Source organism: Mucilaginibacter paludis DSM 18603, from assembly GCF_000166195.2.
Classification (GTDB): Bacteria; Bacteroidota; Bacteroidia; order Sphingobacteriales; family Sphingobacteriaceae; genus Mucilaginibacter; species Mucilaginibacter paludis.
In genome coordinates this window covers 6,837,977-6,895,647 of sequence record NZ_CM001403.1, presented here as the reverse complement: position 1 = coordinate 6,895,647, position 57,671 = coordinate 6,837,977, and the positions used below count along the sequence as shown (strand labels likewise).

The following is a 57,671-nucleotide window of genomic DNA, read 5'->3' as shown; positions in this document are numbered from 1 at the left end:
GTAAGCTTTAAGCGTATCTATTTGCCATAACGACGATTGGATCTGGTTCTGGATCAGGTGATAATCGATCTGGTTGGCGGCGGGCAGCTTTTTGATGTCGAACCCGGCTAACTGGCTCTGTTGGCTTTTAATAAAAGCAACCTGGTCGGCGCGGCTGGCATCATTGGGTAACACCAGTACGCTATCATATTGATGATAACCTACACTGCTTGCCCAATCGGGGTTGTGCTTCCACAGGCCATCAATAAATTGTTGTTTAAATTTATCAAAAGGACTGCTTTCTTCCTGGGTTTGGGTGCCATCCTTTTTACAGCCTACAATAGTTAAAACAAGCAATATACCAAGCAGGTAGTTCTTCATTATCCATACGGTTTTAGTAGGCTAACATAGCTATTAAATATCATTTATAAAAGCCGCGCCCGCAGGCATCAGTCAAAATAAATACCAACTAAATCAGCCTAACCGTGTTACATCATCATCACCAACAGCAATACAACAATGGAAAACCATAACGACCAGATTACCCGTAAACATTTAATTGATTTGATAAAGGGAGGCAATGCTCACGCAACCTTAGACGACGCTTTGAGCGATTTACCCACCCAATTGCGTGGCGTTATACCCGATGGCTTGCCCTATAGCATTTGGCAACTGGCCGAGCATATCCGGATAGCCCAGTGGGACATACTGGAGTTTAGTAAAGATCAAGCGCATCAATCGCCCAAATGGCCCGAGGGATACTGGCCCAAAGAAACTGCTCCGCAGGATGACGCGGCATGGCATCAAACCATTGATCAGATTAAAAAGGATACCGACAGTTTTATTGCCCTGCTGAATGATAAGAACAACGATTTATATACGCCCTTTCCGCATGGCGACGGGCAAACCTTGTTACGGGAAGCCTTATTGATTGCCGACCATAACAGCTACCACACAGCCGAGATCATCGTGATCAGAAGATTGCTGGGCGCCTGGAAAAGTTAATATCCCCGTAAGGGACTAAAATCTACTTTAGTCCCTTAATAAAATCTACCACATCGGTTACAAACTCGGGCTTTAACGGTAACGACGGATCGTTATAAGTTGCCTTGTTTTTATCCTTATCGGCAGGGGCCGCTTTTAAAATGTGGTTCATGCCGTCGATGATTTTTAATACGGCTTCTGATTTTGCTTTCTTTAATTTTTCGGCATCGGCTACGCCAACCTGTAAATCTGTTGTACCCTGGATAATTAAGATAGGTGTTTTTATTTTTTTGATGATGCGGGCCGGGTCATACGGTATCCACGACATTAAATAGGGCTGGATGCTCGGCCTTGCAATAAAATATAGGGACGGATCAACCCGCGGGGTTTTTTTGCCTTTTTTTAAGCTGTCTATAATGTTTTTAAACTCCTGGCTCACGGCTGGGGGCTGGCTCTTCATCTGCTCTATCAAAGTCTGATCGGCCGGTACTCCCGGCCCTGCTACAGATATAAGGGCGTTGATAGGTTCGCTGTAAGCGGTTATCATCCCTATCAATGAACCCTCGCTATGGCCCATAATAATAAATTTCGAAAAGCGCTGATCTTCCTTCAGCATAGATAATAAGCCCGAAGCATCGTCAACCATGTCGGTAAACTTGGTATCAATTTCTTTTGCCGATGAGGTGCTTTGGCCAACGCCGCGCTTATCGTACCGTAAGGTAGCTATACCGGCCTTGCCCAGCGCCTCGGCTATATAAAAGTAGGTATTGGTGTGCATACCCTGCGTGCTGTTGCAATTACGATCTGTAGGGCCCGAACCGGCAATAATTAAAACTACCGGAATTTTACCCGTTAAATTTTTAGGCATGGTTAATGTTCCGGATAGGGTGCCGCCTAATGTTTTTAAAGTAATGGGCGATTCGGTTAACGATGCATCCATCGCCGGAAGCTCTGCTGCTGCTACTGCCGGTATGGCTGCTGCCTCGGTAGCTTTAGGCTTTTCGGTTGCAGCCGCTGCTGTTGCCGTTTCTGGCTTGTATTGGTTAAAGTAGATGCCGTCTATCTGGTTGGCTTTGTTAAGCGATAAATTGATCAGCAAGGTTTCCTTTTCGTAATCAGCCTTGTAAACTCCGGCAGTTTGTATGTATTTAATAAACGTAGTTTGCTTTAAGGGGCCTAACTGTGCCTGCATCTGGGTAAATAAATCTTTAGTTTTATCTAACGGAAGGCCGGTTTTAACGGCGGGCGCAAAGGTATTAAACAGGCTATCGGGCTGTTTGTTATTGTAATATTGCTTAAACTTAGCTATGGCTGTTTTATAGTTGGGTTGTTCTGTTTGCGCATACGATGCGGTAGCGATAAAAAACAGAAAGAAATAGAATGCTGACTTGATCATACTGATATAAAAGCTTAACAAGGCGAAAATACTAAATTTAATTTGCCTTCTGTTTGATTGTTTTTTTATCCTGAAATGATTTGAACAGATTAAACCAAAGCTTTTTTTTTACTCTTAGTTAAAAAAGATACAGATGAAAAGGATTATTTTAATGCTGATAATGGCCTTGGGATTTGCAGGTTTAGCGAGTGCCCAGGATACGGTAAAAGTTAAAAAGTCGCCGGAGCAAAAGGCCGAGCACATGACTAAAACGTTGCATAAAAAGCTCAAACTTACAGCCGAGCAAACTAAACAGGTGAGCGCCATACTGACCGAAAGGGCCACAAAAATGGAAACCAAGGAAGGCCGCGTAGCCAAAATGCGTGCCCTGAAAGATGCCGACGATAAGATTGAGGCGGTATTAACCGACGACCAGAAAAAGGTTTATGCCGAGATTAAGGAAAACAAAAAAGAAAAGATGAAGAGCAGGAGGAAAGCGGCCACAGAACCTGTGATTATGCCTAATTGAGTCCGGAGTTCTGAGTCAGGAGTCTTGAGTCTGGAGTTCTGAGTCAAGAGTCTTGAGTCCGGAGCCTTGGGCCTCAACTCCCGACTCCGGACTCAAGACTCCCGGCTCAAGGCTCCCGGCTCCCGGCTCCCGACTCCCGCCTCAAGGCTCCCGGCTCAATACTATCCAATTTTATCCATCTCGGCCTTTACAAAGGCGGCAAGTTCTTTTACGTAGGCGGCGCTAAAATCAAATTTAATGCCGGCGGTTTCGTAAATTTCGGTGATGGTTTTGGTATAACCCAGTTTTAGGGCATCCAGGTATTGTTGTAAGCCTTTTTCGGGATTCTCTTTATAGTTTTTCCATACGGCTATTGCACCCAGTTGGGCCATGCCATATTCGATGTAGTAAAACGGTACTTCAAAAATATGAAGCTGTTTTTGCCACAGGTTTTGTTTTACATCCTCGTGGCCGGTCCAGTCTACAAAGCTGGCGCCAAAGCGATCGAAAATCTGTGTCCAGGCCTCGGTGCGTTGCTCGTCGGTATGATCGGGGTTGGTATAGATCCAGTGCTGAAACTGGTCAACAACGGCCACCCAGGGCAGGGTTTTCAATACATCAAACAACTGATCTTTTTTGGCGCGTTTCAGTTCTTCCTCGTCTTTAAAGTAAACATCCCAGTTATCCATCGATATCAGTTCCATCGACATCGAAGCCAGCTCGGCCACTTCGGACGGGCAATGTTTAAAATCGTTCAGTTCCAGGTCGGCAGTTAAAAAGGTATGCACGGCGTGGCCACCTTCGTGTACCATGGTGGTGAGGTCGCGGAAGATGCCGGCCGAATTCATAAAAATAAAAGGCGCGCCGGTTTCGGATAGGGGGTAGTTATAGCCGCCCGGTGCCTTACCTTTACGGCTTTCCACATCAAACAGGCCATTATCCTTCATAATCTCCAAACGCTCGCCCAGGTAACGGCTGATATTGCTGAAGCATTGGATCGATTTTTCTATCAGCTCGGTACCTTCGGCAAAAGGTTTCAATGCCGGTTTGCCCGAGGTATCCACATCAGTATCCCAGGGGCGCAGCAAGCGCAGATCCAGGGCTATCTTCCGTTTTTCGGCTTGCTCGGCTAAAATCGGCACAATCTCTTTTTCTATCGCTTCATGAAAATTGTAGCAGTCCTGCGGCGTGTAGTCAAAGCGGCCTAAAGCCTTAAACATATAATCGCGAAAGTTTTCAAAACCGGCATTCAGCGCCAGTTGATGGCGAAGGCCGCGCAGGTGATCAAACAATTCGTTTAGTTTCTCGCGGTCTTGCAGGCGGCGTTCGGTAATTTTTTGCCAAACTTCCTGGCGTTTGTTGCGGTCAAGGTCTTTTAAAAATACCGAAGCCTGCTCCAAAGTATATTCCTTATCGCCTATCATGACAGACATAGCGCCGGTTATTGATTGGTATTTTTGCTGCTCAACCTGTATTTCGGTTTGGATGGGGATATTCTCTTCCCTAAACAATTCAAGCGCATTTTTTACACCACGCAGGTAGATAAAGAATTTCTCGCCGTCCAGCTTATCGGCATAGGGGCTGGCTACAAATTTTTCGTTCAGTTTGTTGCTGTACGGTGCAATTTTAGGCTCAATTTCGGTAGCAAAAAACTGGAACTTTTGTAAAAGCTCTTCGCTGTTGGTATCGCAGGTCATGCGGATATAGCGCCAGGCAAAATCTTCTTCCAGGGCGGCTTCAATCTCACTGCGGTCTTGCAGCCATTTTTCAAGCTCCTCAACCGAGTTCATCTCGCGGTTAAGCAATTCGTTATAAATAGGTTCCAGTGTTTCCCATTCAATTGGCAGGTTGGCAGGGATATATTTTCTTTCTTTTTTGTGGATCATGTTTTAATATACAAATGAGTACGTGCAAATGTGCTAAGGATTATCAAGTAAATAAAAAATATTTTTGCGGTTGAGATGGTGTGGTTGGTTGGGTGATTTTAGTTAGCTTGAAAATATCTTATTTGAGGAGGCTGATGTTTAAAAGATATTTCGTAGGGAGGGGACTATAGCAAAAAGCTGGAGGTGATAGTAATGGCGGGGCGTTGCAGCGGGCTTTTGTTTATGTATTTGATTGTTAGTACGTCTGTTATTGCGTTAATAGTCAGTACTCATAATTTAGAGCATCGGCCCGCTCAATCGCCGCGGGAAGGGCTTTGTTCTTTTTGTCTTGACACAAAAAGAACCAAAACCGACCGGAGGGAGCTCATGAATACCTTGAGAAAACAAACAACAATGAATAAAAGTCAAGACTGCCCGATCCTTCCACCCACGAGGCCAACACCCGGCCCGGCGTGCAGTCAGGCTTTTGCCTGTGCTCCAATAGTTACCGAGGTTCAAACGTCATCCCCTTTTTTTTGCTGGCCGGATTCTTACTGTAAGAGGTGTTTTTGATCCGACTTTTTCAAAACACTCACCTACAAAAAAATGTCATTTCGATCGAGGTACGAGAGATAAATCTTTTTCACGCGCCGGGTATGTTGTATACCTCCGCATGGCAGGTCAGCCTTGTTTTGGGCCTCGGCTTATTGCATGTAGAAGATTTCTCGTTCCGCTCAATAACATGGTGGTACATAAAGCTTGCCGATAAAAATACTCCCGCCGCTATTTTTTTAACAGCGTTTGCGAAAACTCCCTTATCCCATCTTCGTAAGTTGTTGGTTTTACGCCAAACGCTTTTTCAAACTTGTTAGAATTAAATACATAATCATGGTCGTATTGGTAATACATCTCCACACTGCCACGTACCCCTTTATTAACCAGACCAAATAGTTGCATCATTAATTTGTTGATAGTGCTATAATTGGGCTCTACTTTAAAAATGCGCGCGGCTAACTCAATAAATTGTTTCCCGGTTAAAGGGGCGGCAGTAGGCATATGCCAAATCTGGTTATCACTCTCTGTACGCTGGCCCAGCAGGTACATGCCTTTACCGGCGTCGGGTATATAAGTAAAGCTGTGTTTGCAGGCGGCTTTGCCTATCCACTGGGCTTTTTGTTTTTTTGCATATTTATCGAGCACCATTAAATCGCAAAAGCTGTTGAGGGATGCTGATCCGTAAAAGTCGGCGGCACGGGCAATACTGGCCCTGATGTTTCCGGCTTTTGATTCGTCCATTAAGGTGGTGGCTATTTTTGCGCGCACTTCGCCTTTTACGCTGCAAGGGTTATAAGGCGTGTTCTCTGTCATGGCGCCGTTCACCAGGCCGTACATGTATACGTTATCAAAAAATAATAGCCTTGCGCCGGTTTCTTTGGCAACGTTAATTACGTTTTGCATTATTTGGGGCCACTGCTCCTGCCATACCTCTTTATCATAAACCAAACCCGCGCACAGGTATATTACGGTTGAGCCCTTGGCGGCTTGCAGGGTTTCGGCGTAGTTGGTTAAATCGGCCCCGGCCCAACTGGTATTACCACTGGTTTGTATGGGTTTACGGCTTACTAACCGTACTGTATGATTGTTTTTTTCTAATTCGCGGGTTAGCGAGTTACTTACCGACCCGCCTGCTCCTAATATGGTATGCATAGTTTTTTCTGTTTTTGTATGGAGCTAAGGTACAGGTAACTATGTGCCAAAACGTTAACAAAAGATAAGAAAGCAAGAGGAGGAGGTATAAGAATATTAAGGGTAATGCGGGGCTAAGATGACTTAATTGATGCCGGTTCCATAATCCGCTTTCTGATCCTCGATAGGGAAACAGGGGTGATGCCTAAGTAATTGGCAATACAGTGCTGCGGAATGGTTTGGATAATGGGTTTGCCATATTCAAGCAGCTGAAGGTAACGCTCCTCGGGCGATTGTGTTATCAGGGATAGTACGCGGTCTTCATAACAGCAGGCCAGGTGCTCGCCCATGAGCCTGCCAAAGCGCTCCATTTTATAATTGATTTGCGGGTGGTTGTATAATTGCTGCATAGCCGCATAACTGAGGGTAATCATTTCGGTATCCTCCAGGGCTTCTATGGTAACAATGCCCGGCTGGCGGGTTAAAAAGCTTTTATATGCGCTTGCCATATCATTAGCGAAGCTGAAATAATTGGTGATCTGCTGGGGGAGTGTAAACTAAACTGTGTCAACTAAAAATAAACTTGTTATTGTTTAAGATGTTGAAATGTGGGAAACTCCTTCAGTTTCCCACATTTCAACATCTATCCGTTATTTAGGTGACCAGCTATCCTATCGCCAAACATAATGTAAAGTTGAGATAAAGTCAAACTCCAGTTGTGCATTGGCATTGTCCATTTCTCAGAGATATTCTGGACTACCAGATATACCAGCTTTAACAAGGCTGTATCTGATGTGAATGCGCCCTTTGTTTTAGTTACTTTGCGTACCTGGCGGTGAAAGCCCTCAACCGCGTTAGTTGTGTAGATCACTCTGCGAATGTGTGCATCATACTTAAAAAAAGTTGACAGGTTTTCCCAGTTATTGTACCACGACCCGACCGGAACCGGATACTTTTTAGCCCATTTTTCATCCAGGGAAATCAGATTTTCGTAGCCCTGTTCTTTATTAATGGCTTGGTAAACCGGCTTAAGATCAGCCATGAATTTCTTCTTGTCTTTCTCGGCAATATAGCGCAAGCTATTACGGATCTGATGAACAACGCAGGTCTGTATCTCCGTTTTTGGAAAGATGGCTGCTATGGCCTCGGGAAAGCCTTTTAAACCATCTATGCATGCAATTAGCATATCCTGCAAACCACGGTTCTTTAGATCGGTCAAAACCGATAGCCAGAACTTAGCGCCTTCGCTTTCTGATAAATACATGCCTAACAGATCCTTTTGCCCACGAAGGGAAACACCAAGAATATTGTAAACAGCCCTGGTAATTACGCCGTTGCCTTCACGTACTTTATAGTGCATACAGTCCAGGTATACAAATGCATAAACCGATTCCAGTGGCCGCTGCCGCCATTCGTTCATGGCTGGGATAACTTTGTCTGTAATAGAGGATAAGGTAGTTGCAGAGATATCCATTTGATATATTTCCATGATATGTTTGGAAATATCCCGTGTGCTCAGGCCAAGCCCATACAAGCCGATTACCTTCTCTTCCAGTTCTTCGGTTATAATCACTTGTCGCTTTGGTAACACTACAGGTTCAAAGCTGCCAGACCGGTCCCGGTTGCTTTGCAGATCAAATTCGCCCGAAAGGCTCTTAACTCGTTTCGTGATTTTACCATTAAGGCGATTGGATAAGCCTGCGGCTTTTTCTTCCTGTAGATGGGTTTCTAGCTCGCCCTCAAGCGCTGCTTCTAAAAAATGTTTCAGTAAAGGCGCAAAGATGCCCTTTTCTCCGTTAAGGGGTTTACCAGCGTACATCCCCTTGATCGCCTCTCGTTTGAAACTTTCAAAATCGAAATTGTTGTTTTTGTTCATTCTACTATGTCTAAGTTAAAAATTCTATCCAAATTTTTAACTGACACAGTTCATTTTACAGTCTCTCTGCTGGCCATCCTTCACCACAAAATAACGTACCAGGCCCGATACAATAAAGGCAATATCGTTACAAACCGTTCCGGCCTGTGAAAAAAGTTCTTTTTTATGCAGATTTTTAAACCGCAGGTGCGATTGAAAAATTTGCCATTCCTCATCATTTAAAATTATAAATGCTTCCAGGTATTTCCTGAAGAGGCCAAACTTGTTCTCAATTAGCGTACCCATAACCTGTCAATTAAAAAAAATACGGCAAACACCACGCTGGCTATGCCATTGGTAGTCATGAAGGCGAAATTTACACGGCTTAAATCGTTCGGTTTAACCAGCATGTGCTGATAGATTAGCATGCTGCAAAAGAAAACGATACCTAAGTAATAGGGCCAGCCCACAACGGTATAAACAGCAGGCAGCATAATAAATATGGCCGAGAGTACGTGCAAAAAAGTAGATAGGCGGAGCGCGTTTATCTTACCCAGGTAGGCGGGGATGGAGTGCAGCTTCTCGGCACGGTCAAAATCCTCATCTTGCAGAGCGTAAATAATATCGAAGCCGCTTACCCAGCATAAAACAGATAGCGAGAAAAATATAGGCAACAGTGCAAATTGGCCGGTAACTACCAGGTACGCGCCAATAGGGGCTAACGACAGACCAAGGCCCAACACTAAATGGCAAAGGGCGGTAAAGCGTTTGGTTGCGCTGTAACCCAATACAACCAGCAAGGCCACCGGTGACAGGTAGAAACACAGGCTGTTAATAAACCAGGTGGTGGCTATAAACAGGGCGCAGTTAATCAGCGTGAAGGTTAATGCGGCTTGCGCGGTTAACCTGCCTGCCGGTATATCGCGCACTTTGGTACGCGGGTTTTTGGCATCAATATCCCGGTCCAGGTAGCGGTTAAACGCCATGGCCGAGTTACGCGCAAAAACCATGCACATCAGCATACAAACCAGCTTTTGCCACTCAAACGGGTGGTTGGTGGTAGTCACTGCCAAAAAGAAGCCAATGATGGCAAACGGCATGGCAAAGATGGTATGCGAGAAGGTGACTAATGAGAGGTATTTTTTCATATTTGTTAAAAGTTGCCCTCTGTTTAAAGGGGGATTATATGTTGTGCTTTAAATAGTGATCTCTTTTCTATCTCACAAAACACACCCCTTGCCCCTCTCGAGAGGGGAGCCTCCTTCGCTGGCCCAAATTGCAAAAGCGGCGGCCCGCGCGATTCCCCTCTTGAGAGGGGCAAGGGGTGTGTTTTATGCGGTATGTATTAGTTACGCTTTCTTTTCATCGTGCGCATTATGCTATCTCATAGAACACACCCCATGCCCCTCTCGAGAGGGGAGCCTCCTTTACTGGCTCGAATTGCAAAAAGCGGGGGGGCGTATTCTGCGCTATACTCCTAACTAAACTCCCTGATTTTTCCCGCCACCAAACATGGCGGCGGCGGCTTTGTAATCAAAATTATTATTAATCGATCCAACAAAATTCAAAACCTCTTCGCGGCCGGTTTGTAGTTCGGCCGAGGTAATGAAAATAGTTGGTATATCCTCAAATGTGGTGAGTAAGGCTTTTTTAAAGGCGCTCACATTCTGGTCGGTTTTAACGCGCGACTGCTTATCGGCCTTGGTGAAGATCAAGGCGAACGATAGTCCTTTTTCGCCAAGCCAGTTGCAAAATTCAAGGTCTATTTTTTGCGGCTCAAGGCGGCTGTCTATCAGCACAAAAACCGTTTGCAAACTTTCGCGCTTATCCAGGTAAGTACGTATAAATTTATTCCAGTCTTCCTTTTTACTTTTCGATATCCGGGCGTAACCGTATCCGGGTAAATCCACCAGGTACCAGTTATCGTTAATCAAAAAATGATTAATCAACTGGGTTTTACCCGGTGTTTGCGATGTTTTGGCAAGGCCCTTTTTATCAACCAGCATATTAATTAACGATGATTTACCAACGTTAGAGCGGCCAATAAAAGCATACTCGGGCTTTACAGCCGGTGGTAGTTTTGATACCTGGGTGTTGCTGCAAACAAAATCGGCACTTTTTACAATCATGCCGCAAAGTTAATGCTTATTTAGTTATTGCCTTGTTAAACTTAAACAGCAATGTTAAAAGGAAATATCTTTTTATAATTTGCGATTGAACATCGGTAATAGAGTTTGCCCCGGCGTATTGGTAGGCGCTCACATTTTGGTTAAAAATATCGTAGCAGGAAAGCTTGATTTCGCCCCGGTCTTTTTTGAGCAACTGGTGGGCAAGGCTCATGCTAACCAAATTAATACTTTTTTGAAATCCAGCGCTGGCCAGTGGGTTATAAGTGTAATTATAACTGCCTTCAATATCGATTTTGCCGGGTAGGTGGCTCATGAAATGGGTATCAACACTGTGCGACGTATAAGCCACATTATTGTAATTAACGCCTGTGTACGTAGTAATGTTACGGTTTATGGAGTAAGCAGGTTCAAACTCGATAATATCCTTCCAATTGACAGACAGCCGCCCGGAAGCACTTATGGAATAATTGTTCTGGAAGCCTTCGTCCTGGTTGAGCTGAAAAAAATTGTGGTATACATAACTAAAAATGTTGGTTGAAACTCCAATAGTGATATCGTTAATTTTTTTAAATTTTTTACCGATGTTAAATCCAAGCGAACCATTATACTGTCCGTTACGGTTAACCGGAGAACTTGTAGATGCGCCTACGCTGCTAATGGTGCGTCGCCGGTAAACACTGTTTTCCTCAAGGGTAAAATTGCTGTACACGCTGGTGTTAACCTGGCTCTCGGGCTTGTAGCTGTAATAATTGGCCGAAAAATTATTCCTTTTAGTTGGTTTTAAATCGGGATTGCCTGTATAGCTTGATACCGGGCTATACACATATTTAATAGGCTGCAAATCGTTAATGCTGGGTTGCGATATGTTGGCATCGTAACTTAGCGTCATATCGCCCAGGCTTAACCTGAGGTTGGGCAATATAAAAAGATAGTTTTGGTTAAGATCTGGTATGTTTTTATTGAATTGGTTATCAATTTGTTGCCATTGTGTTGAAAGGCCGGCTACCAATGTTATTTTTTTAGTGATGTTATAAGTGATGCCGGGGTGTACACTTTCTGTCCATTGTGCGCGTACCAGGTTATAGCTCAGGCTATCTAAATAAACATTGTACTGGTTTATTGCCGGGTTAAAGTCATAGGTAAGTAAATTGCCGTGCTGGCGGTTATAGTTACCGCTAATACTTACATCGGCTATCAATTTTTTGCTTAGTGGGTACCGGTAGCTTGCCGATAGATTGGCATCGGTACCTTTGGTGCTGGTATTTGAATATCTGTTTAAAGTGGTTGTAGGTAGCGCCGATGTATACGAAACGAGTTTATTGGTGCTATAATTATCGGCCTCATCCGGATTGATTTTTAAACTATGCGTTATGGTTATTGATTCGCGTTTCTTTTTCAGTGATTTATAAAAACTGAAGGATTGCTGAAACTGCGTTCCGCCGTTATTGCTATGTGAATCGCCGGAATTGGTACTGATGGACTGCAAAAAATTGCTGGAGTTAAAGGAAGACGAACTGCTGTTGGAGCCACTGTTGTTAATGGTAATTGTGGGGTTATATTTAATTTCTGTAGAGGCATCAGGCTTCCATTTAATGGTTGTACCAATATTGTGCTTGGTAGTGTAATTGCTTCTGCTGCTTGATGATAGCGAAGTTAGCGTAGTATCGTTTAGAAATTGCCGCTGTTTAGCTTCGCTATTATATGTGTTTTGCGTATGCGATAAAAAGTAAACCAGGTTAAGCTTAAGTTTTTTACCATAATCGTTATTGATGTTAAACCCGCCTGTGGCCACGCTTTGTATGCCACTGTAACTCTGGCCGCCAAATGTTCCGCTGTTTAATACATTATCGCCGCCGCCGCGGTCAAAACCACCGGCCGAATATAGCTCTTGCCTTGAAAAGCCCGTTTTGCTCAGGTTATTGCCCACGCCAATGATGCTAACCTGCAAGGTATCCCTAAACATGTTGAACAAGCCGCCGCTTTCGTAACGCCCCTGGGTACCGGCTCCGCCGTAAACTTTACCAAAAATGCTTTTTTTAAGCGCCTTTTTAAATTTCAGGTTGATGATTTTGTCAACCTTGGAGTCTTCAATTAAATGGTCTGGATCATCCTCGCGGTCATCATATACCTGTACTTTAGCAATGAGCGCCGCGTCCAGGTTTTTTGATGCTATCTTGGGGTCGTTAGCAAAAAACTCGCGGCCGTCAATCATTATCTTGCTCACTTTTTTACCGTTTACGGTTATGGTTCCATCATTGGCAACCTCTATGCCCGGTAGTTTTTTAAGCAGGTCTTCCACTACCGCGTTAGGCCGGGTTTTAAATGCTTCGGCGTTAAACTCAATGGTATCCGCTTTAACTACAATGGGCAGCCGCTCGCCGGTAATGGATATCTCTTGCAACAGTTTTGAGCTTAACTCGATGGTGCCGAGATTGACGTTTTCGCCTTTAGTCAGTGTCATCAGTTTGCGCACAGGCTTGTAGCCCACAAAAGTGATCAATACCTTTAAGGGCAAAGCCGCTGGCAGGTTATGTAAAGCAAATGCGCCGTTTTTATCGCTTAAGGTGTAAGATATTAAGGCTGCTGATGTGGAATCCTTTACGTTGATAACCGCAACAGTAGCCATCTCTACAGGCACTTTATTTAACGAATCTATCAGTTTTCCACTTATTATCCCCCGGTTTTGGCCTTTAGCCACAAATAATATCGAAGTAAAAAACAACAGCAATAAAAGTTTACGCATAAGGTGCAAGGTGTTGATCAGGTTTGCAATAATACCTTAACCAGCTTTGGGGGGCGGCTTTATAAAATTTTATTGTTGCGTAAATATGATTATATTATCATATCTTATCAAATATTGAGTGTCAATTTAACAACAATTAACACTATTAAAATAATTACAATTGCATAACATGATAACCAACCATCCACCGTATATTAGATGTTTAAACATTTAAAATGGATAATTACAAAATACCAGCTGCTACCCGCATTGGGCACGTTCATTTAAAGGTGAGCAATTTGCAGCGTTCGCTCGATTTTTATTGCGGCCTGCTCGGTTTTGATCTGGTGATGATGTATGGCGATGCTGCTGCATTTATATCTGCCGGAGGCTATCACCATCACATTGGCTTAAATACATGGCATAGCAAGGGCGCAGGCCCTGCGCCGGTTAGGGCGCCCGGTTTATACCACACGGCTATCCTGTTTCCGGAGCGTAAAGATCTGGCCGCGATATTGCAAAGATTGATTGATCAAAAATATCCGCTAACGGGCATGTCTGATCACGGCGTATCCGAGGCTATCTATCTGAATGATCCCGACCAGAACGGTGTAGAGCTGTACTGGGACCGCCCCCGCGAGCTTTGGCCCAAAGACGAAGAAGGTAATTTAACCATGGTTACCGAATACCTTGATGTTGACGGGTTGTTAGGGGAGTTGAGGTGAGGGAGATAGTCGATAGTCCATGGAGGATAGTCGATAGTCGATAGACCATAGTCCATGGTAAAAAGTCAATAGGCGATGGACAAGGTTGATTCCCATAAACAAGCCAGCATCACCATGGAGTATGGACTATCAACCATGGACTATCGACTATGGACCATGGACTACCAACTATCAACTATGATCCATAAAAAACTCTACCTTTGCGCCATCCATGAGCAAGACAATAACACCATACCAAAACGAAGAGGTTACCAAAAAGGAACAGGTAGCCGATATGTTTAACAATATCTCGAAGACATACGATTTTCTGAATCACTTCATGTCGTTAGGTATCGATATCATCTGGCGTAAAATAGCCATCAATCAATTGAAAAAAGATAAGCCCAAGCTTATCCTGGATGTAGCTACCGGCACGGGCGATTTTGCTTTTGAGGCTTTGAAGATTTTGAAGCCCGAAAAAATTATCGGGGTTGATATTTCGCGCGGTATGCTGGATGTTGCTGAGCAAAAAATAACCAAACGCGGTTTGGCGGGGCAATTTGAAGTACGCATGGGCGATTCGGAAAAACTGCTTTTTGATGCTGATAGCTTTGATGCCGTTACCGTGGCCTACGGCGTACGTAACTTTGAAAACCTGCAGGCTGGTTTAGCCGATATACGCCGGGTATTGCGTCCGGGAGGCAAGGCCGTGATACTCGAGTTTTCAAAACCAAAGGTTTTCCCGGTAAAACAGTTGTATAATTTTTACTTCAATTACATTACGCCCGGTATTGGAAAAATATTTTCTAAGGATGCAAGGGCTTATTCTTACCTGCCCGAATCGGTAGCGGCTTTCCCTGATGGCGAGGCCTTTATATCGCTTATGGATAAAGTGGGTTTCACCAATACCAAACATAGGCCGCTGGCGTTTGGTATTTGTTCAATATACACCGGCGTTAAATGAGTAAAAAGTGCTACACCTTTATATGTTTGTTGATATTTTGCAGCACAGGGTTATTTGCCCAGGTGCCTGCATGGGGTGGCGGCGCCGATTATAACGATTATAGTTTTGGTTTCCATTTCTCGTACGTAAATAGCGATTTTAAAGTCATCAAAAATAAAGATTGGCGTACCCCGTACCTGGATGCCGGGAGTGGTAGAAACGTAACCGACTCGTTAAACGGCATCAGTTCGAGCGGGGCGCCGGGTTTTGCCGTAGGTTTTATAGCCCGTTTACGCGTTACCGATAATCTGGAACTGCGTACAACACCTTCGCTGGTTTTTGCCGACCGTACCATTTATTATCAGTATAAAACAGCATCGCAAAATGTTGAAAAAACGGTGAACGCCTCGCTGGTTGAAATACCGCTATCAGTTAAAATAAAATCGGACAGGCTTGGCGATGTGCGGGCCTATTTGTTAGGCGGTTTAAAATACTCGTACAGTATTACGGGCCCTAAAAAGGAAGACCCCAATATATCACCGCTGGATAAAATGGTGAACACGCAGCGCGGATATGCATCATACGAAGCCGGTATTGGTTGCGATATCTATTTTGATTATTTTAAGTTTTCGCCCGAAATTAAAATTTCAAACTCGTTTCATAATGTGCTTGTTAAGGCTGATAGCCCATATGCCAAGCCGATAGATCAGCTGCTTTTGCACAGCCTGGTGTTTACTATCTACTTTGAATAATCAAATCGGTTAGTTAAAAAAACTTAACTTCGCCAATTATTGTTATCATGCTATTATGTCTAAAATTGCTTTAATTACGGGTGCCACCGCTGGAATTGGCGAAGCTTGTGCTCATGTTTTTGCCCGCGCGGGTTTTGATTTGATATTAACCGGCCGCCGCCAGGAGCGCCTTGACGGATTGGCAAAAAAACTTTCTGAACAATACAATGTGGGCGTTGCTACCTGTGCTTTTGATGTTCAGGACAAAGAAGCCGTTATAGCCAACCTGGAAAGCCTGCCCGCAGTATGGAGGCAGATTGATGTATTGATAAACAACGCAGGCCTTAGCCGGGGGCTCGACCCAATTCAGAACGGAGCGTACAGCGATTGGGAAACCATGATAGATACCAATATCAAGGGATTGTTGTATGTGAGTAAAATAGTATCCAACTGGATGATAAACAATGGCTTTGGGCATATCATTAATTTAGGCTCTATTGCAGGTAAAGAAGTTTACGCCAACGGTAATGTATATTGTGCTACCAAGGCCGCGGTTGACGCCTTAAACAAAGGTATGCGGATTGATTTGCTGCCGCACGGTATTAAGGTAAGCGCCATCCATCCGGGAGCGGTTGAAACCGAGTTTTCTGAAGTGCGCTTTAACGGAGATAAAGAACGGGCCAAAAAAGTATACGAAGGCTTTACACCGCTATCGGCACTTGATGTGGCCGAAACTATACTGTTTATGGCATCGCGCCCGGCGCACGTCAATATCAACGACTTGGTCCTGATGCCCACCGCGCAGGCAACGGCCACAACGATATTCAGGCAATAAGTAATGTGCGGATGAGTAGATGTGCGGATGTGCGAATGAGTAAATATGCGGATATGCAAATAAGTAGATTGCGAATGTTAATTGAATTTGCAAATAAGTAATGTACACTTGATTAGATTTGCAGATGAAATATACCAGTGAGTAGTTGTACGTTGGCAGATAGGTAAATGAGTATATGGTATTACCCCAAAGGCAACAACCTAATAACAAATAACTCAATAACCAATAACCAATAACCAACAAGGCAATAACCTAATAACCTAATAACCAGTAACAAATAACAAACAACCCATGTCACTAATAGAAAAAATAGATCAGGATATCAAAAAAGCCATGTTGGCTAAGCAAGAGTCAACCTTACGTGCTTTACGTGCGGTTAAAGCCGCTTTGTTGCTGGCCCGTACCGAAAAGGGAGCCAGCGATGTGCTTACGGAAGAAGCGGAAATTAAAGTTCTTCAAAAACTGATCAAACAACGTAAAGAGTCGGCCGATATTTATAAAACTCAAAACCGCGACGATTTGTACCAGATAGAAATAGACGAGCTACAGGTTATTGAGGTTTATTTGCCCCAGCAAATGGAAAGGGCCGAAGTTGAGCAGCGTATTAAACAACTGATAGTTGATTTAGGCGCCACATCAATCAAAGAGATGGGTAAAGTAATGGGCGCGGCTAATAAAGAACTTGCCGGAAAAGCCGATGGTAAAACAATATCCGAAGTGGTAAAACAATTATTAAGTTAAATTATTGCTTAAATTGTTGTAACTCCATTTCAATAAACTATTTTTATAGCGGGTATTAAATTTTTATACTACTTTATAAATTGGTATAGCAATTGGATACATAAAAAACACTTACAGATTATATGGGTTTTGTGCTTAAAGAAGAAAACGGTTATAGTTATATTGACGAAGGGGAAGGCGAGGTATTGTTACTGTTGCACGGTTTGATGGGTGCATTAAGCAATTGGGAAAGGGTAATTGAAGAGTATAGTAAAGATTACCGGGTAATTATCCCTATACTGCCCATTTATGATTTGCCTTTGTTAACAACCGGCGTTAAAAGCCTGGCCAAATACGTACATAAATTTATAACCTTTAAAAAACTGAACGATGTTGTTTTAATAGGCAACTCGTTAGGTGGGCACGTGGCCTTAATTTATTGCCTCTCGCACCCTGATGTGGCGCGGGCACTGGTATTAACCGGTAGCTCTGGCTTGTACGAAAACGCCTTCGGCGGATCTTTTCCGCGGAGGGAGAGTTACGATTTTGTAAAGGAAAAGGTTGAATTTACTTTTTACGACCCAAAAACGGCTACCAAAGAATTAGTTGACGAGGTTTTTGCCACTATTAATGATCGTAATAAGGTTATCAGGATATTAGCCATGGCAAAATCGGCCATCAGGCATAATATGGCAAAGGATTTGCATAAGATAAGCATCCCTACAGCGTTAATATGGGGAAGAAATGATAAAATAACACCTCCTGATGTTGCCGAAGAGTTTAACAGGTTGTTGCCTAACTCCGAACTGCATTGGGTTGATCAATGCGGGCATGCACCCATGATGGAGCAGCCCGATGAGTTTAATAAACTATTAAGAGGCTTTTTGGAAAAAATCAAAGTGTAACATGTTAGCATCCGAACTCCTTTCAACCGCAATGCCGCCGCTTCGTACATCACATACGATACAGCAGGTTATTGACCGTATGATAGAGTTTAGGGTGAGGCATTTACCTATTGTTAACGAAGAGCAGTTTCTGGGGCTGGTATCCGAGGATGACCTGATTGAATATACCGATTACCAAACACCGGTAGGGGATGTGATGCTATCGTTGGTTAACCCCTACGTGATAGAAACACAACATATTTATGATGTGATCCGTCTGTTTTACGAACAACGTTTAACCGTTGTGCCCGTACTGGATGAACGCAAAAACTACCTTGGGCTGATATCCATCAATTCCATGAACGAATATTTCGCCCGTATCACGTCGGTGGCCGAGCCGGGCGGAATTATCGTACTTGAAATAACCAACCGCAATAACTCGCTGGCACATATGGCGCAGATTGTAGAGTCGGATAATGCGCAGGTTTTGAGCTCCTACATCCGGTCCTTCCCTGATTCTACCCGCTTAGAAGTTACCCTCAAAGTAAATAAACAAGATATCTCGGGCATCGTAGCATCATTTATCCGTTATAACTACACGGTTCAGGCTACTTTTAATTATACCCCGGTTGACGACGACTCCATGAATCGGTTCGATTCTTTTATGAACTACCTTAATTTATAATGCTACTGCATGAAAATCGCAATATACGGCAGGCAATTTAACGATACAGTTTTACCTTATGTGCAGCAGGTTTTTAATGCACTAACGCAACATCAGGTTGATATTTATGTTTATAAAGATCTCGACGATTTTTTAGCCGGTAAAATAAACATAGGCAGCCCTTACCAAACCTTTACCAGGCATCAGCCTTTAAAAGGTTTAATTGATGTTCTGTTAACCCTTGGCGGGGATGGCACCCTGCTTGACACCGTCGCTTTCATCCATGATTCGGGCATCCCTGTTGTGGGTATTAATTTTGGGCGATTGGGCTTTTTAGCCAGCATCAGCAAAAGCGATATTGCCGACGCCATACATGCCGTAGTTCATCGGGATTTTACACTGGATAGCCGCGTACTTTTAACCATCGAATCAGAGAATCATGCCTTTAATGGTGATAATATCGCCCTCAACGATATTACCTTCCACAAGCGCGACGATTCGGCCATGATTACCATACACGCCTATTTAAACGGCGAACTGTTAAACTCGTACTGGGCCGATGGCATCATCGTATCTACACCTACCGGCTCAACGGCCTATGCATTAAGCTGCGGCGGGCCAATTGTGCTGCCGCGTTCGGGCAATATTATCATTACGCCGGTAGCGCCGCATAACCTTAATGTGCGGCCCATCGTACTATCGGATGATAGCGTGCTCAGTTTTGAGGTAGAATGCCGCAGTGCAAACTACCTGGTATCCTGCGATTCGCGCACGGTTATCATCGATACAACCGTTAAATTCAGCATCCGCAAGGCATCATTCGAGTTAAATTTGCTTAGGCTTAATAATGAAACTTATTTAACAACGTTAAGGAACAAGTTGTTATGGGGAATAGACGCCCGTAATTATTAAAAGCCGTTTTTATTAATGCCTAAGTTTATATTGATTTTGTGCGCGGCGCTTATACTATTTACGTTTCCGCTGAGGGCTCAAACCTGGGAAGTGGGTGGTTCGGCAGGGGCGGCGGGTTACATCGGCGATTTTAATCCGGCTAATCCCCTTAAATTTACCGATCCCGCGTATGGCGTTTTTATCAAGCGTAACTTCAACCAGTTTCTTTCTGTCAAAATAAATTATACGCACGCCACCATCAGCGGCGCCGACAGCACATCGTCAAACCAGCAGTTAAGAGACCGTAACCTGAGTTTTTCAAGTACCTTAACCGAGCTGAGCCTGATGGGCGAACTTAATTTTCTGCCTTATATACCGCAAATTGGCCGCAATAAGTTTACTCCTTTTATTTTTCTGGGCATAGGCACCGTTAAATATAACCCTGTGGCAACCTACCAGGGAGAGGATTACGAGCTGAGGCCGCTCATGACGGAAGGGCAAACAAAGCCTTACAGCCAAAGTGCTTTGGCTATACCTTATGGGGCCGGCATTAAATATAATTTTGCGGGCCAATGGAACCTTATTGTCGATCTGGGCTACCGTACTACCAATACCGGTTACCTTGACGATGTTAACGGCCTCTATGCCGATAAAAGTTCGCTCCCCAACAACCTGTCGCGTACCTTGTCCGACCGGTCGGGCGAAAACAGCGGCGTGTACATCGGCTCGGCAGGCTCGCAGCGGGGCAACCTGCGCGGTGCCGATACCTACATGTTTTTGGGGTTCAGTATTTCATATACCTTTTTAACACGCAAGTGCTACACTTTTAATTAAAAGCTGCCACCCGGGCTTGGCATTTTACAGTTGCTCAATATTTTTGGTGCTTCCCAGCTTTTTATCGAGCTCTTTTTTATCCCAAAAAAATAAAGCCAGGCAAAATAAAACCGCAACAACATCAACCACCCTGCGAGACGATTTTACATTCTCTACCTCGGGGTATAAGCTCATCAGCGTAAACGATATGGCATAAAGTATCACAATGGCTATAATACCGGCTGGCATAGTCAGCAGTATGCGGTTCAGCTTTTTGGTCCAAATTCGTTTTTCGTCATCCATCTGCAGCTTGGCGGCAATCAGCTTCTCATAATATTGTTTAAAATAAACGTAAAAGATGATCAGGAAAATAATGCAGAGCGACGATATCATGATCCAGGTTTTGAAGCATGAAAATATTAAAAACTACAATAACTTCCATACAAAAAATTAAAAATTTCGATCATTTAAAAGCTCTGATAGTTAAAATGATAAATATTTTTAGCGTGGTTTAAATTGGCTGTGTACCTAACAAGTGTTAAAAATTGTTAACCAACCTTTTCTTTTTAACCATATCATAAAAATATACAAAGTAAGTTTTACCTTTGTCCCCTGAAATTTTTGGATATTTCCGGTTAAACAGCGCTTGTACCTGTTTTTTTAATTGGAGATTGACAGTTGATTAATTACAAAAATGGTTGCTAATAAGGCTTGTAAATATTTAAAGGATAGTATATATCAGCGTGTTACAACGCCTTTAGTTTTTGTATATGGGCATTTGCAGCTTAATGGCAAATAATTTGGTGATGGGATTTAAAGAGCAGATAGATACAGCCAGGTTACCGCAGCATATTGCTGTAATTATGGACGGAAATGGCAGGTGGGCTAAGGGCAAGGGTAAATTGCGTGTTTTTGGCCATCACAATGGCGTATTATCCGTTAGGGATGTGGTTGAGGGAGCGGGAGAACTGGGTATTAAATATTTAACGCTGTATACCTTCTCGTCCGAAAACTGGAACAGGCCCAAATTTGAAGTTACTGCCATTATGGAGTTGCTGATATCAACCATCAATAAAGAGATCAGAAAATTAATGGATAACAATGTTCGCCTCAATACCATAGGCGACATGGATATGCTGCCCGCCAAGTGCAGCGCCGAATTGAATAACGCCATTACCCAAACAGCAGGTAATACAGGCCTGGTACTTACCCTGGCCCTGAGCTACAGCTCGCGGCGCGAAATAGTGCAGGCCACGCAAGCTATTGCCCGTAAGGTAGAAAGCGGCGAACTGAAGGCGGCAGACATTACCGAAGAAGTTTTTTCTCAGCATTTACATACATCTAACCTGCCTGATCCGGAATTGCTGATCAGAACCAGCGGGGAGTACCGCATCAGCAATTACCTGCTTTGGCAAATTGCTTATGCCGAGCTGTACTTTACTGACAAATTATGGCCAGATTTTAGGCGCGAAGATTTGTTTGAAGCGATACTTGATTATCAGAAACGTGAACGCCGGTTTGGCATGATAAGCGAACAAATCAACTAATATTTTTACGTTTAACACTTTTTAACAACTGTATAAATTATTTTAGCCACCAAAATATTCGAATGAATAAACTCCTTTTTGCAATTCTTTTTTCTGTGATTTGCTCTACTACATGGGCGCAGGTATCAAACCAACCGAGGCCGTCATTGAGCAAGCAAATACCTGCTGATAGTTTAAGCTATTTAAGTCCAAAAGATTATATCATTGGTGGCATTACGGTTAGTGGTGTAAAGTATCTTGAAAAAGATGTACTGATAACCATTTCTAAGTTAAACAAAGGCGATAAGATCACCATCCCCGGCGAAGCATCGTCAAACGTGATCAAAGCTTTATGGGACCAGGGCCTTTTTGATGATGTGCAATTAAACATCACCAAAATCAACCTCGATACCGTTTACTTTGATATCCAGATCCAGGAGCGTCCGCGTTTATCACGTATACACCTCACTGGCATCCGTAAAGGCGAAATTGAAGATATCCAAAAGAAACTTAACGATAAGGCTGGTAAAATAGTAAACGAAAACTTGCTTAATACCACTACCAATATCATTAAAAAGCACTTTACCGAAAAAGGTTACCTTAATACAACGGTAACTATCAAACAACGTAAAGATCCGGCCGATGCCAATAGTTTAATTTTGGATGTAGCTATTGATAAAAAGCAAAAAGTAAAAATTAATAAAATAAGCTTTGAGGGCAATGTTGTATTTAACGATAAAAAGCTGAAGGGCTTTATGGGTAAAACACGCGAGAAAAAATGGTACCATATTTTTGGTTCCAAAAAGTTTATGCGTGATAAATACGAAGAAGATAAACAAGGCTTTGTAGAAAAACTGCAGGCCAAGGGTTACCGTGATGCCGAAATTGTGAGCGATTCGGTTTACCGACATGATGACCGTACCGTTGATATCAAAATTAAATTATACGAAGGCCCTAAATATTACTTTGGTAAAATTACTTTCTCGGGCAATGCCAAATATCCAACCAGCTTTTTGAAAACCGTTCTTCGTATCAAAAAAGGGGATGTATTTAGCGAAGATGATTTGAACAAACGTTTAACCGGCGGTGGCGGCGGCAATAGTGATGATATTTCGTCGCTGTATTTAAACGATGGTTATTTAACTTACCAGGCAGATCCGGTTCAAACTAAAATTTATAATGATACCGTTGATGTGGATATCAGGATGTACGAGGGGCCTCAGTACAACATCAACCGCATTATTATTAAAGGTAACGATGTAACTAACGATAAAGTTATTTTGCGCGAGCTGCACACTAAGCCCGGACAAAAATTCTCAAAAGAAGCCATTGTACGTAGTACACGTGATATTACCACCTTAGGTAACTTTGATGAGCAAAAAACCGAGCCGAAGCCTACAAACATCAACCCGCAGGATGGTACCGTTGATATCGTGTACAACGTAGTTGAGAAACCTTCCGATCAGATTGAGCTTTCGGGTGGTTTTGGTGGTGGCCAGTTAGTAGGTACCCTGGGCTTAACGTTCAACAACTTCTCGTTACGTAATATCTTCAATGGCAAGGCGTATCGCCCTTTACCTAAAGGCGATGGCCAAAAGCTGAGCTTGCGTGGCCAGTCAAACGGTCAAAATTATCAGAATTATTCGTTCACTTTTTCTGAACCATGGCTGGGTGGTAAAAAACCAATTTACTTCGCCTTTACAGCGTATACCCAGGTTAGCTCTAACGGATCGGTTTACGCCAGTACAGATGCAAGCTATTACCACTTAAAAATAAATGGTGCCGGTATCACTTTAGGTCAGCGTTTAAAATGGCCTGATGATCTTTTCCAACTGAACTATTCATTAAACGTGGATCATTATACCTTACACAATTATCCCGGTTACTTGTTTACCAACGGTACATCATACAATATTAAGTTAACGCAGGAGTTTAGCCGTAACTCGTTAGATGCACCTATCTATCCTACATCAGGCTCCAATATTAAATTTACTATCCAGGCAACGCCTCCATACTCTTTATTTAACAGTACCAACTATAAAATAGCTACTGCGCAAGAGCGTTATCAATTTGTAGAGTACCACAAATGGAAGTTTGAGTCGCAATGGTTCCAGAAAATCTATGGTAAACTGGTGTTAAAAAGCCAGGCTCAATTTGGGTTTATGGGTTATTACAACAAGGATGTTGGCCAGGCTCCGTTTGAGCGCTTTAAATTGGGCGGTGATGGTATGCAGAGTTACCAGTTTTTACAAGGTAGCGAGATTATCGGTTTAAGGGGATATCAAAATTTCTCGATAGTTCCGGTAGGCTCAAGCTATAATGCAGATAACAACCCTGGTAGCCCGGTATTTAACAAATACATGTTAGAGCTTCGCCACCCGGTTATTGCCAGCCAAAGCGCAACCATATTTGTACTTGCTTTTGCAGAGGGCGGTAACGTTTGGAATTCTTTCAGCGATTTTAACCCCTTCAATGTTAGGCGTTCGGTGGGTGTTGGCGCGCGTATCTTCCTGCCGATATTTGGATTGCTGGGCTTGGATTATGGTTATGGGTTTGATGCCATACAAGGTGCACCAAGCGCCAACAAAGGCCAGTTCCACTTTTCCATCTCTCAAAGCCTTACAGGAGGATTTAATTAATTTGTATAAATAAAGCAAAAAACAATATATTGCACATTTAAGCGTCATTATAGCTAATGTGTATAACTACAATGAAAAAAATATTTTTAACCCTTGGTTTAGTGCTGTTAATGGGTGCGGCAAGCTTTGCGCAACGTTTTGCTTATATCGATTCTGATTATATATTAAAACATATTCCGGATTATGTATCATCCCAGAAGGAGCTTAACGCACTTTCGGCACAATGGCAAAAAGAGGTTGACGCCCGTTTCCAGGAGATTGACCGCATGTACAAGGCTTACCAGGCCGACCAGGTATTGATGACCGCCGATATGAAAAAGCGGCGCGAGGGCGAAATTATTGATAAAGAAAAGGCCGCGAAGGATTTTCAACGTCAGAAATTTGGGCCAGATGGGGAGCTTACCCAGCGTAGCAACGCCTTGGTTAAACCTATACAAGACAGGATAGCCAAAGCCGTACAGGCCTTAGCCGAAAGCGAAAACCTGGATATGGTTTTTGATAAAAATAGCGAGGTGATTATGTTATACGCCAATCCACGCTATGATAAAAGCGCAGATGTAATTACACGTTTGGGCCTTAAGCCGGGCGTGTTGGCCAAATAGCCTACCAACCACATTAAAGTTTGATTAGAGTTGAAAAATAAACGGCTTAAATCAAAATAATTGTTTAAAATAGCACCATAATAAAAAACAGAAAAAGTAAAAAATGAAAAAATTATTTAAAGTTGTATTAGTTGCGGGATGTATCTTGTTTATCGGAACTTTTGCTCAAGCACAGACAAAAATTGCCCACGTTAACTTTAACGCTATAATTGACCAGATGCCTGATACAAAAACCATCTCTGCACAATTACAAGCTTACCAAAAAACCTTTATCGATCAGCTAACCAGCATGCAAACTGAATTGCAATCAAGGGCTGCTGATTATGAAGCCAAAAAAGCTACTTTTACTGATGCTGTTCGCCAGGCAAAAGAAAGCGAATTGCAGGATCTTCAAAAACGTATGCAAGATTACCAAACTACTGCCGGTCAAAAGGTAGAAGCTAAAAAAGATGAGCTTGGAAAACCACTTTTTGATAAAGTTAGAGCAGCAATAGCCGCCGTAGCTAAAGAAAAAGGTTTTGGATATGTGATTGATTCTTCACAAAACATCCTGTTGGTATCTCCGGATGCTGACGATTTAATGCCTTCTGTAAAAGTGAAATTAGGCTTAAAATAATAAAAAATTAAATTAAATAGAAGCGAAGCCCGGTTATATAACCGGGCTTCGCTTTTTTATTGCCATTTTTGCAATATGTTACCTGCTCATCCTATTGGTGTTTTTGATTCCGGTTACGGTGGATTAACCGTTTTTCGTTCCATTGCCAAATTGCTGCCCCAGTATGATTATATCTATTTAGGCGATAACAGCCGGGCACCTTATGGCAGCCGTTCGTTTAAAACCATTCATCAATATACCTGGGAGTGCGTACAGCATTTGTTTAAAATGGGCTGCCCACTGGTTATACTGGCCTGCAATACGGCCTCGGCAAAGGCCTTGCGCACCATACAGCAGCACGACTTAAAAAAACACGATTCATCAAAACGCGTGCTCGGCGTAATCAGGCCTACGGCCGAGGTAATAGGTAACTATTCAAAAACAAAAGAGATTGGTGTGCTGGGTACAAAAGGTACAGTTCAATCGGGCTCTTACCAAATTGAAATAGGCAACTTTTTCCCCGACGTTAATGTGTACCAGCAAGCCTGCCCGCTTTGGGTACCGCTGATTGAGAACGGTGAGTACGATAAACCTGGTGCCGATTACTTTGTTAAACAATATCTGGATCAAATTTTAGCTCAGTCGCCCCGCATTGATACCTTGTTATTGGCATGTACCCATTATCCGCTGTTGGAGCAAAAAATCAGAGCCTATCTTCCGGCTGATGTTCAGGCGGTTTCGCAGGGCGATATTGTGGCGCAAAGCCTGGTTAATTATTTGCAGCGGCATCCGGAAATGGAAAGCAAGCTTACCAAAAATGCCAGTCAGAAATTTTTTACCACAACAGATGATACGGCAGATTTTGACCATCATGCCACACTGTTTTACTGCCAACCCGTGCAGTCAACCTACCTGCCGGTAAAGTAAATGTAGTAAGGTCGCGCGTGTTGCCAGCAAGCACCCTGTTGGGTTTAACCTGCTTCACTTAGTAATAAAAGCAATAATATTTTTAATGTTATCGCTGCTGTTATTAACGGTATCAATCAGTAACTCCAACGGGCCGGGCCTCAATTGCATTTCGCCATAACGTTGTTTAAGCAGTTTAAAATCGGTAATAAGCTGGTTGGGGGCCGGGTTTTCGGCTCGTTTGTTAAACCGGGATGCCCATAGCTCCTCATCGCTACAAGTTACCACGATAGATTTTAGTTCTACATTGTTTTCGATGCACCAGTTTTTTAGTTTGGCTATATCATCATCAAACTGAAACGGAAAGTCTAATAGGAGGGTAGATGTTGTGGGGGCGTTACTTTTTAAAACCGCATATAAGATGTGGTGTGTAGCGCTATTTCGTTGTTGGTGATCCGGATTTAAAGTGCTCAAACCATCATAGATATCATCTTTCCTGATTACGGGTAAATTAAGTTGAGCCGAGAGCAAACCGGATAATAATGTTTTTCCCGTTCCGGGCCGCCCTCTAAACAAAATTAATTTCATGGCTTCAATTTTAGCAACAAATATAACAGATGGGGGCTTGCGTTGCTGTTGCTTTACAATATTTACCGCTGTTTTAACTCCGATGTGCTTAGCCGGATAATATATTTATAACGGATATGTATTAGGTAGGAGAGAGGCTAACAGGCGATTATAACTTTAAAAAGACTACTAAATCGGTGTGTTATAAAGAAAATAACAACTCACAGCCTTTTAGGGGGATATTTAGCCCGGGCTAATGCCGTATTTTATTTGTAATTAAGTAAGTTTGCAGCCCAAAGTAAACTTTGCGGATTTGGCTTTTTATATTACATATATCATCATCGCTTTAGGGCTTTTTGCCTTTGCCGGCTTGTTTACCCTATTTGGGGTATATGCCGAGCGGAAGGTATCTGCCTTGATACAAGACAGGCTTGGCCCCACCGAGGTAGGCAAGTACGGCACGCTGCAAACCCTGGCAGATATGCTGAAATTGATCCAGAAAGAATTTATTACACCCGCTGCAGCCGATAAGCTTTTGTTTGTGCTGGCGCCGGCCATTATTTTTGTGGCGGTTTACCTCGGTTTCGCGGCTATGCCCTGGGGGCCGGGTTTGGTGCCGGTTAGCTTAAATATCGGTTTGTTTTATGTGTTCGCTATTATCTCGGTAGAAACATTGGGCATCCTGATGGCCGGTTGGGGCTCCAACAATAAATACTCATTATTGGGCGCTATGCGCTCCGTATCGCAAATCATCTCGTACGAGATCCCGGCGGGTTTCGCCATTATATCAGTGGTGATGATCACCCAGACGCTCGATCTGCAGCAGATTGCCACCCAGCAAGGCATCTTATCAACCGAAACAACCAAATTTTTAGGTTATTGGGATGTGAGCCATACAGGCGGGATATTATCCTGGAACATTTTCAGGGCGCCGCACCTCATTATAGCGTTTGTAATTTATTTTATCGCATCGCTGGCCGAATCAAACCGGGCGCCTTTTGATATACCCGAAGCGGAATCTGAACTGGTTGCCGGTTTCCATACCGAATATACCGGGATGGGCTTCGCCTTTGTGTTTCTGGCAGAATATGCCATGATGTTTTTGGTATCCATGATAGCCGTGATGCTGTTTTTAGGTGCCTGGAATACACCGCTGCCCAATATGGGGCGGCTACATTTAGCCGATTATACCACCGGTATAGCATGGGGCATTTTATGGGTAACTTTGAAAACCCTGGCACTGGTATTTGTACAGATGTGGATCAGGTGGACTTTACCCCGTTTCCGCATCGACCAGTTGATGGGTTTATGTTGGAAGGTGTTAACACCGCTGGCTTTTGTGTGCATGCTGATATCGGGGATATGGCGGCTGTTGTTGATGTGAGAATTGTCCTGTTGTTGGTGGGCTGTTTCGTCGCGCGTTGAGGACACACCCCTCCACCCCTCTCAAGAGGGGAATCGCACGGGGCCTGGGCTTTTAAACGGTTCAGGCCTCAACAAGAAAAAAGCTCCCCTCTCGAGAGGGGGTGCGCAGGGCAATGCAGTGGAAGGGGGTGTGTATCGCCGCGCGTTGAGGACACACCCCTCCGCCCCTCTCAAGAGGGGAATCGCTCGGGGGCCTGGGCTTTAAAAGGGTTCAGGCCTCCACAAAAAACAGCTCCCCTCTCGAGAGGGGGTGCGTAGGGTATTGAAGTGGGAGGGGGTGTGTGTCACCGCGCGTTGAGGACAATAAATACAGAAGAAAATAAAAGATGTTAAAAGAAGTATTCAACGGATTTAAAACAGCATGGGTGGGGTTATTCCTTACACTCAGGCACTTTTTTGCTTCAAACAAGCAAAGGGTGGTATCGTCTGTAAAGTCTGATAACTACTTTGAGGAGCAGGACGGTAAGGGAACCAATACCATCCAATATCCGCAGCAAAAACTGCCCGTGCCCGAGGTAGGGCGGTACCAGTTGGATGTGGAGATGGACGACTGTATTGTATGCGACCTATGCGCCAAAGTTTGCCCCGTGGATTGTATCACCATCGATAGCATCAAAGCTACCGAAGCCATTGGCCAAACATCCGACGGGACAACCAAACGCCTTTACGCGGCTAAGTTTGATATTGATATGGCCAAATGCATGTACTGCGGTTTATGTACCGTAGTATGCCCAACAGAATGCATCACCATGACTAACCAGTACGATAAAAGCGTGCAGGACCTGAATTTGTTAACCTATAAGTTTTCGGATATGTCTGCCGAGATGGCCGAAGAAAAACGAAGGTTGTTTGATGCCCAGCAGGCAGAAAAACAAGCGGCCAAGTTGGCTGCCATGAAAAAGAAGGAAGGCGGCGCATGAATATAGAACAGATTTTATTTTACGTGATGGGTTTCATCGCCCTCGCATCGGCCTTGCTGGTTGCCGCCAGTAAAAACCTGGTGCGCTCGCTGTTTCTATTTTTTGTAACACTGTTTGCGCTGGCCGGTTTATACGTTTTTGCCCTGGCCGATTTTGTGGCCGTTACCCAGATTGTGATCTACGTGGGCGGGGTATTGGTATTGATGTTGTTTGCCTTTATGCTTTCTAATAAAGATGTACTTAATAATTTACAACAAGGCAACAACAAGTTTATATCGGTTGGCAAGTTGCCAGCCCTTTTGGTAGCGGTACTATTTTTAATTGTATTGGTAAACGCCATTATTAAGGCGCAGCCCGATAGTTTGCCCTGGATAAAAGCTTCGGTACAACATGATAATGTGATTAAACCGGGCGACAATATGCTGAGCAATATCGGTATCAACCTGATGACGCGTTACCTGTTGCCGTTCGAGGTGGTCTCCATCCTGTTGATGATGACCTTGATAGGCGCTGCACATTTAGCCCGGAAGGAGGAACACAAGCTATGATCACCCTCTCTAACTTTCTGATGATAGGGGCGGGGCTGTTTTGCATCGGCATCTATATCGTGCTATCCAAACGCAACGCTATCCAGGTATTGATCGGTATCGAGCTGATTATCAATTCAGCCATATTAAACCTGGTTGCCTTTGGTAAGTACGATAAGCTGGATAACAGCGGGCAATCATTCGCGCTGTTTGCCATTGTGCTGGCCGCGGCGGCGGTTGCAGTGGCGCTGGCCATTGTTTTAAACGTATACCGCCAGTACAAAACCATCGATCCGGCAGAGGTTGATAAATTAAAAGGTTAATGAATTGGAGCAAATAGTAACACATAACGATATGATGAACGTGCAACTGGCTATTATAGCTGCCGTTGTGCCTTTTGCTGCCTGTTTAATTAACCTGTTATTTGTACCTAAACAAAGCAAAATATCGGGCGGGGTATCAACCCTGGCCATTATAATAAGTTTAACCTTAGCCGGTTTTGTGTTTAGCCAGATATGGAACCAGGCATCCGTACAAATCCATCAGCAATGGTTTGTTATCGGCAGTATCCGCGTTCAGGCTGGTATCTGGCTCAACAACCTGTCGGTTTTAATGCTGCTGCTGGTTTCGGCAATTGCCTTGCCGGTGCATATCTACTCCATGGCCTACATGAAGGGCGATGAGCGCTATACCCGGTATTTTATGTACCTCAGCTTTTTTTGCTTTGCTATGCTGGCTTTGGTTATTATGGATAGCCTGTTGCTGTTGTACGCCTTTTGGGAGCTGGTGGGTTTTGCATCGTACCTGCTTATCGGCTTTTGGTTCACCCGCGAAAAGGCCGTTCAAGCCAACAAAAAGGCTTTCATCATGAATAGGATAGGCGATGTAGGCTTACTGATCGGCATCCTGCTGCTGTATTCGCATTACCACACCTTTGATATGGTACAGCTGTTTAGCGGTAGCAACCCGCTGGCCAGTGCCAAAGGGGTTGATGCCGCCTGGTTAACCTTACCCGGCATTTGCTTTTTATGCGGGGCCATTGCCAAGTCGGCACAGTTTCCGCTCCATACCTGGCTGCCCGATGCTATGGAAGGCCCAACATCGGTATCCGCATTAATCCACGCAGCTACTATGGTGGCCGCCGGTATATTTTTATTAGGGCGAGTTTACCCGGCTTTTAATACCGATGTATTAACCATTATTGCCGTTATAGGCTGCTTTACCGCCTTAATGGCCGCTACCATCGCGCTCACGCAAAACGATCTGAAACGGATACTGGCCTATTCTACCATATCGCAATTGGGCTTTATGATGCTGGCCATGGGCGTTGGCGCTTACTCATCGGCCTTGTTCCACCTGGCAACACATGCTTTTTTTAAATGCCTGTTGTTTTTGGCGGCAGGTGTTATCATCCACCAGATGAGCCATCTTAAACACAAGCACGAGCTGGACATCGATCCACAAAATATTTTAAACATGGGCGGTTTGCGTAAGCTGATGCCCGTAACGTTTATTACCTGCTGCATTGCCGCCCTGGCTTTAATAGGCTTCCCGCTAACATCGGGCTATCTATCTAAAGAGGGTATCCTCATCCAGGCTTTCGAGTGGGCGCAGGGCAAAAGCTGGGTGTATACCATGATACCAGTTGGGGCCATGCTTACCAGTTTGCTCACGGTGTTTTACATTGCCCGTTTAATATTCAAAGTGTTTTTGGGCCAGTCGCGCTTAAAGCAAATTAACCCGGCTCTTGAGCCCGAGGCCCACGAGGGTAACTTACTCTTCTCGGTACCGATGGTGTTCCTGGCCATTTGCAGCCTGTTTCCTTTATTTTCGATTAATCCTTTTGAGTATGGCCATGCCTGGCTTGTTAAAGGGTTTGGCGCTGTCGCGGATGTGGAAAGTAACTTTCATTTGCTGGTTCCGCTTACGGTGAACGGCTTAGGTTTGCTGGTTATTTACCTGGCCTATAGCATTTACGTAAAGCAAAATATCCATTGGTTTAAACAGCAGGGGTGGTTGTACCAACTATCCTACAACCAATGGTATATCGATAGCTTTTACAGCAAGGTAGTGGTTAAGTCGGTTTTACTTTTAGGCAAGGCCCTGTATTGGTTTGATCAGGTTATTTTAGACGGCTTTGTTAATTTACTGGCTTCGGTTAGTTTGGCGCTCAGTAAGGTTGCGGCCCTGTTTGATGAATATGTGATTGACGGCCTGCTGCATTTGCTTACCGAAATTGTAAAACAGGCTGGTAACTTTATCCGGGGTTTTCAAACCGGAAAAGTGCAGAACTATCTGTTTACCATGTTGTTGATTATTTTAGTTGTGTATGTTTTAAAGACGTTTATTTGATAATGAATATATTAACGCTGCTTATTTTTTCCCCAATATTGTTCGGTATCCTGGTACTCATCCTGCCCACAGAATTGCGGAACATCTCTAAACATATTACGCTGCTGGCCACGCTTGTTCAGTTAGGCATCAGCATCTGGCTTTATCTTAATTTTAAAACCGGGGCGGCTTTTGCAGGGGTTAATCGCGAAGCCCAATACCAGTTTGTTGAAAAACTACATTGGATAGGTTTAAACCTTGGCGGGATGGGCAAAATGCAGATTGATTATTTTGTTGGGGTTGATGGTATTTCTATCGTGTTATTGCTGATGTCGTCCATCGTGATGGTAATCGCCGCCTTATCATCCTGGGAGATCAACAAGAACCATAAAGGCTATTTCGCCTTGTTTTTGTTATTGGATGTAGCCATTACGGGCGTATTCTGCTCGCTGGATTTCTTCCTGTTCTACATATTTTACGAGCTGATGCTTTTGCCGCTATATTTCCTGATCGGGATATGGGGCGGCGCGAAGCGCGAATACGCAGCTATCAAATTTTTTCTGTATACCTTGTTCGGTTCGGTGTTTATGCTGCTGGTGATGGTTGGGCTGTATTTTTCGGTTAAAGATCCGGCAACGGGAAATCATACCTTCAACATGATCCAGATGATGAACACCGCCAATTACGATGCTGGTTCGGTATTCAGCACCATCAGTCACCGCATGTTATTTGGCCTGCCTGCCCGTACGGTTGGTTTTATTGTGCTCTTTATAGCCTTCGCTATCAAGGTGCCGGTAGTGCCGCTGCATACCTGGCTGCCCGCTGCACACGTTGAAGCGCCAACGCCGGTATCTATTATACTGGCAGGTGTATTGCTCAAAGTAGGGGGCTACGGTATTATCCGCATCTGCCTGGGTATATTTCCGGAGGTAGCAGCCTCGGGAGCCTTTTGGCTGGGACTGCTTGGCGTAATATCCATCCTTTACGGTGCCTTAAACGCCCTTGCTCAGCGAGATTTGAAGCGGTTGATCGCCTTCTCGTCTATCTCGCACATGGGCTTTGTGCTCCTGGGCATAGCATCACAAACTGCCGAAGGCGTAAGCGGTGCCATTATGCAGATGGTGAGCCACGGTTTCTTATCCTCCATGTTGTTCTTTTTAGTGGGCGTAATCTATAACCGGGTGCATGATCGGGATGTTTACAGTTTCCGCGGCTTAAGTACCTTGCTGCCTAAGTATACCGTATTTGTGATGATTGCCTTTTTTGCGTCGTTAGGTTTGCCGGGCTTTTCGGCCTTTATTGCCGAAGCATTCAGCCTGGTGGGGGCGTTTAATTCAACAGCAATACCCACATGGATGGCGGTATGCGGTTCGGTAGGTATCCTGCTGAGCGCCGGTTATTTTTTGTGGACGCTGCAGCGGATGTTTTTTGGCGATACCCAGTTAAAAGGTGGCGAAATATGGAAACTGGCCCTTACCGATGTTAACCGGCGCGAGGTGATTGCCCTGGTGCCCCTGGCTGCCCTGGCCTTAATTTTAGGCATTATGCCTTCGCTTGTTTTTGATAAGATCAACGATTCGGTACTGGCGCTTATTCAATTTATTCAAATCAGGTAAATGAACGATCTGCTGCCCTACATACCAGAACATTTGAATAACATCCGGCAGAGCCTGGTGTTTTTTATGCCCGAAATAGGCTTGAGCCTGTTGTTTATACTGGTATTTGTAACCGACTTACTTTTTGGAAAAAACTCAGGCTGGATGTGTCGTGGCATTGCCATTGCGGGGTTGATCATCGTTCTGTACCAATGCCTGTGGCAGTTTGTGCTGTTAAACGATGGCACTTTACTGAAAAATAACGCGCAATACATTTTCGGTGGGATGTTGTTTGTAGATCGCACCGCGGTTATTTTTAAATTGATCCTTGATGTATGCGCCATATGTGTGCTGCTTTATATCCCCTGGGATAAAGCCCTGCGCTCGCATTTCAAAGGCCTTTCCGATTTGTATTCCATCATTATAGCTTCGCTGCTCGGCTTGCATTTAATGGTGATGGCGGTAAACCTGCTCAGTATTTATATATCTATCGAGATGGTATCCATCGCCTCGTACCTGATGGTTGCCTATCGGTCGGACACCCAGGGAACAACCGAAGCCGGTATGAAGTACGTGCTGTTCGGCGCCGTTTCTTCGGCCATTATGCTATACGGTATTTCGCTTTTGTATGGTTTTGGAGGCTCCTTAAATTTACAGAGCGATGCATTTATCCATAACCTTACCCTGGTTAACCCTGTAAGTGTTTCGCTGGCTATCGTGTTGGTAATGGTAGGCATAGGTTTTAAACTATCGTTTGTGCCGATGCATTTTTGGGTGCCCGATGTTTACCAGGGAGCTGCTACGCCCGTTACGGCCTACCTTTCAACCTTGCCTAAAGTAGCAGGCTTTGCGCTGTTAATTAATTTTTTAACTCCTTTTATATTCAATAGCCAGTTTAACGCTATTGATTTCAGGTTGTTTTTATCGGTTGTAGGTATTGTAACCATGATAGTAGGTAACCTGGCTGCCCTATGGCAAACCAATATTAAAAGGCTGCTGGCCTATTCAAGCATAGGGCATACCGGTTTCGCGCTCATGACTTTGGCTACCTTTTCGCAGCAAGGGATATCGGCCCTGCTGTTTTACCTGGCTGTTTACGCCATAGCCAATATCGGCGCGTTAATGTTGAGCTCGTATTATGTTAACCGTATCGGCGCGCACGATCTGGATAGTTACAAGGGTGCTGGCCTGCGTTACCCCTTGCCTTCGGTTTGTTTTGTAATCATCCTGATTTCTTTAGCCGGCTTACCCGTTTCGGCGGGATTTAACGGCAAGGTGCTGGTGTTTTCGTCGGTATATAAAATATATGATCAAAATCATAATACCTGGCTTTTGGCTTTGATGATAACCGGTGCCGCAACCACAATTATTTCCTTATTTTACTATATCAAGATCCCTCTTTACCTCTTCCTCAAGAAAAACGAACATCATGTTGACGATCTCTATATTACTCATCGCTATTTATTGATTTTTGTTTGTTTGATCAGTTTTTTCCTGCTCGCAACGGGTTTATTTCCGCAGATGTTGAACATCTTTTTAAATTAATTATCGTATTAAACGAAATTTAATTTAGGAATTTATTTTTAGGCAAAATTTTATACTTTAGGCCTTCGCTATTTTATAAAATTTCAAAATAAATGAAAAGATTAATACCCATTAGTTTCCTGGTCGTCATTTTGTTGTTGTCTTTTATTTTCCCTTCGGTAGATGTTATCAATACCAATGCCAATATCAGCGCAGCTGATACAGCTTGGATGCTGAGCGCCACTGGTTTAGTATTGATTATGACACCGGGACTCGCCTTTTTTTACGGCGGTATGGTGAATAAGAAAAATGTGATATCTACAATGTTTCAGAGTTTTATCTGTATGGCAATTATCACCATTATCTGGGTGGTTTTCGGTTTTAGTTTGGCCTTCGGGAACTCTATTTATGGCATCATCGGCGATCCGCGAACCTTTTTTATGATGAAGGGGATGCTCGGCAACCAAACCTGGAAGCTGGCGCCAACCATTCCGTTACTGTTGTTTGCCATGTACCAGTTAAAGTTTGCTATTATAACGCCTGCGCTGATTACAGGAGCCTTTGCCGAGCGCATTCGCTTTAATTCGTATATCATCTTTATCTGTTTGTTTTTTGTATTTATCTATGCGCCGCTGGCACATTGTACCTGGCACCCGGATGGGGTATTGTTTAAGCTGGGTGTATTGGATTTTGCAGGCGGAACAGTGGTGCACATGTCGGCAGGCTGGGCCGCGCTGGCATCGGCTCTGTATTTAAAACGGCGCAACGAGCCTACACATGCGCCCGCCCGTATTACTTATGTAATGATAGGTACGGGTTTACTTTGGTTTGGCTGGTTTGGCTTTAATGCGGGCTCGGCCATGGGGGCAAACTTGCTTGCGGTTACTGCACTGGCAACCAGCACCACTGCGTCGGCGTCTGCGGCCGTTTGCTGGATTTTTGTTGATATCCTCCGTGGTAAAAAACCAAGCGCTATGGGGGCTTGTATAGGTGCGGTTGTGGGCTTGGTAGCCATTACCCCGGCAGCGGGCTTTGTATCTATCCCGCATTCGGTGGCTATCGGCATTATATCTTCGGTAATCAGCAATATGGTAGTAGAATGGCGAACCCGTACCACCATTGATGATACCCTGGATGTTTTCCCTTGCCACGGTGTTGGCGGTATGGTGGGCATGGTGCTCACCGGCGTATTTGCCCACCAAAACATCAACGCCGGAAATACCACCGGCAACGGTTTGTTTTTTGGCGAAACCCACTTGTTTTTAATCCAGTTGGAAGCGCTTGTTGGCGTATCGGTTTTTGCTTTCTTCGGTTCGTTGTTATTGCTCAAAATAACCGACCTGATTTCGCCGCTGCGTGTTTCGCCACAGGATGAGGCGATAGGGCTGGATCTGAGCCAGCATGGAGAGACACTTTGATAAATGTGCAAATTTGCAAATGAGAAGATGTGCGAATGGGGAATGTGATGACGAGTTTTGACTTTAGATTTATTTTGCTGTCTTGGGCATAACGTTAAAAGGGCTTCAGCGGTTAAGATGCCTTAATCGCTGAAGTTTAAAAGTTTATTTTTTTATGAATTTATTTTAATTAATAGTTATTTAATTACCGTTCAACCCGGCCTCTGTCACGGTTTTGCAAGTACTATCTAAAATGCTTCCAAATGAGCTAAATCGCTTTTTTGTTTAGCATAAAGTAGTATCTTTGCGCGCTTATTACTCACCATGAGCGAAGCGATAAAACACGAATGCGGAATAGCATTCATTCGATTACTTAAGCCGCTATCTTACTACCAAAAAAAATACGGCACTGCACTTTATGGTTTAAATAAGTTGTACCTGCTGATGGAAAAACAGCATAACCGTGGGCAGGACGGGGCAGGGGTAGCAACCATTAAATTAGATATTGCGCCCGGGCAGCGTTACATTAGCAGGCACCGGTCCTTAGCTACCAACGCTGTAGCGGATATCTTTGAATACATCCAAAAGAAATTTGCCGACATACAGAAGGAACAACCCGAAAAAATGGCGGACGCCGAATGGCTCAAGAACAACGTAAGCTTTACCGGCGAAGTACTCTTGGGCCATTTGCGTTATGGTACGCATGGTAAAAATAGCGTGGAGAATTGCCACCCCTTTTTACGCCAGAATAACTGGATGACACGTAACCTGGTGATTGCCGGTAATTTTAACATGACCAACGTTGATGAGTTGCTGCAACAACTGTACGACCTTGGCCAACACCCTAAAGAGCAAGCCGATACGGTAACCGTGCTCGAAAAAATAGGACACTTTTTAGATACCGAGAACCAGGGCTTGTTTGACCAATATAAACGCGAAGGGCTGGATGATAACGTAGAGATCAGCAAGCTGATTGCTAACGACCTGGATGTAGCTAAAATCCTGAAAAAATCCGCCAAAAGCTGGGATGGCGGTTACACCATCTCGGGCATATTTGGCCATGGCGACGCTTTTGTAATGCGCGACCCGGTAGGCATCCGCCCGGCGTTCTATTACTATAACGACGAAATAGTGGTAGCGGCTTCTGAAAGACCTGCCATACAAACTGCTTTTAATATCCATATCGACGATATCCGCGAGGTAAAACCCGGCCACGCTCTGATTATCAAAAAGAACGGTAAGATAAGCGAAGAGCAATTTAGCGAACCGCAGGAGAAAAAGGCTTGTTCGTTTGAGCGGATCTATTTTTCGCGCGGAAGCGATGCCTCTATCTACCGCGAGCGTAAACAATTAGGCAGGTTACTTTGCCCTCAGATATTAGGCGCTATTGACAGCGATATCAAAAATACAGTATTCTCTTACATCCCTAACACGGCCGAAGTAGCTTTTTATGGTTTGGTTGAGGGGATACACAAATACATCAAACAGTATCAGCGCGACCAGTTGCTGAACCGGGAAGATAAAATTACCGACGAGGAGCTGACAGAGGTACTGGCTATTGCACCACGGGTTGAAAAAATAGCCATTAAGGATGTTAAGCTGCGTACCTTTATTACCCAGGATGCCGACCGCAGCGAAATGGTGGCCCATGTGTATGATACCACTTACGGCATTGTAAAAAATGGCGTGGACACGCTGGTAGCACTCGATGATTCTATCGTTCGCGGTACAACGCTTAAGCAAAGTATTTTAAAGATACTTGATAGGTTGAAGCCTAAAAAGATTGTTGTGGTATCGTCGGCCCCGCAGATCAGGTATCCTGATTGTTATGGCATCGATATGTCGCGCATGGGCGAGTTTGTGGCTTTTGAAGCTGCAATCAGCTTATTGAAGGAAAGCGGCCGTTACCAGATTATAGCCGATGTTTATCAGAAGTGCAAGGAAAGCTCTAAACTGCCCAAAGAGGAAGTTGAAAACTATGTAAAGGCCATTTATGAGCCCTTTACAGATCAGGAAATATCTGATCGTATAGCGCAGATCATCACACCAAAAGATATCAACGCCGAGATACAGGTATTGTACCAAACCCTGGATAACCTGCACAAAGCCTGTCCCGACCATACCGGCGATTGGTATTTCTCGGGCAACTATCCAACACCAGGTGGCAATAAGGTAGTAAACCGGGCCTACGTAAACTGGATGGAAGGTAAAAACCAGAGGGCTTATATGTAGTGATCGATGGTCCATAGTCGATGGACCATAGTGAAAAATGCAATGCCTTGGTACAGCGGCTATCGTTGTTCAAAAAAAATCAGATCGCTGGGCGATAGTTCAATAATCAATAAAAAAACGGTCACTTGCTTTAATTGGACAGTGGCCGTTTTTTATGCCTGTAATTTTGAGTAAGCCACCAGGCAGCCGGAAAAAGGATGACGTTTGAACCTTCGTGACCTTATCTGCTATACAGGCTCACCATTTTAATTACCTTCAATACCCCGCTTCACCACTATGTCATCCCGAGTATTCCACCGGGCCTCACCCCGGAAAAAACAGGGATGACGTTTGAAACCTGTAGGCTATTTTGCGCAGATAGGCAAAGTGCGCAAAAGCCCGACTGCACGCCGGGGCCTTTGCCCGCTTTTGCCTCTGCACCAAAAAATCTACCAGGTTCAAACGTCATCTCTGTTTTTTCAGAGCTCGCTCGGTAGGCCACTCAATGACGCTTGTTAAGAGACTCAGTTATCTGATATTCAAGAATTAAAGCGTCTTTTCCAAGGCTACAATTGGAATTCATTACTCCCGACTCTTGGACTCAAGGCTCAGAACTCAAGACTCCCGGCTCAAGACTCCCAACTCCCTACTGTGGCGAAAAAATAAAATGAGTAATCAACCTGTCGATAATCACAAACGAGGCTATAATGAGTGCTATCCCGGCAACCTGGTTAAGGCGGTGTACCGATTTTTCTGAAATCTTATCTCTCAGTTTATTAGCGTAGAAGGCCTTGGTGGTATCCAGGCCAAACTGTACAAGTAAAATAGTTAAAAACATGACGGCTGTTTTTGCCATACTGCCCGGAACGCCGCGATGAAAAATGGTACTTGCGGCACCAATTACCGTTATCCAGTGGAAAAGTAGCGAGGGGTTAAAAATGCACATCAAAAAGCCCTTTAAAAAATAGCCCGCACGCCTGATTTTTTTCGGACTGTTTTTATACGTAATGTCGGCCTTTTTAAAGATGTAGTAAATACCTATCACAAAAAGGATGCTACTGCCTACTATCCCCAAAATGGTGGTGTTAACCTTGAAATCGACCAATTGCGATCCAAATAGTATAGCGCCAACAAAAACCACATCACTGGTTACTACGCCCAGCGCCATGGCAACGCCGGCATGAAAACCTTTTTCGATACTGGTTTTAATTAGTGCAAAAAAAACCGGGCCTGTCAATACGGCCAATACCAACCCAAATCCTATGCCTGTTAATATGGCTTCTATCATTAATTATAGCCTTTCGTAAGTCAAGTAATGCGAAGATGCAACTTTATATCAAATACAACGAAAATTTGAAGTAAAGGATTTAAAATTTAAAGTTAGATTTTATTAAAAATTAAATTAAGTTTATAGCCTAAAACGTATACTAACTTATATACCCCTTATTTAATGGAACAAAATAATTCGAAAAATTATGGCTCGGCGCTGTTAACGCTGATCACCGTTTTCTTTTTCTGGGGATTTGTTGCTGCAAGCAACGATATCCTTATCCCGGTTTTTAAAGAGAAATTACATTTGGAACAGTGGCAATCGCAAATGATCTCTTTGGCTTTTTATGTGGCTTATACGGTAGGTTCAATTATTTATTTCGTTATTTCAAAAACAGGCGATGGCGATATACTGAATAAGTACGGTTATAAAAATGGTATTGCCGCGGGTTTAATCTTATCGGCCCTGGGTACTTTGTTGTTTTATCCTGCTGCCGAAACTGCTTCATTCTATTTAATGATAACTGGTTTATTTATTGTAGGCCTGGGTTTCTCGTTACAGCAAATAGCCGCCAATGCCCTTGTAGTAGCCCTGGGCGACCCTAAAACCGGGGCGCAGCGCTTAAGCTTAACGGGTGGTGTAAATAACTTTGGTACTACCATTGGTCCCTTATTGGTAAGCCTGGCCATTTTTGGTTCGGTATCTGCCAAAACACAGGAAGCCAGTATCAGTGCGGTTAAATTCCCTTACCTGATATTGGGCGCTTTATTTTTGGTGGTTGCCGTGATATTCAAATTCTCATCTGTGCCGGATAAGATCCATTCCATTACAGATGATGTGGTTGAAAGCCCCGAAGAAGATACGATTGTACTTGTAGCTAAAGAAAAAAAGAGTGCCCTGGACTATACACAACTGGCCCTCGGTATGATTGCCATATTTGTATACGTTGGTGTAGAGGTTTCTACGGCAAGTAATTTGCCTGAGTTTATGAAAGAGAAGCTAAATACCCCAACCGGTAGCATAGCGCCCTTTATATCGTTATACTGGGCCAGCTTGATGATTGGCCGCTGGACAGCCTCTGTTGGTGCTTTTAACTTATCCGACGGGATGAAAAAACTATTGGGTGTTGTTACGCCTTACATCGCATTCGGTGTGTTTTTGGCCGTTAACCGGATAGCTCAGCACGATGTTACTCCTTTTTATATTTACGCTTTTGTAATTATGGTATTAATTGCTGCCGACTATTTAAGCAAAGGCAACCCCGCCCGCCAGTTATTGATTTTTTCGGGTTGTGCCATTACGGCCTTATTTATCGGGATGCTTTCGAGCGGGATGGTAAGTGTATTCGCTTTCATCAGCGTGGGCTTATTTTGCTCAACATTATGGCCTTGTATTTATACCCTTGCCGTTACCGGCTTAGGCAAGCACACCAATGAAGGTTCGAGCTTCCTCATCATGATGATTATGGGTGGCGGCTTCATCAGCTTGTTGCAAGGTTACCTTGGCGATCCATCGCGATTGGGCATTCAATGGTCGTACCTGGTAGGTGTTGGCTGCTTTGCCTATTTAGCGTTTTATGCCATCAAAGCTAAAAGCGCACTTAAAGCACAAGGTATTGATTTTGATAAGGTGGCCGTTAAAAGCGGACATTAAACCCCATTTATGCAGAAACCAAGTTTTGAACATATTTTTATGAACCTGGCGCTCGACCTGGCCCAACGCTCACATTGCGTTAAGGCCCAGGTTGGCGCCGTATTGGCTAAGGATACCCGCATCATCTCGATAGGCTATAACGGCCCCCCGGCGGGTACGCACAATTGCGACGAGGAGTGGCCCGAAACAGGCTGTGCCCGTGATGCCAAAGGCAGTTGCTCGCTGGCGCTCCACGCCGAAGAGAATGCCATATTATATGCCGTTAAGAACGGCGCCCGGTTAGAAGGGGCTACCCTTTATACCACTTTATCGCCCTGCCTGCCCTGCGCCCGGCTGATCTTTTCGGCAGGAATAAAACATGTGTATTTCAAGAAGTCGTACGCGGCCTATAAAGGTTTGCCTTTTGATGAAGGCGTTGAATTTTTGAACAGGTTTGGGGTAACGGCAACGCAATTTGAATAAGCACGAATTTCACGAATGAAGACGAATTTTCACGAATAGTGAATAGGCACTAATTTCACGAATAAGGGCGAATTTTCACGAATATTGAATTTGATATGAATTAAGAAGGATTTTTACTAAATTGGTGATGAATTAGCTTGATATTTATGCATCATTCATTAATAGATACTGATTCGTGAAAATTCGTCTTCATTCGTGAAATTCGTGTCCATTTAAAATTCGTCTCATTAGTGTTTATCTAATATTCGTGCAACAACTAAAAAAAGTACTGAAGCCTGTACATTTATGGGCCATAGCCGTTGGGCTGGTGATATCGGGGGAGTATTTTGGCTGGAACTACGGCTGGGGCGTGTCGGGTACGGTTGGGTTTTTAATAGCCACGCTGATTGTTACGTTAATGTACGTCACTTTTGTGTTTAGTTACACCGAATTAACTACCGCTATACCCCATGCTGGCGGTGCCTTTGCTTACGCTTACCGGGCAATGGGGCCTATTGGCGGTTTAATAGCCGGTTACGCTACCCTGGTCGATTTTATATTTGTGGCGCCTGCTATAGCCGCCGGTTTAGGTAGCTACGTTCATTTTCTGTATCCGGGTATCGCGGTGTTTTCATCAGCTTTGTTTTTCTATATCCTGTTTATGGGCCTCAATATATGGGGCGTAAAAGAGTCGGCGGTATTTTCAACCGTTATATCCGTGCTGGCCGTTGGCGAGTTGTTGTTGTTTATGGGCATCATAGCGCCATCGTTTAAAACCAGTAACTTTTTGCACGATGGTATGCCCTTCGGCTGGAAGGGGATATTTGCGGCGCTGCCCTTCGCCATCTGGTTCTACCTGGCTATCGAGGGCGTGGCCATGGTAGCCGAGGAGGTTGAAAATCCTAAAAAAGATATCCCGAAAGGATACATATCCGGTATTGCCACGCTGGTTTTACTGGCCTTCGGCGTGATGATTTTAACCGGCGGCGTTACCAACTGGCATCAGCTCAGCAATATCGACTATCCCCTGCCCGAAGCCATAGGGATTGTGTTAGGCAAAACCAACGGACTTACCAAAATATTCGCCGGAATAGGTTTGTTTGGCCTCATCGCCTCTTTTCATGGTACCATACTGGCCTGCTCCCGCCAGGTCTTCGCCATGGCCCGGAGCGGTTATCTGCCCCGCTTTTTAAATACCGTAAACACCAGGTTCAATACCCCGCACTGGGCAATCATGGTAAGCAGTGCCATAGGTTGTATCGCCCTTTATGAATGCAAAACCGATCAGATCATCATCATTTCGGCATTGGGTGCCATCGTAATGTATATCATGAGTATGCTCAGTTTATTTATCCTGCGGGTAAAGGAGCCGGGCCTGGAGCGCCCTTTCAGCGCGCCGTTTTACCCCGTATTCCCGGCTATTGCGCTTGTTATTACCTTAATATGTATGGTGGCCATTGTTTACTATAACCCACTGCTAAGTGTTGTTTTTTTAGCGGGGCTGATGGCCGTTATTGCTTTATTTATACTGATGGGTAAGCATATGCTTAGAATTACCGGCGAAGCGATGCTGGAGCAAGGCGGTGATTTTATGACTGATGCTAATTTAGAATAAATTCGAACGTATGTTGAATGAGAATAAAAGTGAAATAAGTTTACGTATTCGGAGAACTGACTCGGCCGGTCTTTTAACAGAATGGGCAAAATTGCAAACAACAGAGATGTCTAATCATAATAAAGGGTTAATTTTAGAGTTGATGATATGCCGGGCATTTGAATTGGAGGGCGCGACCGTGAAATATCCTTACGATGTTAAAGTTCAGAATATGAATTCAGAACAAATTGATGGGGCTGTTTATTTTGATCATATAGCATGTTTAATTGAATGCAAAAATGAGGCTGATCCGATAAATTTTGAACCGATATCAAAACTAAGGTCGCAATTACAAAGGAGGCCATCCGGAACCATCGGTGCCATTTTTACAACATCCGGATTTACAGAACCGGCAATCATATTAGCTCAATATACTTCTCCGCAAACTATTTTGCTGTGGGAGCGAAAAGAAATTGAACAATGCCTCAATCAGAAAAGCTTTAAAAGTGGACTTTTAAAGAAATATAACTATTGTATAGAGATGGGTTTATCTAATTACAGTTTAATAGAAGCGTAAATGAAACATTACATAGTTACCGAAAGTGATTTTGATCTAAGACTACTATCGATGTTGATACCGGCGGAACTTATAGTTACCACTAAAATAATTAATAGTGGAGGATATTCTTCGGCATTGTCGGTAGGTAAAACGCTTATTTTAAAACCTGAAAATTTAGATTCCAACATTATTCTTTTTTTAAGTGCTGATACTAATGATGAATCAAAGATCTCAGAGAAATTAAATTTCATTAAAAGTTATATCGGATACGACGACAGGTTGGAAATCATATTAGTTAAGCCGCAGGTAGCATCCATATTATTTGAATCCCCGGATTTAATTGGCCGATTGGCTAAAATGAAAGGAGTAGAATACGATATCGCATTAGGTCGTTATATTCCTGATGATGTATTGAAATCATTTAAAATCACGGAAGAAGAAATTTTGAATACCATTAGTCAGGATGATATTTTAAAGCTGTCTGCTCACGGCGATGTTAAGAATTTAATTGAAATATTAAAGCATCATCCGGTTATCAATTGATGTAATAGCTTGATGTATGGCTTATCAGCACACCATTAAAAGTAAGGTTTACCGGTTTAACGATCTTAAAATCTTATTGGCTAAGGCAAGTCCGTACCGCTCGGGCGATGCACTTGCCGGTTTAGTTGCCGATAGTTACGAAGAACGGGTGGCCGCACAGATCACCTTGGCCGATGTACCGCTGAAGGTATTTTTAAACGAAGCCATTATACCTTATGAAAACGATGAGGTAACACGGCTCATTATAGATACGCATAGCAACTCATCATTTCAACCCATTAGCCATTTAACCGTGGGCGAACTAAGGGATTGGCTTTTAGCCGAAGAAACCGATACCTTAACCTTGCATCACCTGGCGGCGGGTATTACGCCCGAGATGGCTGCCGCCGTATCCAAACTGATGCGCAACCAGGATTTAATCGCGGTAGCAAAAAAATGCGAGGTGGTTACCCGGTTTAGAAATACCATTGGTTTGCACGGCCATTTTTCAACCCGTTTGCAGCCTAATCATCCTACAGATGATATTAAAGGCGTTGCCGCCAGCATGATAGATGGCCTGCTTTATGGCAGTGGCGATGCTGTAATTGGCATCAACCCGGCCAGCGATAGCCCAGCTTCGACGATTAAACTGCTGAACTTGATTGACAATGTAAGGCAGCAATTTGATATCCCCACACAATCCTGTGTGCTTTGCCATGCCACTACAACCTTGCAGATCATCAATCAAAATGCCCCTGTCGACCTGGCTTTTCAATCCATCGGCGGCACCGAGCAAACCAATACCAGTTTTGGCGTAAACCTGGCTTTGCTGGACGAGGTTTACCAGGCAACCTTATCGCTGCAACGAGGCACGGTAGGTAACAACGTGATGTATTTTGAAACCGGGCAGGGCAGTTCCTTATCGGCAAACGCGCATCATGGGGTTGATCAGCAGACCTGCGAAACACGGGCTTATGCTGTTGCCCGTCAATTTAAGCCCTTGCTGGTGAATACGGTGGTTGGCTTCATCGGCCCAGAATACTTGTATGATGGCAAGCAGATTATCCGCGCCGCGCTCGAAGATCATTTTTGCGGTAAGCTGCTGGGTTTACCCATGGGTGTGGATGTTTGCTATACCAACCATGCCGAAGCCGATCAGGATGATATGGATAACCTGCTTACCTTATTGGGCGTGGCCGGTTGTAACTTTGTGATGGGCATACCCGGATCGGATGATATTATGCTGAATTACCAGTCGACCTCTTTCCATGATGCTTTATATTTACGCAAGGTGTTGGGTTTAAAACCCGCGCCCGAGTTTGAGCAGTGGTTAATTAAACAAGGTATTTTTGATGGGAGTGGTCTACTGCATCAGCACACTAACCCGGACAATTTATTCGGTAATTACGGATCGGCATGGCTAAAGTAAATAAAAAAGTACCGGTGGTTGATGATGGCTCGTGGGCGGCTCTGCGCGAGTTTACCGCCGCGCGTATCGCCATAGGCCGCACAGGCAACAGCATTCCGCTTAACGAATTGCTTGATTTTAAACTGGCTCATGCCCACGCCCGTGATGCGGTTTATTCTGTACTGGATGTAGAGGGTATAACATCAAACTTGCAGCAGTTTAAGCTGCCGCTTTACCATTTACACAGCAAAGCATCCAACAGGGCGAAGTATTTAAAACGCCCCGACTATGGCCGGAAACTCAACGAGGAGTCGCTGACTCAATTGGCTGCCTGCGATGTTACCCATAGCGATGTAGCCATCATGATTGCGGATGGCTTATCGGCAGCGGCTGTTAATTTATATGCTGTGGAGCTGATGCAAATACTTTTACCCAAGCTGCTAAACGCAGGTTTAACACTGGCCCCTTTAAGTTTGATTGAGCAGGGGAGGGTAGCCATTGCCGACGAAGCAGGTTATGCTTTCCGCGCCAGGCTATCGCTGATACTGATAGGGGAGCGCCCCGGCCTAAGCTCGCCGGATAGCATGGGCGCTTACCTCACCTATAACCCCAAACCCGGCCTAACCGACGAAAGCCGAAACTGTATCTCCAATATCCGCCCCGACGGTTTACCGCCATCGGCTGCCGCCGATAAAATAGTCTACCTCATCAGCGAAGCCCTGAAAAGAAAACTAACCGGGGTTGATTTGAAGGATAACGCTGGTTTGTTGGAGTTTTGAGTTCTGAGCCCGGAGTCTTGAGCCCGGAGTCTTGAGTTCTGAGTCGGGAGTCTTGAGTCAGAAGTCGAGTGTTAAAGGCCCAGAGCCCAGTAGTACAATGCTTAGAGTTAGGAGCTTGTGTTTATAGTTTTGATTATTAAGTTTTTAGTTTGGATTTGGGGTTTTAAATCAAATAGTTTCTAAATCCGAGTTACGGGCAATATCCGGAAGCCGTGCTTTTGAACCCCAAACTCACGGCTAACTAACAAGCTACCGACTCAACACTCCGGACTCAAGACTGAGAACTCAGAACTCCCGGCTCAAGACTCAGCTTGCTTTTTCAAAAAAGGCGTTACCCTTTCAACAACAAAAGCGAGTTGTTCATCGGGGGTAAGGTTGGTATTATCTAATATAATGGCGTCGTGGGCGCGTGTTAATGGGCTTTCTGCGCGGGTGGTGTCCTGGTAATCGCGGTGGGCAAGGTTATCAAAAACATCTTCCAGGGTTAGCTCGGGGTTTTTGGCGGTTAGTTCTTTAAATCGTCGTTCCGCGCGAACCAAGGGGTCGGCAGTCATAAAAAGTTTAAGCTGTGCATCGGGAAAAACCACGGTACCGATATCGCGTCCGTCCATCACAATGTTTTTCGATTTGCCCATGCGTTGCTGCTGTTTCACCATTTCAACCCGTACAGCGTGGATGGCCGAAACCGTGCTCACGTTTTCTGAAACCGGCATCAGGCGTATTTCTTCAGATACTTCCTCGTCGTTCAGCATAATATGGGTTTCATAATCGCGCGAGTGAAAGTTAAGGTGAATATTTTTTAGCGCTGCCGTAATTTGCTCGGGGGCTTTTAAATCGATATTATTGCGCAAAAAATATAAAGTAACGGCCCTGTACATGGCTCCGCTATCGATATAAATAAAATGAAGCTTCTTAGCTAAGGCTTTGGCTATGGTGCTTTTCCCGCAAGAGGAATAACCGTCGATAGCGATTACAATATTGTTACTCATTAAGCACAAATTTATAATTTTGGAATGACTTTTACTAAAACCGACCTGCAAAGAGATGTACATTTTAAAACTTCCAGGAGTGGCGGTAAGGGTGGCCAAAATGTAAACAAAGTTTCCAGCAAGGTGGAACTGCTTTTCTCTATCCAGGATTCTACCTTGTTTACCGATGAACAGAAACTTTTGCTAAGCACCCGCCTGCAATCGCGTTTAAGCAAAGATGGCTTTTTACAAGTAATTTGCGACGAAGAACGCTCCCAGTACCTCAACAAAGAAACCGCCCTCGATAAGCTGAACGACATATTAACGCGCGCCCTGCATCAGCCCAAAAAACGAAAAGCCAGCAAACCCTCCAAGGCCTCTAAACTGGCAAGGCTGGATGATAAACGCCGTGCCGCATTAAAGAAGATCAATAGAAAGAGGGATTACACCGATTAAATTTTTTGATTACACCGGTTGGTGTATTTAAAATTTCACGGATTGGTGTGTGATTTCAACCATCAGTTTTTGAGTAAGGTGCTAAGCCGGGCTTTCAAATAATTAGAGTTTTGTTGCTTGCGCCAATATTTAATTTTTAACACCCGGTGCTTCTGTAGCTAATTATCTTTTTTTTGTGCGGCTGTTAAAAATCAACGTCAAAAATCAAATAGAAAGTTTCATTTGGCTTTCGAACAGCTGATGGCGCCGATGCTTTGCCGTAATTTCGATCCATTGTTGATATAACTTTAAATCTTTTACTATTGCCACCACTTCAGCGGCAGCTCAATTTCATCCACCGATCCTACTATCATATCTGGCTTAAAAGCATATTTACCTAAGTCCACTTTATTAGTTATGCCTGAAAGTACTAAAATTGTTTTATACCCCATCTGTACACCGCCCTGAATATCCGTTTCCATGGTGTCACCAACAACTGTTGTACCAGCGGTTTCCAAACCAATAAACTTGCGTGCAGACCTCATCATTACCGGGCTGGGTTTTCCAACAACAAAGGCCTTAGTGCCTGCAGCCTCCTCTATCATCGCAGTTGTTGCGGCAATTCCTAAATTGTTCCAGCCCGGCTTTTGTGGTGAAGGATCGCGATTGGTTGTAATAAATTTTGCGCCCGCTAAAATCATATCTACGGCTTTCTGAACCATCTCAAGCGTAAAGTTTCTGCCTTCGCCCAGTATAACAAATTCGGGTTCTGAATCAACCAACGTAATGCCGTTATCATGCAGGCTGCTCAGTAACCCACCCTCGCCCAATACAAAGGCGGTACCAGTTTTGCTTTGATCCGCAACAAATTTACCAGTTGCCATGGCGCTGGTAAACACGTGTTCAATAGAAATGTCAATTCCCAAACGTTTTAATTTTCTAACTACATCCAGTGGGGTACGCTGGCTGTTGTTTGTCATAAACGTGAATGGAATTTCTTTCGAAATAAGGCCACTTATAAATTTATCAGCGCCGATAATCATCTCTTCGCCGCTGTAAATTACACCATCCATATCAATTAAAAGTCCGTTTTTCATGGTTTTATATTTATTTGTATCAACTGTAGTCATTTTAATTTTTATTATGCAATTATCTTTAATAAAAAATTATCAAATCAAACTATGATTAACGCTCGTAGGTAATTAATTAAGCCTAATAGCTTACTTATTGGTTAGCCTATAGATAACTTTTATATCAGCCTCTTTTTAGTATTCATCTTTAGACGAACCCATCAAATAAATAATCAGATAAAATGGCGAGCATAGGCAGCAAGTAATTACCATTGTTAAAAAAAATATGACAGAGATTATTGCGCCGATGATTTTTTTAAACAAAAAGAAAGCAATTGTTAAGCACCTAACGGTAAAGCGTTTTGTTTTTGGCGAGAGTTTAAAGTAACGGCGTGTCATTAGTGTGAATTTTTAAAAAACATACTTTTACTGATTTATTTATTCTGCTTTCTGATTTTGAATAGCGAATACACATCAATAGGTAAGCATTAATCCAGACCCGGCATGTGCCTTTAGAGGATAAGGCTGAGCTTATTGCGATTTTGGATAACATGTTTGTGTAGTTGTAATACCTGCCATACCTGGTTATGTGCTCATCATATTCAATATTTTGTTAAGTAATTTTAAAACTTAACAGATAGGCAAGCCGTTTTTAGCTTTGGCCGATCCATACCAATCGAATTATCGGCTTCATTACTTTTTTTATTGGGTTATCGCTAAGCCATTTAATGTATGACTTAGCTTTTTTTCCTTTATTGTTTGAGTGCAAAATCACAATCATGGTTTTGGATTTTATGGAAATGAACTGAACAATGTTTTTTTTCATGGTTAGTTTTCTGCATATACTGAATTGACAATTTATTTGTAGTCACCATTATTGAAATTCTTTAATAGCAGCCATCATTTGGTTGATGGAGCAAGGCTTGGGTAAAAATGTATCTGCCCCGCATTGCATAATCCGTTCAATAGCTTCAATATCATCAATGGATGAGTGGGCTATGATTTTGAGATGCGGCCAACGAATTTTTAGTTGGCGCGTTGTTTCAAACCCATCCATCACGGGCATTTCAATATCCATCAGTACCAGGCAGGGCATCAAAGGGTTGCTCTCCATTTTCGACAGGCAATCTATGCCATCTTCCGCCTGAAAGATTACCGAAAAACCGCCGAGCTGTAGTATTTTTATCAATAGTTTACGATAAATCGAATTATCATCAACAATCCCTATTGTCATTATTTCTCCCATATCATATTTGTTGATTAGTTGAATTGATGGCATCAAATAATATCTGTTCCGGATATTTTCCGGTACCATACCGAAAACGCGCTGATTTTTTTAAATCCCAGCATCATTGCCAGTTCCTTTATTGTTTTTTGTCTTCCGTTCAGCATCCCTGTTATATAAATTATTTGCCGGGTTCTGAAGTATTCAAGAGGAGTTAAACCATGCTCTTTTTTAAAATCGCGTTTTAATTTAGATGGTGATACTTGTACGCTTGTGGCTAAGGCATTCACCCCGGGGAATTTTTGTGTCATCTGTTCTTCCAGAATCTTGGCCGCCTTTAGCATTGCATGGGGACGTCCTCTATCCGCAATCGAGGTCCTTTCCGGTACAGATAGTTTAAAAAAAAAGCGGTCAGTTCAAAAACGTCACTATAAACGGAGGGCCGGAAATGATATTTTCCACGTTCGTATTTTAAAATGTTAAAAAGGCGGAGCTGCAAAAAAACTTCGGCTTTGGTAGTAATGCGATTGAGATTGTTTATCGCGTTTATCACCATGTTGCTTTGGAGGTCAATGTTTGACAAATGATCCTCTTTGATATTGATAAGGCGTGCCAAGTACGCGGCAGTGAAAATCATGCGGCAGCAATTAAAAACTGCGTCTTTTTCTTGGTAAAGGTTGTAGATCGAACTGGGACCGTGAAAACTAACCTGGCCACTTATCCATCGTACGTTGTTGTCTTCCTGGTAGCCTATTCGCCCCGGAGTAGAAAAGAAGTTGATCGAATAATAATTTACCGTTGATTTTTTAGGGTGTAAAATGTAATGATTGTTACTTTTTCCCTTAATTTCCAGAGCCAGTAACCAAAAGCCAATATCAACTTGTTCGTAAAAAACCTCACTCCAGCTATGTTCCTCGTTTACATAAAAATGATGATCGAAAACAACTTGAGAAAAACCTGGTCGTCGCCGGTAATAACGGGGATAAACATTTGGTTCCATTTTACGGAGATAAACTTTTTGCCACCTTGCGGGCGTTTTTTTTAAATTTTTGATAGACGCTGACATGAAATTTAATATTACAAGCTGCTAACCATTGCCAATTGGGCAAAATGTTAAAAAAAATATAACTTTCTGATTTTTAATAGGTTGGGTAGTTGTTGGTGGGGTTGATGAGATGCTTTTGTTGAGCATCATTATCCCACTGCCAACTAACTTTCAGGTACTTAAGGCAATAATTGCCGATAGCCTGCGCAAAAAGGCTTCTTGAATTTATACAGGCGGATGCAGTAGAGAGTAAGACTGCAATTGCGCCATTTTTTCTTAACACGGTATAGTGCTAAAGGCAGCGAAGTTAAATCGGTGTTCATGATAGGATGTTTTTTATGATAAATAGATAGCGCAATATTATAGAAAGCATTGGGCTGAAATAGGGCCAAATTAGGCGCAAAAAGCCCAGAGCTTAGCTAACCAGTTTATAATGATCGTTTCTTTAATATCGAAAAGCATGGGGATTGTTGAGGTGTAACTCAGATTTGTTTGCCCCGGTGCAAAATGAATATTAAAAATTTGTAACTATTCAGTTATTTAAAACAGCGTTTTAAAATAGTTATTCATATTAACCGGGTTAAATTTTAAATTTATAAGATCCAGGTCAAGAGGGTTTTAATGAATTTAATCGGGTGAAGGCAGTAGGAGGCCGGGGTTGCATTGCTGGTGTTTTGTGTAATACCATACAGCGCTAAGGGCGGTGAAATTAATTTGGTGTTCATGGTAGTAGGATGTGTTTGTTTTATAAATAGATAGGGGAATATTATTGAAGCATCCGGTTGAAAAAGATCAAGCCAGACCTGGAAAGGCCAGATATTATCGATTTGTTGTGATCGATGCTTTGACAAAAAGGGTAATACGAGAATGATTTTGAAATAATCAAAGTTTATTAAACCAGGCGCCCAATAAAAAATATTTGTGATTATTCGGCTATGCAAAAACAGGAAAAAAACAGTTATCCACATGATGCGGTTTGATTTAAAAAAAATCAAAACTTAATTAATATTTAGGGTGGTAACTGAAGTACAAAGGATAATATGTTCGCATTTTGTTGATGGAAAAAATGCGTTAAATTGAAGTGGCTACCCGAACTTTTACGTATGATGAAAACCAGCATACCGCTATTACGTATGTTGGGCTCATTTTGTTTAGTTTTTTGGATGCACACCAGAATAATTATGCACGGTGTTTTAACATCACTGCTTTAAATATGTGTTATCGCCTAAGTAAAATCAGCATAATTAAAAAAAAAGAAAATCAGAACAGTAGAAAAAGGGATCAGCGTAATCACCACAACGAAAGAAATCAGCGCTTTGCAAAATATATCCAAAATCAGTTTCTTCACCAATTAATGCTCCAAAATCGGCGTAATCAAAAAAAACATCCTTGAAATCAGCGGTCAAAAATCGGTCTAATCAAAAATCTAATCGGTGAAATCCCAACAGTAATCAACAGAATCAAAATAATCATCCTTAAAATCAGTGGTCAAAAACGATAGATTCCCGATACCGATCCCCACTGATGGGCCTGCACCATCTCCTTAGTTTCGCGGGTTTGGAAAACGGCAGAAAGATCAATAATCCAGTGGCCTTTTACAAAATCTCCACCCAGTTGCTGGCTCAGCATAACGGGTTGTTTGGTGCCCCTTATTTCGTTAACGCCGGGTTGTTTTTCAAACATGCTGCCCTGGATGGTGGCGTTGTAAGCAATAAAGCTGATCGACGGTTTAAGGTAAAAAAAGAATTCGCCATCGTTTAAGGGTTTTGATTTACCGCTGCGCGATACCGTGCTGCCTGTACTAATAGAATTAAACAGTTGGTTAAACTTGCCGAAGCGGGCGGTTACACCCGTGCCCGCGTTGGTAAAGCCCGTGCCCAGCGCCGCGTTGCTGTTAAAGGTAAGATCCACCGAGGAGCCACGGGCCAGCAGGCGGTTGTATTCTGCCGAAAGGTTAACTTCAAAATCGTTTTGAACTTGGTATTGCCATCCGGCTGGCTTGTAAAATCCCAGGGTACGGTGTATAAATTCCTGTATTTGTTTACCGTACGAGTATTGCCCAATAAAGCCTAACTGCCCTTGTAGTTTAAGGTTACTTTCGTTTTTGTAAAGTAAATTTAACGTTGTGCCGAAGTATAAATAACCGGCAAAGGGCCTGTCGATATACCTTTCGGCGTTGGGCATATCCAGGAATGCTGTTTGGGGGGTAAATATTTTTTGACCTATTTCAAACCCCAGTACTTTGTTTTCTAATTTGGAGCTATCCGGATGGTTGATTTTTAGGGCATGATGAAAAAAGAAGAAATCGCCAGCGGTATAATACCTGTCAGACCCTTGCGCCAGTATGCCGTCGTTATCGGTTTGAAAGCCGGCTTCGTTTTTATAGGTTTTAGTTTGGGCAAACGCTGTTGAAAGTAGTATTACCGATGAAATAACAAAAAGCGGGAAGAACTTCATTTGGAATTTAATAATTCGCTAACATAAAAAATGCCGGTTGAAAAACCGGCATTTATAACTAATATATTTGTAATATTTGAATTATCACCTCAATTTAAAACCGGCTTCAAATCCTCCTTAACGGTAAGGTCAAGAGGTTCTTTTACCTTTTGTTTTAATAATGCCAGCTCAATTACCTCGCGCATTTCCCTAACGTAATGGAATTGCATATCCTTGATGTAGTCTTCCTTAATCTCCAGGATATCCTTTTCGTTTGATTTGCAAAGGATGATCTCTTTAATATTGGCGCGTTTGGCAGCCAGTATTTTTTCTTTGATGCCACCCACGGGTAATACTTTACCTCTCAGGGTAATTTCGCCAGTCATGGCCAGGTGCGATTTTACCCTCCGTTGGGTAAAGGCCGATGTTAGGGCCGTGAGCATGGTAACCCCGGCTGATGGGCCGTCTTTAGGCGTAGCGCCTGCCGGAACGTGGATATGGATATCCCATTGCTCAAACAATTTCTGATCGATGTTGAAATATGCTGCATGCGCCCGCAGATAAGCCAGGGCTATGGTGGCCGATTCTTTCATCACATCGCCAAGGCTGCCGGTTAAGGTTAAGCGGCCTTTACCAGGGCTTAAACTGGCCTCGATAAATAAAATATCACCACCAACCTGTGTCCAGGCTAAACCGGTAACCACACCTGCCGAATCGTTATTTTCGTATTGGTCCTTATCAAATATAGGCGCGCCCAGTATGCGCTCTACATCTTCTTTGCTTACCAGCGGGTTGTAGGCTTCTTCCATCGCTATGTTTTTGGCAATGCCGCGCACTAACGATCCTATCTTTTTTTCGAGGGCCCGCACGCCAGATTCGCGGGTATAATCTTCAACCACTTTTTCTAATACCGAATTTTTCAGCGTAACATCCTTGGTTTTTAAGCCATGTGCGTCGCGTTGTTTGGGTACCAGGTGTTGTTTGGCAATCTCAATTTTCTCTTCAATGGTATAGCCATTTACCTCGATGATCTCCATACGGTCGAGCAGGGCCGGTTGTATGGTGCTTAGTGAATTGGCTGTCGCGATGAACATCACGTTCGACAGATCGAAATCCATCTCCACATAATGATCGTAAAAGGTACTGTTCTGTTCAGGATCCAAAACTTCCAGCAGAGCCGATGACGGATCTCCGCGGAAATCGTTACCAACCTTATCTATCTCATCTAAAATAAATACAGGGTTGGCTGCACCGGCCTTTTTTAACGACGATATGATACGCCCCGGCATAGCACCAATGTAAGTTTTACGATGCCCGCGTATTTCGGCCTCATCGCGTATGCCGCCTAAGGCCATACGTACGTACTTGCGGCCCAATGCCTTGGCTATTGATTTACCCAACGATGTTTTACCCACACCCGGAGGGCCAACCAGGCAAAGGATGGGGGCCTTCATGTTGTGTTTTAATTTTAATACGGCAAGGTATTCTATAATGCGTTGCTTTACCTTATCCAGGCCAAAGTGGTCTTTATCCAATACTTTTTGGGCCCGTTTCAGGTCGAAATTATCTTTGGTAAACTCGTTCCAGGGCAGGTCGAGCAGCAGCTCCAGGTAATTGATCTGTACCGAATAATCTGCCGCGGCAGGGTTGGTACGGGCTAATTTTTCAAGTTCCTTTTTAAAGTGGTCGCCTACCTCTTTAGCCCACTTCTTTTTGGTGGCGCGTTTACGCAGGTCTTCAATTTCCAGGTCGGGCGAGTTGCCGCCCAGTTCTTCCTGTATGGTTTTTAATTGCTGGTTTAAAAAGTAATCGCGCTGTTGTTTATCCAGATCGGTACGTACCTTGCTCTGGATCTGGTTTTTTAGCTCCAGCATCTGTATCTCTACGGTAAGGTGCTCCAAAATTAATTTGGCGCGGTCGCGCAGGTTGCTAATTTCAAGCAGTTTTTGTTTGGCTGCCATATCAGCATTCATATTGGATGATATGAAGTTGATCAGGAAAGAAGTACTTTCGATGTTGCGGATGGCTATACCGGCTTCGCTCGGGATGTTTGGCGAAAGCTGTACAATGCTCATGGCCATATCTTTAATGGATGATATAGTGGCCTTAAACTCTTTGTCTTCTTTCGATTTAACTTCCTGGAAGGGTTGTATGGTGGCTTTGATATAAGGCTCGCTTTGTATCTCCTCCTTCAGCATAAAGCGTTTTTTGCCTTGCAGTATAACGGTAGTATTACCATCGGGCATCTGTAGCATTTTAATAATGAGGGCGATGGTACCAACCTGGTGCAGCTGATCAAAGTTAGGGTCTTCTATGCCTACATCCTGCTGTGCAACCACACCTATCATGCGGTCGCCTTTGTTGGCGTCGCGTATCAGCTTAATGGATTTATCACGGCCAACAGTAATGGGTATTACCACGCCCGGAAACAACACGGTATTTCGCAGCGGTAATATTGACAATACTTCGGGTAGCTGTTCGTTATTCATTTCCTCTTCATCTTCTGACGACATCAGTGGGAAAAACTCGGAATCTTCGTTTATTATCGGTAAAGCGTTCTTAAAATCAAATGGATCAAAACTCATGGAGTATCCTGTTATATTTAGTAAATAACGTCAAGTTGTCAGCCTGTTTTATAAAATCAGGCAATTATTTGTAGTTTTTGACTAACTTACGGTTAATGTGCTAATGTTTCAAGAGCTGTGCCAAGCTTTTATCCATCGGCAATAAATGTTAATTATTTTATTTAGTACTATTCATAATAATTTGGTACGAAAAGAGTTTACTACTATATTGAACGCCTAATATAGTTTTACCCCTGATGAGATTATCAGTCATTCTGTCTTTGTTAATTGTTTCTTCACTTGATGTCGCGCAAGCTCAAAACGCATATGTAAAATTAGGTCAACAGGCTTTAATGGACGGCGATTTTAAGCAAGCTGTGCGTCACCTGGAAAAAGCCTGCGTGGTAGATTCAACAAATGCAAACGCTTTGTGGATGTTGGGATACTCATACTATCACAGCGAGAATTACAAAAAAGCCATATCAACGTATTGCAAGGTGGTAGAAATAAAACCTACCGATTGCTCTGCTTATTACTACAGGGCCATGGCAAAAAGCTATTCGGCAAGGGATGTGCAGGCCACGCCGGCCGATAAAGAGAAATTTTTATTAGGGGCTATTGTTGATTTAACCAAGGCCACTACCATTAA

Annotated in this window: 55 protein-coding genes (1 of these 55 cut by a window edge); 35 read left to right on the top strand and 20 right to left on the bottom strand. The window is 43.5% G+C overall.

The window, feature by feature from the left end:
* Positions 1-360: the start of a DUF885 domain-containing protein gene (locus MUCPA_RS29220; RefSeq protein ID WP_008511464.1), read on the bottom strand. The gene continues 1,377 nt to the left of window position 1, outside the view; the window shows 360 of its 1,737 coding nt (coding positions 1-360); its start codon is at positions 358-360; the stop codon falls past the left edge of the window.
* 138 nt (positions 361-498) lie between these two features.
* Between MUCPA_RS29220 and MUCPA_RS29215 the strand changes: the two genes are divergently transcribed.
* Positions 499-984 (top strand): DinB family protein, encoded by a 486-nt coding sequence (locus MUCPA_RS29215; RefSeq protein ID WP_008511462.1) that lies wholly within the window; start codon positions 499-501, stop codon positions 982-984.
* Positions 985-1,006: 22 nt separating this feature from the next.
* Here MUCPA_RS29215 and MUCPA_RS29210 read toward each other — a convergent pair whose 3' ends face one another.
* Positions 1,007-2,359, bottom strand: coding sequence for an alpha/beta hydrolase (locus tag MUCPA_RS29210; RefSeq protein WP_008511460.1), 1,353 nt, complete (start codon positions 2,357-2,359; stop codon positions 1,007-1,009).
* Between the two features lie 133 nt (positions 2,360-2,492).
* Here MUCPA_RS29210 and MUCPA_RS29205 point away from each other — a divergent pair, with 133 nt between their 5' ends.
* Complete coding sequence (locus tag MUCPA_RS29205) at positions 2,493-2,867, top strand: hypothetical protein (RefSeq protein ID WP_008511459.1); 375 nt, start codon at positions 2,493-2,495, stop codon at positions 2,865-2,867.
* Positions 2,868-3,028: 161 nt separating this feature from the next.
* On the opposite strand, the gene MUCPA_RS29200 is transcribed toward MUCPA_RS29205, so the two are convergent.
* From MUCPA_RS29200 to MUCPA_RS29165, 8 genes are all read right to left on the bottom strand, one after another.
* Positions 3,029-4,732, bottom strand: coding sequence for a M3 family oligoendopeptidase (locus tag MUCPA_RS29200; RefSeq protein ID WP_008511458.1), 1,704 nt, complete (start codon positions 4,730-4,732; stop codon positions 3,029-3,031).
* A 762-nt stretch (positions 4,733-5,494) separates the two neighbouring features.
* Positions 5,495-6,418, bottom strand: a complete 924-nt coding sequence (locus MUCPA_RS29195; protein ID WP_008511456.1) for an NAD-dependent epimerase/dehydratase family protein — start codon at positions 6,416-6,418, stop codon at positions 5,495-5,497.
* A 113-nt stretch (positions 6,419-6,531) separates the two neighbouring features.
* A complete protein-coding gene (locus tag MUCPA_RS29190; protein ID WP_050982180.1) occupies positions 6,532-6,906 on the bottom strand; it encodes a Crp/Fnr family transcriptional regulator in 375 nt (124 codons plus the stop codon).
* A 134-nt stretch (positions 6,907-7,040) separates the two neighbouring features.
* The gene (locus MUCPA_RS29185; protein ID WP_008504193.1) at positions 7,041-8,273 is read right to left on the bottom strand and encodes an IS256 family transposase; all 1,233 of its coding nucleotides are present in this window, start codon (positions 8,271-8,273) and stop codon (positions 7,041-7,043) included.
* Positions 8,274-8,309: 36 nt separating this feature from the next.
* Positions 8,310-8,558 (bottom strand): cyclic nucleotide-binding domain-containing protein, encoded by a 249-nt coding sequence (locus tag MUCPA_RS29180; RefSeq protein WP_040626635.1) that lies wholly within the window; start codon positions 8,556-8,558, stop codon positions 8,310-8,312.
* A complete protein-coding gene (locus MUCPA_RS29175; RefSeq protein WP_008511454.1) occupies positions 8,546-9,400 on the bottom strand; it encodes a UbiA-like polyprenyltransferase in 855 nt (284 codons plus the stop codon). The genes MUCPA_RS29180 and MUCPA_RS29175 overlap by 13 nt, the downstream gene beginning before the upstream one ends.
* A 333-nt stretch (positions 9,401-9,733) precedes the next feature.
* Entirely contained in the window at positions 9,734-10,381 is a 648-nt protein-coding gene (yihA, locus tag MUCPA_RS29170; protein WP_008511452.1) for a ribosome biogenesis GTP-binding protein YihA/YsxC, read from the bottom strand.
* A gap of 16 nt (positions 10,382-10,397) precedes the next feature.
* On the bottom strand, positions 10,398-13,124 hold the full coding sequence (locus tag MUCPA_RS29165; protein ID WP_008511451.1) for an outer membrane beta-barrel protein: 2,727 nt from the start codon (positions 13,122-13,124) through the stop codon (positions 10,398-10,400).
* 215 nt (positions 13,125-13,339) lie between these two features.
* Between MUCPA_RS29165 and MUCPA_RS29160 the strand changes: the two genes are divergently transcribed.
* The 10 genes from MUCPA_RS29160 (at position 13,340) to porG (ending at position 20,309) form a co-directional block, all read left to right on the top strand.
* Positions 13,340-13,828, top strand: coding sequence for a VOC family protein (locus MUCPA_RS29160; RefSeq protein ID WP_008511450.1), 489 nt, complete (start codon positions 13,340-13,342; stop codon positions 13,826-13,828).
* A gap of 75 nt (positions 13,829-13,903) precedes the next feature.
* Entirely contained in the window at positions 13,904-14,110 is a 207-nt protein-coding gene (locus MUCPA_RS38720) for a hypothetical protein (RefSeq protein WP_217220348.1), read from the top strand.
* Complete coding sequence (gene ubiE / locus MUCPA_RS29155) at positions 14,040-14,771, top strand: bifunctional demethylmenaquinone methyltransferase/2-methoxy-6-polyprenyl-1,4-benzoquinol methylase UbiE (RefSeq protein ID WP_008511448.1); 732 nt, start codon at positions 14,040-14,042, stop codon at positions 14,769-14,771. The genes MUCPA_RS38720 and ubiE overlap by 71 nt, the downstream gene beginning before the upstream one ends.
* Entirely contained in the window at positions 14,768-15,502 is a 735-nt protein-coding gene (gene porT, locus MUCPA_RS29150; protein WP_008511447.1) for a type IX secretion/gliding motility protein PorT/SprT, read from the top strand. Before ubiE ends, porT begins: the two co-directional genes overlap by 4 nt.
* Positions 15,503-15,557: 55 nt before the next feature.
* Positions 15,558-16,316: an SDR family NAD(P)-dependent oxidoreductase gene (locus MUCPA_RS29145; RefSeq protein ID WP_008511446.1), complete on the top strand. Its 759-nt coding sequence runs from the start codon at positions 15,558-15,560 to the stop codon at positions 16,314-16,316.
* A 291-nt stretch (positions 16,317-16,607) separates the two neighbouring features.
* On the top strand, positions 16,608-17,057 hold the full coding sequence (locus MUCPA_RS29140) for a GatB/YqeY domain-containing protein (protein WP_008511444.1): 450 nt from the start codon (positions 16,608-16,610) through the stop codon (positions 17,055-17,057).
* Positions 17,058-17,179: 122 nt separating this feature from the next.
* A complete protein-coding gene (locus tag MUCPA_RS29135) occupies positions 17,180-17,941 on the top strand; it encodes an alpha/beta fold hydrolase (protein ID WP_008511443.1) in 762 nt (253 codons plus the stop codon).
* A 1-nt stretch (position 17,942) separates the two neighbouring features.
* Complete coding sequence (locus MUCPA_RS29130) at positions 17,943-18,605, top strand: CBS domain-containing protein (RefSeq protein WP_008511441.1); 663 nt, start codon at positions 17,943-17,945, stop codon at positions 18,603-18,605.
* 9 nt (positions 18,606-18,614) lie between these two features.
* Positions 18,615-19,496, top strand: coding sequence for an NAD kinase (locus MUCPA_RS29125; protein WP_008511440.1), 882 nt, complete (start codon positions 18,615-18,617; stop codon positions 19,494-19,496).
* A 15-nt stretch (positions 19,497-19,511) separates the two neighbouring features.
* Complete coding sequence (porG, locus tag MUCPA_RS29120) at positions 19,512-20,309, top strand: type IX secretion system protein PorG (protein WP_008511438.1); 798 nt, start codon at positions 19,512-19,514, stop codon at positions 20,307-20,309.
* A gap of 24 nt (positions 20,310-20,333) precedes the next feature.
* Here the strand turns inward: porG and MUCPA_RS29115 are convergent, their stop codons facing one another.
* Complete coding sequence (locus MUCPA_RS29115; protein ID WP_008511436.1) at positions 20,334-20,681, bottom strand: hypothetical protein; 348 nt, start codon at positions 20,679-20,681, stop codon at positions 20,334-20,336.
* Between the two features lie 413 nt (positions 20,682-21,094).
* Between MUCPA_RS29115 and MUCPA_RS29110 the strand changes: the two genes are divergently transcribed.
* From MUCPA_RS29110 to murI, 5 genes are all read left to right on the top strand, one after another.
* Positions 21,095-21,835, top strand: a complete 741-nt coding sequence (locus tag MUCPA_RS29110; protein ID WP_008511434.1) for an isoprenyl transferase — start codon at positions 21,095-21,097, stop codon at positions 21,833-21,835.
* Positions 21,836-21,897: 62 nt separating this feature from the next.
* Positions 21,898-24,453: an outer membrane protein assembly factor BamA gene (gene bamA / locus MUCPA_RS29105; protein WP_008511432.1), complete on the top strand. Its 2,556-nt coding sequence runs from the start codon at positions 21,898-21,900 to the stop codon at positions 24,451-24,453.
* A gap of 71 nt (positions 24,454-24,524) precedes the next feature.
* Positions 24,525-25,055: an OmpH family outer membrane protein gene (locus tag MUCPA_RS29100; RefSeq protein ID WP_008511430.1), complete on the top strand. Its 531-nt coding sequence runs from the start codon at positions 24,525-24,527 to the stop codon at positions 25,053-25,055.
* A 103-nt stretch (positions 25,056-25,158) separates the two neighbouring features.
* Entirely contained in the window at positions 25,159-25,671 is a 513-nt protein-coding gene (locus MUCPA_RS29095; protein WP_008511428.1) for an OmpH family outer membrane protein, read from the top strand.
* Positions 25,672-25,746: 75 nt separating this feature from the next.
* Positions 25,747-26,577: a glutamate racemase gene (gene murI, locus MUCPA_RS29090; RefSeq protein WP_008511426.1), complete on the top strand. Its 831-nt coding sequence runs from the start codon at positions 25,747-25,749 to the stop codon at positions 26,575-26,577.
* 54 nt (positions 26,578-26,631) lie between these two features.
* Here the strand turns inward: murI and MUCPA_RS29085 are convergent, their stop codons facing one another.
* Complete coding sequence (locus MUCPA_RS29085) at positions 26,632-27,144, bottom strand: AAA family ATPase (protein WP_008511425.1); 513 nt, start codon at positions 27,142-27,144, stop codon at positions 26,632-26,634.
* A 292-nt stretch (positions 27,145-27,436) separates the two neighbouring features.
* Between MUCPA_RS29085 and nuoH the strand changes: the two genes are divergently transcribed.
* From nuoH to MUCPA_RS29040, 9 genes are all read left to right on the top strand, one after another.
* On the top strand, positions 27,437-28,507 hold the full coding sequence (nuoH, locus tag MUCPA_RS29080) for an NADH-quinone oxidoreductase subunit NuoH (protein WP_040628301.1): 1,071 nt from the start codon (positions 27,437-27,439) through the stop codon (positions 28,505-28,507).
* A 367-nt stretch (positions 28,508-28,874) separates the two neighbouring features.
* A complete protein-coding gene (locus MUCPA_RS29075) occupies positions 28,875-29,468 on the top strand; it encodes a 4Fe-4S binding protein (RefSeq protein WP_008511421.1) in 594 nt (197 codons plus the stop codon).
* Positions 29,465-30,016, top strand: coding sequence for an NADH-quinone oxidoreductase subunit J family protein (locus MUCPA_RS29070; RefSeq protein ID WP_008511420.1), 552 nt, complete (start codon positions 29,465-29,467; stop codon positions 30,014-30,016). Before MUCPA_RS29075 ends, MUCPA_RS29070 begins: the two co-directional genes overlap by 4 nt.
* Entirely contained in the window at positions 30,013-30,318 is a 306-nt protein-coding gene (nuoK, locus tag MUCPA_RS29065; RefSeq protein WP_008511418.1) for an NADH-quinone oxidoreductase subunit NuoK, read from the top strand. Before MUCPA_RS29070 ends, nuoK begins: the two co-directional genes overlap by 4 nt.
* A 31-nt stretch (positions 30,319-30,349) precedes the next feature.
* Entirely contained in the window at positions 30,350-32,347 is a 1,998-nt protein-coding gene (gene nuoL / locus MUCPA_RS29060) for an NADH-quinone oxidoreductase subunit L (protein ID WP_008511416.1), read from the top strand.
* A 2-nt stretch (positions 32,348-32,349) separates the two neighbouring features.
* Complete coding sequence (locus MUCPA_RS29055) at positions 32,350-33,942, top strand: complex I subunit 4 family protein (RefSeq protein WP_008511414.1); 1,593 nt, start codon at positions 32,350-32,352, stop codon at positions 33,940-33,942.
* Positions 33,943-35,466 (top strand): NADH-quinone oxidoreductase subunit N, encoded by a 1,524-nt coding sequence (locus MUCPA_RS29050; protein ID WP_008511412.1) that lies wholly within the window; start codon positions 33,943-33,945, stop codon positions 35,464-35,466. It abuts the gene before it with no gap.
* Between the two features lie 92 nt (positions 35,467-35,558).
* Positions 35,559-36,863 carry an ammonium transporter gene (locus MUCPA_RS29045; protein WP_008511409.1) on the top strand — a complete coding sequence of 435 codons (1,305 nt, stop codon included), beginning with the start codon at positions 35,559-35,561 and terminating at the stop codon, positions 36,861-36,863.
* Positions 36,864-37,166: 303 nt separating this feature from the next.
* Entirely contained in the window at positions 37,167-39,074 is a 1,908-nt protein-coding gene (locus MUCPA_RS29040; RefSeq protein WP_008511407.1) for a class II glutamine amidotransferase, read from the top strand.
* A 625-nt stretch (positions 39,075-39,699) separates the two neighbouring features.
* Here the strand turns inward: MUCPA_RS29040 and MUCPA_RS29035 are convergent.
* Positions 39,700-40,341: a LysE family translocator gene (locus tag MUCPA_RS29035; protein WP_008511405.1), complete on the bottom strand. Its 642-nt coding sequence runs from the start codon at positions 40,339-40,341 to the stop codon at positions 39,700-39,702.
* Between the two features lie 162 nt (positions 40,342-40,503).
* On the opposite strand from MUCPA_RS29035, the gene MUCPA_RS29030 reads away from it, so the two are divergent.
* The 7 genes from MUCPA_RS29030 to eutC all read left to right on the top strand — a co-directional run bounded on the left by MUCPA_RS29030 (position 40,504) and on the right by eutC (position 47,279).
* On the top strand, positions 40,504-41,976 hold the full coding sequence (locus MUCPA_RS29030) for an MFS transporter (protein ID WP_008511403.1): 1,473 nt from the start codon (positions 40,504-40,506) through the stop codon (positions 41,974-41,976).
* A gap of 9 nt (positions 41,977-41,985) precedes the next feature.
* Positions 41,986-42,438 carry a deoxycytidylate deaminase gene (locus MUCPA_RS29025; RefSeq protein ID WP_008511401.1) on the top strand — a complete coding sequence of 151 codons (453 nt, stop codon included), beginning with the start codon at positions 41,986-41,988 and terminating at the stop codon, positions 42,436-42,438.
* A gap of 247 nt (positions 42,439-42,685) precedes the next feature.
* Positions 42,686-44,032 (top strand): ethanolamine permease, encoded by a 1,347-nt coding sequence (eat, locus tag MUCPA_RS29020; protein WP_008511399.1) that lies wholly within the window; start codon positions 42,686-42,688, stop codon positions 44,030-44,032.
* A 10-nt stretch (positions 44,033-44,042) separates the two neighbouring features.
* On the top strand, positions 44,043-44,588 hold the full coding sequence (locus MUCPA_RS29015) for a restriction endonuclease (RefSeq protein ID WP_008511397.1): 546 nt from the start codon (positions 44,043-44,045) through the stop codon (positions 44,586-44,588).
* A complete protein-coding gene (locus tag MUCPA_RS29010; RefSeq protein WP_008511395.1) occupies positions 44,589-45,113 on the top strand; it encodes a hypothetical protein in 525 nt (174 codons plus the stop codon). It abuts the gene before it with no gap.
* Between the two features lie 16 nt (positions 45,114-45,129).
* Positions 45,130-46,521 carry an ethanolamine ammonia-lyase subunit EutB gene (locus tag MUCPA_RS29005; RefSeq protein ID WP_008511392.1) on the top strand — a complete coding sequence of 464 codons (1,392 nt, stop codon included), beginning with the start codon at positions 45,130-45,132 and terminating at the stop codon, positions 46,519-46,521.
* Positions 46,509-47,279, top strand: coding sequence for an ethanolamine ammonia-lyase subunit EutC (eutC, locus tag MUCPA_RS29000; RefSeq protein ID WP_008511390.1), 771 nt, complete (start codon positions 46,509-46,511; stop codon positions 47,277-47,279). The genes MUCPA_RS29005 and eutC overlap by 13 nt, the downstream gene beginning before the upstream one ends.
* Positions 47,280-47,578: 299 nt before the next feature.
* Here the strand turns inward: eutC and cmk are convergent, their stop codons facing one another.
* Positions 47,579-48,268 carry a (d)CMP kinase gene (cmk, locus tag MUCPA_RS28995; RefSeq protein ID WP_008511388.1) on the bottom strand — a complete coding sequence of 230 codons (690 nt, stop codon included), beginning with the start codon at positions 48,266-48,268 and terminating at the stop codon, positions 47,579-47,581.
* A gap of 24 nt (positions 48,269-48,292) precedes the next feature.
* Here cmk and arfB point away from each other — a divergent pair, with 24 nt between their 5' ends.
* Positions 48,293-48,703, top strand: coding sequence for an alternative ribosome rescue aminoacyl-tRNA hydrolase ArfB (gene arfB, locus MUCPA_RS28990; RefSeq protein WP_008511387.1), 411 nt, complete (start codon positions 48,293-48,295; stop codon positions 48,701-48,703).
* A 299-nt stretch (positions 48,704-49,002) separates the two neighbouring features.
* Here arfB and MUCPA_RS28985 read toward each other — a convergent pair whose 3' ends face one another.
* The 6 genes from MUCPA_RS28985 to lon all read right to left on the bottom strand — a co-directional run bounded on the left by MUCPA_RS28985 (position 49,003) and on the right by lon (position 57,043).
* The gene (locus tag MUCPA_RS28985; RefSeq protein WP_040628292.1) at positions 49,003-49,779 is read right to left on the bottom strand and encodes an HAD-IIA family hydrolase; all 777 of its coding nucleotides are present in this window, start codon (positions 49,777-49,779) and stop codon (positions 49,003-49,005) included.
* A gap of 847 nt (positions 49,780-50,626) precedes the next feature.
* On the bottom strand, positions 50,627-50,998 hold the full coding sequence (locus MUCPA_RS28980) for a response regulator (RefSeq protein ID WP_008511378.1): 372 nt from the start codon (positions 50,996-50,998) through the stop codon (positions 50,627-50,629).
* A gap of 32 nt (positions 50,999-51,030) precedes the next feature.
* The gene (locus tag MUCPA_RS28975) at positions 51,031-51,288 is read right to left on the bottom strand and encodes a helix-turn-helix domain-containing protein (protein ID WP_157544006.1); all 258 of its coding nucleotides are present in this window, start codon (positions 51,286-51,288) and stop codon (positions 51,031-51,033) included.
* A 26-nt stretch (positions 51,289-51,314) separates the two neighbouring features.
* Positions 51,315-51,977, bottom strand: a complete 663-nt coding sequence (locus MUCPA_RS28970) for a hypothetical protein (protein WP_157544005.1) — start codon at positions 51,975-51,977, stop codon at positions 51,315-51,317.
* 1,533 nt (positions 51,978-53,510) lie between these two features.
* On the bottom strand, positions 53,511-54,479 hold the full coding sequence (locus MUCPA_RS28955) for a lipid A deacylase LpxR family protein (RefSeq protein WP_008511371.1): 969 nt from the start codon (positions 54,477-54,479) through the stop codon (positions 53,511-53,513).
* 89 nt (positions 54,480-54,568) lie between these two features.
* On the bottom strand, positions 54,569-57,043 hold the full coding sequence (lon, locus tag MUCPA_RS28950) for an endopeptidase La (protein WP_008511369.1): 2,475 nt from the start codon (positions 57,041-57,043) through the stop codon (positions 54,569-54,571).
* 236 nt (positions 57,044-57,279) lie between these two features.
* Between lon and MUCPA_RS28945 the strand changes: the two genes are divergently transcribed.
* On the top strand, positions 57,280-57,671 hold a 392-nt coding region (locus tag MUCPA_RS28945; protein WP_008511368.1), incomplete at its 3' end, for a tetratricopeptide repeat protein.

Coding starts and splice junctions, on each gene's coding strand:
- MUCPA_RS29215 (WP_008511462.1), top strand. CDS start 499: ATGGAAAACCATAACGACCAGATTACCCGTAAACATTTAATTGATTTG.
- MUCPA_RS29210 (WP_008511460.1), bottom strand. CDS start 2,359: ATGATCAAGTCAGCATTCTATTTCTTTCTGTTTTTTATCGCTACCGCA.
- MUCPA_RS29205 (WP_008511459.1), top strand. CDS start 2,493: ATGAAAAGGATTATTTTAATGCTGATAATGGCCTTGGGATTTGCAGGT.
- MUCPA_RS29200 (WP_008511458.1), bottom strand. CDS start 4,732: ATGATCCACAAAAAAGAAAGAAAATATATCCCTGCCAACCTGCCAATT.
- MUCPA_RS29195 (WP_008511456.1), bottom strand. CDS start 6,418: ATGCATACCATATTAGGAGCAGGCGGGTCGGTAAGTAACTCGCTAACC.
- MUCPA_RS29190 (WP_050982180.1), bottom strand. CDS start 6,906: ATGGCAAGCGCATATAAAAGCTTTTTAACCCGCCAGCCGGGCATTGTT.
- MUCPA_RS29185 (WP_008504193.1), bottom strand. CDS start 8,273: ATGAACAAAAACAACAATTTCGATTTTGAAAGTTTCAAACGAGAGGCG.
- MUCPA_RS29180 (WP_040626635.1), bottom strand. CDS start 8,558: ATGGGTACGCTAATTGAGAACAAGTTTGGCCTCTTCAGGAAATACCTG.
- MUCPA_RS29175 (WP_008511454.1), bottom strand. CDS start 9,400: ATGAAAAAATACCTCTCATTAGTCACCTTCTCGCATACCATCTTTGCC.
- yihA (WP_008511452.1), bottom strand. CDS start 10,381: ATGATTGTAAAAAGTGCCGATTTTGTTTGCAGCAACACCCAGGTATCA.
- MUCPA_RS29165 (WP_008511451.1), bottom strand. CDS start 13,124: ATGCGTAAACTTTTATTGCTGTTGTTTTTTACTTCGATATTATTTGTG.
- MUCPA_RS29160 (WP_008511450.1), top strand. CDS start 13,340: ATGGATAATTACAAAATACCAGCTGCTACCCGCATTGGGCACGTTCAT.
- MUCPA_RS38720 (WP_217220348.1), top strand. CDS start 13,904: ATGGACAAGGTTGATTCCCATAAACAAGCCAGCATCACCATGGAGTAT.
- ubiE (WP_008511448.1), top strand. CDS start 14,040: ATGAGCAAGACAATAACACCATACCAAAACGAAGAGGTTACCAAAAAG.
- porT (WP_008511447.1), top strand. CDS start 14,768: ATGAGTAAAAAGTGCTACACCTTTATATGTTTGTTGATATTTTGCAGC.
- MUCPA_RS29145 (WP_008511446.1), top strand. CDS start 15,558: ATGTCTAAAATTGCTTTAATTACGGGTGCCACCGCTGGAATTGGCGAA.
- MUCPA_RS29140 (WP_008511444.1), top strand. CDS start 16,608: ATGTCACTAATAGAAAAAATAGATCAGGATATCAAAAAAGCCATGTTG.
- MUCPA_RS29135 (WP_008511443.1), top strand. CDS start 17,180: ATGGGTTTTGTGCTTAAAGAAGAAAACGGTTATAGTTATATTGACGAA.
- MUCPA_RS29130 (WP_008511441.1), top strand. CDS start 17,943: ATGTTAGCATCCGAACTCCTTTCAACCGCAATGCCGCCGCTTCGTACA.
- MUCPA_RS29125 (WP_008511440.1), top strand. CDS start 18,615: ATGAAAATCGCAATATACGGCAGGCAATTTAACGATACAGTTTTACCT.
- porG (WP_008511438.1), top strand. CDS start 19,512: ATGCCTAAGTTTATATTGATTTTGTGCGCGGCGCTTATACTATTTACG.
- MUCPA_RS29115 (WP_008511436.1), bottom strand. CDS start 20,681: ATGATATCGTCGCTCTGCATTATTTTCCTGATCATCTTTTACGTTTAT.
- MUCPA_RS29110 (WP_008511434.1), top strand. CDS start 21,095: ATGGGATTTAAAGAGCAGATAGATACAGCCAGGTTACCGCAGCATATT.
- bamA (WP_008511432.1), top strand. CDS start 21,898: ATGAATAAACTCCTTTTTGCAATTCTTTTTTCTGTGATTTGCTCTACT.
- MUCPA_RS29100 (WP_008511430.1), top strand. CDS start 24,525: ATGAAAAAAATATTTTTAACCCTTGGTTTAGTGCTGTTAATGGGTGCG.
- MUCPA_RS29095 (WP_008511428.1), top strand. CDS start 25,159: ATGAAAAAATTATTTAAAGTTGTATTAGTTGCGGGATGTATCTTGTTT.
- murI (WP_008511426.1), top strand. CDS start 25,747: ATGTTACCTGCTCATCCTATTGGTGTTTTTGATTCCGGTTACGGTGGA.
- MUCPA_RS29085 (WP_008511425.1), bottom strand. CDS start 27,144: ATGAAATTAATTTTGTTTAGAGGGCGGCCCGGAACGGGAAAAACATTA.
- MUCPA_RS29075 (WP_008511421.1), top strand. CDS start 28,875: ATGTTAAAAGAAGTATTCAACGGATTTAAAACAGCATGGGTGGGGTTA.
- MUCPA_RS29070 (WP_008511420.1), top strand. CDS start 29,465: ATGAATATAGAACAGATTTTATTTTACGTGATGGGTTTCATCGCCCTC.
- nuoK (WP_008511418.1), top strand. CDS start 30,013: ATGATCACCCTCTCTAACTTTCTGATGATAGGGGCGGGGCTGTTTTGC.
- nuoL (WP_008511416.1), top strand. CDS start 30,350: ATGATGAACGTGCAACTGGCTATTATAGCTGCCGTTGTGCCTTTTGCT.
- MUCPA_RS29055 (WP_008511414.1), top strand. CDS start 32,350: ATGAATATATTAACGCTGCTTATTTTTTCCCCAATATTGTTCGGTATC.
- MUCPA_RS29050 (WP_008511412.1), top strand. CDS start 33,943: ATGAACGATCTGCTGCCCTACATACCAGAACATTTGAATAACATCCGG.
- MUCPA_RS29045 (WP_008511409.1), top strand. CDS start 35,559: ATGAAAAGATTAATACCCATTAGTTTCCTGGTCGTCATTTTGTTGTTG.
- MUCPA_RS29040 (WP_008511407.1), top strand. CDS start 37,167: ATGAGCGAAGCGATAAAACACGAATGCGGAATAGCATTCATTCGATTA.
- MUCPA_RS29035 (WP_008511405.1), bottom strand. CDS start 40,341: ATGATAGAAGCCATATTAACAGGCATAGGATTTGGGTTGGTATTGGCC.
- MUCPA_RS29030 (WP_008511403.1), top strand. CDS start 40,504: ATGGAACAAAATAATTCGAAAAATTATGGCTCGGCGCTGTTAACGCTG.
- MUCPA_RS29025 (WP_008511401.1), top strand. CDS start 41,986: ATGCAGAAACCAAGTTTTGAACATATTTTTATGAACCTGGCGCTCGAC.
- MUCPA_RS29015 (WP_008511397.1), top strand. CDS start 44,043: ATGTTGAATGAGAATAAAAGTGAAATAAGTTTACGTATTCGGAGAACT.
- MUCPA_RS29010 (WP_008511395.1), top strand. CDS start 44,589: ATGAAACATTACATAGTTACCGAAAGTGATTTTGATCTAAGACTACTA.
- MUCPA_RS29005 (WP_008511392.1), top strand. CDS start 45,130: ATGGCTTATCAGCACACCATTAAAAGTAAGGTTTACCGGTTTAACGAT.
- eutC (WP_008511390.1), top strand. CDS start 46,509: ATGGCTAAAGTAAATAAAAAAGTACCGGTGGTTGATGATGGCTCGTGG.
- cmk (WP_008511388.1), bottom strand. CDS start 48,268: ATGAGTAACAATATTGTAATCGCTATCGACGGTTATTCCTCTTGCGGG.
- arfB (WP_008511387.1), top strand. CDS start 48,293: ATGACTTTTACTAAAACCGACCTGCAAAGAGATGTACATTTTAAAACT.
- MUCPA_RS28985 (WP_040628292.1), bottom strand. CDS start 49,779: ATGAAAAACGGACTTTTAATTGATATGGATGGTGTAATTTACAGCGGC.
- MUCPA_RS28980 (WP_008511378.1), bottom strand. CDS start 50,998: ATGGGAGAAATAATGACAATAGGGATTGTTGATGATAATTCGATTTAT.
- MUCPA_RS28975 (WP_157544006.1), bottom strand. CDS start 51,288: ATGACACAAAAATTCCCCGGGGTGAATGCCTTAGCCACAAGCGTACAA.
- MUCPA_RS28970 (WP_157544005.1), bottom strand. CDS start 51,977: ATGGAACCAAATGTTTATCCCCGTTATTACCGGCGACGACCAGGTTTT.
- MUCPA_RS28955 (WP_008511371.1), bottom strand. CDS start 54,479: ATGAAGTTCTTCCCGCTTTTTGTTATTTCATCGGTAATACTACTTTCA.
- lon (WP_008511369.1), bottom strand. CDS start 57,043: ATGAGTTTTGATCCATTTGATTTTAAGAACGCTTTACCGATAATAAAC.